Origin of the sequence: Kocuria sp. SM24M-10 (assembly GCF_001027955.1) — a bacterium.
Lineage (GTDB): Bacteria > Actinomycetota > Actinomycetes > Actinomycetales > Micrococcaceae > Kocuria > Kocuria oceani.
Window position 1 is genome coordinate 1 of record NZ_LDNX01000074.1, and the last position, 50,796, is coordinate 50,796.

At 74.1% G+C, this 50,796-nt stretch carries 42 protein-coding genes, 1 pseudogene and 1 riboswitch; of the genes and pseudogenes, 25 read left to right on the top strand and 18 right to left on the bottom strand.

Annotated elements, in window-relative coordinates:
- Positions 1-99: 99 nt before the first annotated feature.
- From ABL57_RS08840 to ABL57_RS08855, 4 genes are all read left to right on the top strand, one after another.
- Entirely contained in the window at positions 100-2,154 is a 2,055-nt protein-coding gene (locus ABL57_RS08840; RefSeq protein WP_047803097.1) for a DUF6807 family protein, read from the top strand.
- Positions 2,151-3,221, top strand: coding sequence for a Xaa-Pro peptidase family protein (locus ABL57_RS08845; protein WP_047803098.1), 1,071 nt, complete (start codon positions 2,151-2,153; stop codon positions 3,219-3,221). The genes ABL57_RS08840 and ABL57_RS08845 overlap by 4 nt, the downstream gene beginning before the upstream one ends.
- 138 nt (positions 3,222-3,359) lie before the next feature.
- Positions 3,360-3,459, top strand: a riboswitch (glycine riboswitch).
- 465 nt (positions 3,460-3,924) lie between these two features.
- Entirely contained in the window at positions 3,925-5,355 is a 1,431-nt protein-coding gene (locus tag ABL57_RS08850) for an L-serine ammonia-lyase (protein WP_047803099.1), read from the top strand.
- A 167-nt stretch (positions 5,356-5,522) separates the two neighbouring features.
- The gene (locus ABL57_RS08855) at positions 5,523-5,885 is read left to right on the top strand and encodes a hypothetical protein (protein WP_139318461.1); all 363 of its coding nucleotides are present in this window, start codon (positions 5,523-5,525) and stop codon (positions 5,883-5,885) included.
- On the opposite strand, the gene ABL57_RS08860 is transcribed toward ABL57_RS08855, so the two are convergent.
- The 10 genes and pseudogenes from ABL57_RS08860 to ABL57_RS08900 all read right to left on the bottom strand — a co-directional run bounded on the left by ABL57_RS08860 (position 5,799) and on the right by ABL57_RS08900 (position 15,642).
- On the bottom strand, positions 5,799-6,890 hold the full coding sequence (locus ABL57_RS08860) for a mandelate racemase/muconate lactonizing enzyme family protein (protein ID WP_047803101.1): 1,092 nt from the start codon (positions 6,888-6,890) through the stop codon (positions 5,799-5,801). The genes ABL57_RS08855 and ABL57_RS08860 overlap by 87 nt on opposite strands.
- Positions 6,887-7,858 carry an NAD(P)-dependent oxidoreductase gene (locus tag ABL57_RS08865; protein WP_047803102.1) on the bottom strand — a complete coding sequence of 324 codons (972 nt, stop codon included), beginning with the start codon at positions 7,856-7,858 and terminating at the stop codon, positions 6,887-6,889. Before ABL57_RS08865 ends, ABL57_RS08860 begins: the two co-directional genes overlap by 4 nt.
- On the bottom strand, positions 7,855-9,243 hold the full coding sequence (locus ABL57_RS08870; protein ID WP_047803103.1) for a Gfo/Idh/MocA family protein: 1,389 nt from the start codon (positions 9,241-9,243) through the stop codon (positions 7,855-7,857). The genes ABL57_RS08865 and ABL57_RS08870 overlap by 4 nt, the downstream gene beginning before the upstream one ends.
- A gap of 80 nt (positions 9,244-9,323) precedes the next feature.
- Positions 9,324-10,259, bottom strand: a complete 936-nt coding sequence (locus ABL57_RS08875) for a carbohydrate ABC transporter permease (protein ID WP_047803104.1) — start codon at positions 10,257-10,259, stop codon at positions 9,324-9,326.
- Positions 10,252-11,211 (bottom strand): carbohydrate ABC transporter permease, encoded by a 960-nt coding sequence (locus ABL57_RS08880; RefSeq protein ID WP_047803105.1) that lies wholly within the window; start codon positions 11,209-11,211, stop codon positions 10,252-10,254. The genes ABL57_RS08875 and ABL57_RS08880 overlap by 8 nt, the downstream gene beginning before the upstream one ends.
- A 153-nt stretch (positions 11,212-11,364) precedes the next feature.
- Positions 11,365-11,874, bottom strand: a complete 510-nt coding sequence (locus ABL57_RS22980; RefSeq protein WP_371212470.1) for a glycerate kinase — start codon at positions 11,872-11,874, stop codon at positions 11,365-11,367.
- Positions 11,875-11,935: 61 nt separating this feature from the next.
- A pseudogene (locus ABL57_RS22985) lies at positions 11,936-12,280 on the bottom strand (glycerate kinase); the annotation flags it as partial.
- Positions 12,267-13,166, bottom strand: a complete 900-nt coding sequence (locus ABL57_RS08890; RefSeq protein WP_047803106.1) for a sugar phosphate isomerase/epimerase — start codon at positions 13,164-13,166, stop codon at positions 12,267-12,269. The gene ABL57_RS08890 and the pseudogene ABL57_RS22985, both read right to left, overlap by 14 nt.
- Positions 13,163-14,416 carry a dihydrodipicolinate synthase family protein gene (locus ABL57_RS08895; protein ID WP_047803107.1) on the bottom strand — a complete coding sequence of 418 codons (1,254 nt, stop codon included), beginning with the start codon at positions 14,414-14,416 and terminating at the stop codon, positions 13,163-13,165. The genes ABL57_RS08890 and ABL57_RS08895 overlap by 4 nt, the downstream gene beginning before the upstream one ends.
- Entirely contained in the window at positions 14,413-15,642 is a 1,230-nt protein-coding gene (locus ABL57_RS08900; protein ID WP_047803108.1) for a Gfo/Idh/MocA family protein, read from the bottom strand. Before ABL57_RS08900 ends, ABL57_RS08895 begins: the two co-directional genes overlap by 4 nt.
- 149 nt (positions 15,643-15,791) lie before the next feature.
- Here ABL57_RS08900 and ABL57_RS08905 point away from each other — a divergent pair, with 149 nt between their 5' ends.
- Entirely contained in the window at positions 15,792-16,790 is a 999-nt protein-coding gene (locus tag ABL57_RS08905; RefSeq protein ID WP_047803109.1) for a LacI family DNA-binding transcriptional regulator, read from the top strand.
- A 70-nt stretch (positions 16,791-16,860) separates the two neighbouring features.
- Here the strand turns inward: ABL57_RS08905 and ABL57_RS08910 are convergent, their stop codons facing one another.
- Genes ABL57_RS08910 through ABL57_RS08925 form a run of 4 tightly spaced genes read right to left on the bottom strand, consistent with a single transcriptional unit; the run spans position 16,861 to position 20,461 of the window.
- On the bottom strand, positions 16,861-17,265 hold the full coding sequence (locus tag ABL57_RS08910; protein WP_047803110.1) for a universal stress protein: 405 nt from the start codon (positions 17,263-17,265) through the stop codon (positions 16,861-16,863).
- The gene (locus ABL57_RS08915; protein ID WP_047803111.1) at positions 17,262-18,809 is read right to left on the bottom strand and encodes a tripartite tricarboxylate transporter permease; all 1,548 of its coding nucleotides are present in this window, start codon (positions 18,807-18,809) and stop codon (positions 17,262-17,264) included. The genes ABL57_RS08910 and ABL57_RS08915 overlap by 4 nt, the downstream gene beginning before the upstream one ends.
- A gap of 40 nt (positions 18,810-18,849) precedes the next feature.
- Positions 18,850-19,410, bottom strand: coding sequence for a tripartite tricarboxylate transporter TctB family protein (locus ABL57_RS08920; protein WP_047803112.1), 561 nt, complete (start codon positions 19,408-19,410; stop codon positions 18,850-18,852).
- Positions 19,411-19,459: 49 nt separating this feature from the next.
- A complete protein-coding gene (locus tag ABL57_RS08925) occupies positions 19,460-20,461 on the bottom strand; it encodes a tripartite tricarboxylate transporter substrate binding protein (RefSeq protein WP_047803113.1) in 1,002 nt (333 codons plus the stop codon).
- 159 nt (positions 20,462-20,620) lie between these two features.
- Here ABL57_RS08925 and ABL57_RS08930 point away from each other — a divergent pair, with 159 nt between their 5' ends.
- From ABL57_RS08930 to ABL57_RS08955, 6 genes are all read left to right on the top strand, one after another.
- Positions 20,621-21,505, top strand: a complete 885-nt coding sequence (locus tag ABL57_RS08930; RefSeq protein WP_047803114.1) for a LysR family transcriptional regulator — start codon at positions 20,621-20,623, stop codon at positions 21,503-21,505.
- Between the two features lie 132 nt (positions 21,506-21,637).
- On the top strand, positions 21,638-22,585 hold the full coding sequence (gene kdgD / locus ABL57_RS08935; RefSeq protein WP_047803115.1) for a 5-dehydro-4-deoxyglucarate dehydratase: 948 nt from the start codon (positions 21,638-21,640) through the stop codon (positions 22,583-22,585).
- 54 nt (positions 22,586-22,639) lie between these two features.
- On the top strand, positions 22,640-24,265 hold the full coding sequence (locus ABL57_RS08940; RefSeq protein ID WP_047803116.1) for an aldehyde dehydrogenase (NADP(+)): 1,626 nt from the start codon (positions 22,640-22,642) through the stop codon (positions 24,263-24,265).
- Positions 24,262-25,590: an enolase C-terminal domain-like protein gene (locus ABL57_RS08945; RefSeq protein ID WP_047803117.1), complete on the top strand. Its 1,329-nt coding sequence runs from the start codon at positions 24,262-24,264 to the stop codon at positions 25,588-25,590. The genes ABL57_RS08940 and ABL57_RS08945 overlap by 4 nt, the downstream gene beginning before the upstream one ends.
- 19 nt (positions 25,591-25,609) lie before the next feature.
- Positions 25,610-26,599, top strand: a complete 990-nt coding sequence (locus ABL57_RS08950; RefSeq protein ID WP_047803118.1) for an AEC family transporter — start codon at positions 25,610-25,612, stop codon at positions 26,597-26,599.
- A 123-nt stretch (positions 26,600-26,722) separates the two neighbouring features.
- Positions 26,723-27,952, top strand: coding sequence for an MFS transporter (locus ABL57_RS08955; RefSeq protein ID WP_047803119.1), 1,230 nt, complete (start codon positions 26,723-26,725; stop codon positions 27,950-27,952).
- A gap of 4 nt (positions 27,953-27,956) precedes the next feature.
- Here the strand turns inward: ABL57_RS08955 and ABL57_RS08960 are convergent, their stop codons facing one another.
- Positions 27,957-28,973, bottom strand: coding sequence for a LacI family DNA-binding transcriptional regulator (locus ABL57_RS08960; protein WP_053004850.1), 1,017 nt, complete (start codon positions 28,971-28,973; stop codon positions 27,957-27,959).
- Positions 28,974-29,162: 189 nt separating this feature from the next.
- Between ABL57_RS08960 and ABL57_RS08965 the strand changes: the two genes are divergently transcribed.
- From ABL57_RS08965 to ABL57_RS08985, 5 genes are all read left to right on the top strand, one after another.
- The gene (locus ABL57_RS08965) at positions 29,163-30,497 is read left to right on the top strand and encodes an extracellular solute-binding protein (RefSeq protein ID WP_139318462.1); all 1,335 of its coding nucleotides are present in this window, start codon (positions 29,163-29,165) and stop codon (positions 30,495-30,497) included.
- Positions 30,497-31,402 carry a carbohydrate ABC transporter permease gene (locus ABL57_RS08970; RefSeq protein ID WP_047803133.1) on the top strand — a complete coding sequence of 302 codons (906 nt, stop codon included), beginning with the start codon at positions 30,497-30,499 and terminating at the stop codon, positions 31,400-31,402. The genes ABL57_RS08965 and ABL57_RS08970 overlap by 1 nt, the downstream gene beginning before the upstream one ends.
- Positions 31,403-31,406: 4 nt before the next feature.
- Positions 31,407-32,339, top strand: a complete 933-nt coding sequence (locus tag ABL57_RS08975) for a carbohydrate ABC transporter permease (protein WP_082157332.1) — start codon at positions 31,407-31,409, stop codon at positions 32,337-32,339.
- A 26-nt stretch (positions 32,340-32,365) separates the two neighbouring features.
- Positions 32,366-34,753, top strand: a complete 2,388-nt coding sequence (locus ABL57_RS08980) for a glycoside hydrolase family 3 N-terminal domain-containing protein (RefSeq protein WP_047803120.1) — start codon at positions 32,366-32,368, stop codon at positions 34,751-34,753.
- Positions 34,754-34,917: 164 nt separating this feature from the next.
- Positions 34,918-36,087, top strand: coding sequence for an endo-1,4-beta-xylanase (locus ABL57_RS08985; protein ID WP_047803121.1), 1,170 nt, complete (start codon positions 34,918-34,920; stop codon positions 36,085-36,087).
- A gap of 96 nt (positions 36,088-36,183) precedes the next feature.
- Here ABL57_RS08985 and ABL57_RS08990 read toward each other — a convergent pair whose 3' ends face one another.
- A complete protein-coding gene (locus ABL57_RS08990) occupies positions 36,184-37,350 on the bottom strand; it encodes an ROK family transcriptional regulator (protein ID WP_047803122.1) in 1,167 nt (388 codons plus the stop codon).
- A 148-nt stretch (positions 37,351-37,498) separates the two neighbouring features.
- Here ABL57_RS08990 and xylA point away from each other — a divergent pair, with 148 nt between their 5' ends.
- The 8 genes from xylA to ABL57_RS09030 all read left to right on the top strand — a co-directional run bounded on the left by xylA (position 37,499) and on the right by ABL57_RS09030 (position 47,285).
- Entirely contained in the window at positions 37,499-38,722 is a 1,224-nt protein-coding gene (gene xylA / locus ABL57_RS08995; protein ID WP_047803123.1) for a xylose isomerase, read from the top strand.
- Positions 38,723-38,875: 153 nt separating this feature from the next.
- Complete coding sequence (xylB, locus tag ABL57_RS09000) at positions 38,876-40,270, top strand: xylulokinase (RefSeq protein ID WP_047803124.1); 1,395 nt, start codon at positions 38,876-38,878, stop codon at positions 40,268-40,270.
- Positions 40,271-40,370: 100 nt separating this feature from the next.
- A complete protein-coding gene (locus tag ABL57_RS09005) occupies positions 40,371-41,135 on the top strand; it encodes a LamB/YcsF family protein (protein ID WP_047803125.1) in 765 nt (254 codons plus the stop codon).
- Positions 41,132-42,751, top strand: coding sequence for a 5-oxoprolinase/urea amidolyase family protein (locus ABL57_RS09010; RefSeq protein ID WP_047803126.1), 1,620 nt, complete (start codon positions 41,132-41,134; stop codon positions 42,749-42,751). Before ABL57_RS09005 ends, ABL57_RS09010 begins: the two co-directional genes overlap by 4 nt.
- A 4-nt stretch (positions 42,752-42,755) precedes the next feature.
- Positions 42,756-44,483 carry a biotin carboxylase N-terminal domain-containing protein gene (locus ABL57_RS09015; protein WP_047803127.1) on the top strand — a complete coding sequence of 576 codons (1,728 nt, stop codon included), beginning with the start codon at positions 42,756-42,758 and terminating at the stop codon, positions 44,481-44,483.
- Positions 44,484-44,641: 158 nt separating this feature from the next.
- The gene (locus tag ABL57_RS09020; protein WP_047803128.1) at positions 44,642-45,217 is read left to right on the top strand and encodes a hemerythrin domain-containing protein; all 576 of its coding nucleotides are present in this window, start codon (positions 44,642-44,644) and stop codon (positions 45,215-45,217) included.
- Positions 45,218-45,563: 346 nt separating this feature from the next.
- Positions 45,564-46,514: a helix-turn-helix transcriptional regulator gene (locus ABL57_RS22990; RefSeq protein ID WP_053004851.1), complete on the top strand. Its 951-nt coding sequence runs from the start codon at positions 45,564-45,566 to the stop codon at positions 46,512-46,514.
- A gap of 75 nt (positions 46,515-46,589) precedes the next feature.
- Positions 46,590-47,285 (top strand): GntR family transcriptional regulator, encoded by a 696-nt coding sequence (locus ABL57_RS09030; protein WP_053004852.1) that lies wholly within the window; start codon positions 46,590-46,592, stop codon positions 47,283-47,285.
- A gap of 8 nt (positions 47,286-47,293) precedes the next feature.
- On the opposite strand, the gene ABL57_RS09035 is transcribed toward ABL57_RS09030, so the two are convergent.
- Entirely contained in the window at positions 47,294-48,097 is an 804-nt protein-coding gene (locus tag ABL57_RS09035; RefSeq protein WP_047803129.1) for a putative hydro-lyase, read from the bottom strand.
- The gene (locus tag ABL57_RS09040) at positions 48,094-49,347 is read right to left on the bottom strand and encodes an NRAMP family divalent metal transporter (RefSeq protein WP_371212469.1); all 1,254 of its coding nucleotides are present in this window, start codon (positions 49,345-49,347) and stop codon (positions 48,094-48,096) included. The genes ABL57_RS09035 and ABL57_RS09040 overlap by 4 nt, the downstream gene beginning before the upstream one ends.
- Before the next feature lie 395 nt (positions 49,348-49,742).
- Here ABL57_RS09040 and ABL57_RS09045 point away from each other — a divergent pair, with 395 nt between their 5' ends.
- A complete protein-coding gene (locus ABL57_RS09045; RefSeq protein ID WP_053004853.1) occupies positions 49,743-50,690 on the top strand; it encodes a DNA-3-methyladenine glycosylase in 948 nt (315 codons plus the stop codon).
- Positions 50,691-50,796 lie beyond the last annotated feature (106 nt).

A 50,796-nucleotide genomic window follows, 5' to 3' on the forward strand; every position in this document is an offset into this window, starting at 1 on the left:
CGGCAGCGCCCACCGCGAGGCGGGAAGTGTGACTGTTGACACACCGGCGCCCCGCCGATACGTTGGAAAGCGCATTCCCGCCGCGTCCGAGGAGATCCCGTGCCAGCCCAGACCGCTCCTGCCCCGACCGCCGAACCCCGCCGGGCGGACGCCCACGGGAAGGTCCCCGTCCGGATCTGCCTGGTGGGGATCGGGGGCTTCGGGGAGCGGCACCTGGCGAACATCCGCCGGCTCGAGGAGGAGGGCGGCGTCCGGCTCGTCGCGGCCGTCGACCGGCGCGCCGACGACGGGGCGCTCGGGGCCGACGTGCCGATGTTCGGCGACCTGGAGCAGCTGCGGGCCGCAGGACTCGACGTCGACGTGGTGGTGGTCTCCACCCCGATCGACACCCACTTCGACCTCGCCCTGACGGCCCTGGACCTGGGGGCCGACGTCCTGCTCGAGAAACCGCCGGTGGCCAACCTCGAGCAGTTCCATCGCCTCCTCGGCGCCGCCGAGGAGGCGGACCGTCTCGTCCAGGTGGGCTTCCAGAGCATCGGCTCCCACGCGCTGGGGCTCATCGACCGGCTGCTGGCGAGCGGGGAGATCGGGCGGCTGCGCGCCGTGGGCGCCACGGGCCTGTGGTCCCGGGACACCGGCTACTTCACCCGCTCCCCCTGGGCCGGCCGGCGCCGCATCGGCGGTGTGGACGTGGTGGACGGGGTGGTCACGAACCCCCTCGCCCACGCCGTCATGACCGCCCTGCACATCGCCGGGGCGCGGAGCGCCGAGGACGTCGCACAGCTGCGCACCGAGCTGTACCGCGCCAACGCGATCGAGTCGGACGACACCTCGGTGGTCCGGGTCCGCACCGCGTCCGGCGTCCCCGTCACGTGCGCCCTGACGCTGTGCGCCGCCGAGCAGCAGGACCCCTTCATCACCGTCGAGGGCACCGAGGGCCGGGCGGTCCTGCACTACACCCGCGACGAGCTGACCGTCTCCGGGCCGGAGGGCACGCGGACCGTCAGCTCCGGGCGCACCAACCTGCTGGAGAACCTGATCGCCGCCCGCCGCGACGGCGCCGCGCTGCTCTGCCCCCTGGCCGCCACGGGCGCCTTCATGCGGGTGCTCGACGCCGTGCGCACCGCCCCGGACCCCGTGCCGATCGACCCCGAGCACGTGCGGTGGCTCGAGGAGGGCGGGACCCGCCGCGCCGTCCTGCCCGGGGTCGAGGACTGGGCGGCCCGCGCGGTCGCGGCGCAGTCCGGCTTCACGGGGATCGGGGCGCCGTGGGCGGTCCCCGCCGCGACCGGCGAGCGCTTCGTGGTGGCGGGCCGCGAGGTCGCCCGGGTCCGCACGGGCGAGGGCATCGCCCCGACCTCCTCGCCGCGCCCGTTCCTGCACCCGGTCCGCACCCTCGGCGGCGTCACCGTCACGGACCAGCAGCCGCTGGACCACGTCTGGCACCTGGGCGTGAGCACCGCCCTGCAGGACGTGGACGGCCTCAACTTCTGGGGCGGGCGCACCTACACCCGCGAGGACCAGCGGTACGTGTGGCGGGACGACCACGGCCGTGTCCGCCGCGTCGCGGCCCACGCCACGGACACCCGGCTGGACGAGGAGCTGTCCTGGGCCGGCCCGGACGGCACCGCGGTCCTGGCCGAGGAGCGCCGCTGGACCTTCCGCCCCGTGACCGAGCACGCCTGGGAGCTCGGTCTGCGCTTCCGCCTCTCCCCGGCCGGGAACCGCCCCGTGCAGCTGGGCAGCCCGGGGGCCAACGGGCGCGCCGGCGGCGGCTACGGCGGGTTCTTCTGGCGCCTGCCGGCCTGCACGGACGCGGACGTGTTCACCGCGGCCGCCGCGGGCGAGGACGCCGTGCACGGAAGCGTGTCCCCGTGGCTGGCCTTCTCCGCCGAGTTCGCCGGGCGCCCCGCCACGCTCGTCCTGCGCCACGGAGGGCCGTCGGCCGACCCGTGGTTCGTCCGCGTCTCGGGCTATCCGGGGGTGGGCCTCGCGCCGGCCTGGGACGCCCCGGTGACCACCGGCCCGGAGGCCCCGCTCGAGCGGGCGGTGCACGTCCTCGTGGTGGACGGCCGCCTGGACGCCACCGGGGTGCAGGCCCTGCTCGACGCTGCCGCCGAGAGCCGCGGCCCGGCCGAGAGCCCCGGCGCGTGAGCTCCTCGGGCGCCGATCGGCCGGAGAAGCGGCGCCGGGTCCTGCGCGTGCTCCAGGAGCACGGCGCGGACGCCGTGCTCCTGGAGAGCGCCACGGCGGTGTCCTGGTACCTCGACGGGGCCCGCGTGCACGTCTCCCTCGCCGGCCCGCCGGTGGCGTCCGTGCTGGTGCACCAGGACGGGGACGAGGTGGTGACCTCCGCCAGCGAGGCGGCCCGGCTGACGGCCGAGGAGCTGCCCGACGACGTCCGCCTGCACGAGCTGCCGTGGCACGCCGCCCCGGCCGCCCCGGAGAGCTGGTTCCCCGCCGCCCGCTCGATGGCGGTGCTCGCCGAGGACTGTCTCGCGGCCCCGCTCCGGGCCGCCCGCGCGTCCCTGCTGCCCGGGGAGACGCTGCGCTACGAGGCCCTGTGCCGGGTCGCCGCCGCCGTGCTCACGGACGTGCTGAGCCGGGCCACCCCGCACAGCACCGAGCGGGAGGTCGCCGCCGAGCTGTCCGCCGGGCTGGTGCGGCGCGGCGCGGAGCCGATCGTGCTGCTGTGCAGCGGCGCGCAGCGGCTGGCGCACCGCCACCCCCTGCCGACCGCGGCCCCGCTGGGGCGGCGGGCGATGGCCGTGGTCTGCGCCCGCCGCGGCGGGCTGATCGCCAACGTGACCCGCTGGGTCCGCTTCGGTCCCGCCACCGCGCAGGAGGCCGACGCGGAGGCGGGGATCGCGGAGGTCGAGGCCGACGTCCTGGACGCCCTGCGCCCCGGGCTGCCGCTCGCGGACGTGCTCCCGGTCCTCCAGCAGGCCTATCCGCGCCACGGCTTCGACGCCGGGGAGTGGACCCGGCACCACCAGGGCGGCCCCGCCGGCTACGCGGGCCGCGATCCGCGGCTGGTCCCCGGTGTCCCGGACCGGGTGCACGAGCACCAGGCCTTCGCGTGGAACCCCTCCGCCCCCGGCGCGAAGATCGAGGACACCGTGCTGCTGGGCGCCGGCGGGCCTCGGCCGCTGTCGGTGGACCCCCGCTGGCCGGTCGTCCGGGTGCGCGGCCGGGACCGCCCCGCCACGCTCGAGCGCTGAACGGCGCCGGGCCGTGGCCGGCCGGCCGCGGCCCGGGAGACGCCGATGACCGGCGCCGCGGTGCGCGAGGGGCAGGCGCCGTTGCCTCCTGCGGCCGCCTCCACTAGATTGTGCTGACAGTCACACGACTGCCGCCATCGACGCGCAGCGGGAGAGACCCGCTCGGCCACACCGATCGGGCGCCGTAGGAGCAATTCCTCCCCGGGAAACTCTCAGGCCCAAGCACCGCCGCGCCGAGGCACCTCTGGAAAGTAGCGTGGCCTGGTCCGCGCTCGCCGACGGAGCAAGCCGCACCCCCTCCGGGTGCGGCGGAAACTCTCAGGCCGTGCAACAGATCGGGGAGGAACCCGCAGACCGCGCGAGCCCACCGCGCAGAAGCCCGGAGTTCCTCGATGACGACCACCTCGGCCCGCCGCGACCGCACCGGGGCGCGCCCGTGCCGCCGGAGGCGTCCGCGGGGACACCGCCTCCGTTGGAGGCCGACCCGTCCGCGGCGAGATCTCCCCGGAGAACCCGCCGTCGTCCCCCGAGCGCATGTCGCGGACGCCGCCGGTGGGCCCGTGCGAGTCACGCCCGGTCCGGTGCGGCAGCCGCCGCCGGCCGTCGTCCAGCAGGGGAGCCGGGCCGCAGCGCAGCGGCCGACGCCCTCCCGTCATCCCGTCCACCCCGTCCCGGGGCCGCCACTCTGTTCTGGAGCACCACCATGGCCATCAGCGTCTTCGATCTGTTCACCGTGGGCATCGGCCCCTCGAGCTCGCACACCGTCGGGCCCATGCGCGCCGCCCGCCGCTTCGCCGGGACCCTGGTCGCCCAGGACCTCCTGGAGCGCACCGCCGACCTGCGCGTGGACGTCTACGGGTCGCTGTCCGCCACCGGTCGCGGCCACGGCACGTTCACCGCGATCCTGCTGGGTCTGGAGGGCTACGACCCGGAGCAGGTCCGCCCCGACGAGGTGGAGGAGCGGCTGGCCGACATCGCCGGCACCGGGAGGCTGCGGCTGTGCGCGGCCCTCGGGCACCGCAGGGACCTCCGCTACGGCGTCGCGGACATGGTGCAGCACCCGCTGACCGTGCTGGAGCGGCACACCAACGGCATGCGCTTCCAGGCGCTCGACGCGGACGGAACCGTGCTCGCCGGCGAGACCTGGTTCTCCGTGGGCGGCGGGTTCATCGTCCGGGAGGGCGAGGAGGACACCGCCGCGGCCGAGTTGGAGGCCGCCAGCGCACAGGTGCCCCACCCCTTCCGCACCGCCCGGGAGCTGCTGGGCCACTGCGCGGGCACCGGCCGGCCGATCAGCGAGGTGATGCTGGCCAACGAGCGGACGTGGCGCCGTGAGGACGAGATCCGGGAGCAGCTGCTGCACATCTGGGCCGTGATGGAGGAGTGCAAGGACTCCAGCCTCCGGCGCACGGGCCCGCTGCCCGGAGGGCTGGACGTCGCCCGCCGCGCCCCGGAGTGGCACCGGCGGCTGCGCACCGAGGACCCGGACCGGGACCCGGGCTTCTGGCCGGAGTGGGTGAACCTCGTGGCCCTGGCGGTCAACGAGGAGAACGCCTCCGGCGGCCGGGTGGTCACCGCCCCCACCAACGGGGCGGCCGGCATCATCCCGGCGGTGCTGTTCTACGCCACCCACTACTCCCCCGCGGCCCGGGCTGCCGCCGCCGAGGGCCCGGAGGCGCTCGAGGCCGCCCGGCAGGACCTCGTGGTCCGGTTCCTGCTCACGGCCGGGGCGGTCGGGGTGCTCTACAAGGAGCAGGCCTCGATCTCCGGGGCCGAGGTCGGCTGCCAGGGCGAGGTGGGGTCCGCCTCCTCGATGGCCGCCGCCGGCCTGGCGGAGGTCCTCGGCGGCACGCCCGCCCAGGTGGAGAACGCCGCCGAGATCGCCATGGAGCACAACCTCGGGCTGACCTGCGACCCGATCGGCGGCCTGGTGCAGATCCCGTGCATCGAGCGCAACGCGATCGCCGCGGCCAAGGCCATCAACGCCGCCAAGATGGCCATGTGGGGGGACGGCACGCACCGGGTCAGCCTCGACCAGGTCATCGTGACGATGCGCGAGACCGGCAAGGACATGAGCCACAAGTACAAGGAGACCGCCCTGGGCGGACTCGCCGTCAACGTCGTGGAGTGCTGACCCGCCCCCCGTCCCGCGGCGGAGGGACCGCCCGCGCGGCCTCCCCGCCGCGCCGGCCGCCGCGAACCGCCCGGGCGGGCACGTCGTCCGTGGTCGGCACGTCATCAAGGGGCACACTGTGCCCCGGACTGGACAAAGGTCTAGCCTCGTGCCGAGGAGGTTTGCAGATGAGAATGACCTTGGCGGACGTGGTGGCCGCTCTCGGCGTGCTGATGACGGCCCCCGCGATGGCCGGCATGGGACTCACGCTCCTCGGGGGCCGGGCCCCGTACGACCTGCTCGTCGGCACGGTGGTGCTCGGCGTCGTCCTCACGATCGCCGGTCTGGTGCCCCGCTTCGAGCAGCACCGGCTCGGCTGGGCGAGCCAGACGGACGCGCTGCTGCGGGCCCGGCAGCAGGCCCGGCGCACCCCCGACGCCCCCGGTGACCAGGGGCCGGCGGGGTCAGACCGCGGCCTCCTGCAGGGCGGGCAGCGCCTGCTGCCGCAGCGCCAGGCCGAGTCCGGGGCGGTCCAGGAGCTCCAGCCGTGACCCCGTGACGCGCACCGGGGACGGCCCGGCCAGGACGCCGAGATCGGCGAACCCCGCGTCCTCGACCACCTCCACCATGGTCGGCTCCGCGAGGGTCAGCGCCAGCTGCCCCGAGAGCTCCGGCAGCAGGTGGGGGGCGATCCCCACGTTGTGGGTGCGGGCGAGCTCCACGATCCGCCGGAAGGGAGTGATGCCGCCCACCCGTACGATGTTCGGCTGGACGATGTCCACGGCCCCGGCGGCGATGAAGTCCCGGAACCGGTAGACGTTGTGCAGGTTCTCCCCGAGCGCGATGGGCACGCAGCTGAACCGTCGCAGCTGGCGGTAGCCCTCGAGGTCGTCCGCGCGCAGCGGCTCCTCCAGCCACGAGGGCGCGAAGGGCTCCAGCGCGTCCAGGGCCCGGCGGGCCGTGGGCAGGTCCCAGCGCTGGTTGGCGTCGATCATCAGGCCGCGGTCGGGGCCGAGCAGCTCGCGCACGGCGGCCACGCGCTCGACGTCCTCGCGCAGGTCGGGCCGGCCCACCTTGATCTTGACGGCGCCGAAGCCCGCGGCGACCCAGCGGCGCACCTGCTCCCGCAGCTCGTCGAGCTCGTAGTGCAGGTTCACGCCGGAGCCGTAGACGGCCACGTCCTGCTGCCGCCGGCCCAGCAGCGCGGGCACGGACAGGCCGGCCCGCCGGGCCCGCAGGTCCCACAGGGCCAGGTCGATCCCCGCGAGGGCGATGCCGGTGAGCCCCGTGCCGCCCTCGTGCAGGAACTTCCAGGCGTCGTCCCACAGCACCTCCGGGTGCTCGTCACGGCCGCGGACGAAGGCGGCGAGGTCGTCGTCGAGCAGCGCCTGCACGGCGCGCGCCCCGATGGTCGGGGTCCAGGAGAAGCCGGTGCCGGTGGCGCCGTCGTCGGCCACGACCGTGACGGCGATCAGGTGGTTGCGCGGGGCCTCGGGGCCCCAGCTGCGCAGCAGCCGGGCAGTGATCAGCTCGGTGTGCACGGCGGCGATGCTCATGCGGTGTCCTTCCCGTGCCGCCCAGCGCCGGCGAGCTCCCCGGAGGCCGGGTCACCGGCGTCCTCGCGGAGCTCGGTGCGCCAGGAGCGCGCCGGCTCCCAGCCCAGCTCCTCGCGGGCCTTGTCGATGCTGAAGGCCGGCGCCGTCCCGGTCAGGCCCGCGGCGAGCTCCTCGCTGCCGGGGACGAACTGCGGGATCAGCTCCGCCAGCGGGCGCCGGGCCAGGGCGTCGGCGGCGCCCACGAAGAAGGTGTCCCCGTTGCGGACGGCGCCCATCCCCTCGAGCAGCGCCTCGAGGAAGGTGGTGACGTCCCGGGCGTCCACGTAGTTGAACAGCGCCGGCGCGGCCAGCGCCGGGTCGTCCAGGCGCTCGCGCACGGTGTGCCCCTGCTGGGTCGGCGCGCCGGCCCACTCCTCGGGGGCGATCACGTAGCAGGGGCGGAAGGAGGCGTAGCGCACGCTCCCGCCGCGGGCCGCGGCGAACATCTGCGCGACCTGCTCGGCGACGTGCTTGGACAGCCCGTAGGCGTGCCACGGCCGCGGCGGGGTGTCCTCGGTCAGCGGGAGGGCGGGCGGCAGCCAGCCGGCCGGGGAGCCGTAGCCCAGCACGGTGGGGCTGCTGGCCATCACGATCCGGCGGGCCCCGGCCTCGGTGGCGGCCTCGGCCACGGTGTGGGCGATCACGGCGTTGGTCTGCAGGATGACGTGCTCGGGGGCGCTGAAGGGCACGGCGATGGCCGCGAGGTTGACCACCGCGTCCGGGCGCGCCGCGCGCATCAGCGCGAGCGTGGCCCCGGGGTCGGTGAGCTCGGCGGCCCGGTGCTCGACGGCCCGGTGCGCGGCCGCCCGCTGCGCCTCGGGCGGCAGGGCGCGGTCGACGCTGACGACGTCGTAGCCGGCCTCCGCCAGCCCGGCGACGACGCTGCGCCCGAGCCGGCCGGACCCGCCGGTGACCACCACCCGGGTCATGCCGGGACTCCGCTGCGCCGGTCCGCGGCGGTGCTGCCGAGGTCCAGGTCGGTGATCCGCACCGGTGCGCCCGTCTCGAGGGAGCGGTTGCCGGCGATGCCCACGGACACGGCCGCCACGCCGTCGCGGTAGCCGGAGGGCCGGCCGTAAGGGTCCTCCCCCGGTCCCCGGAACACGTCGGCGAGCAGGAGCCGGTCCCCGCCGCCGTGGCTGCCGGAGCCGTTGCGGACGGGCACCTCCTCGGCGGTCCCCCAGTGCCGCTGGACGACCAACCGCTCGCCGCGCCGCCGGGCCCCGCCCTGCTCCGCCCCGGCCGTGACCGAGGGGTCCACCGGGGTCCCGCCGGCGGCGGGCAGCACGGCCGCGCGCTCCACGACCTCCAGCTCGGCCCGGCCCTCGGTGCCGTTGACGGCCACCCGGTAGCCCTCCCAGGGCGAGTGGGCGTTGAGGGAGTAGGAGAGGGTGGCGCCGCGGGCGTAGTCGACCACGAGCGCGAGGTTGTCCTCGATGGTGATCCCGTCGGAGAACACGTCCTGGTCCCGGCGGTAGCCGTCGTGGTGCTGGTGGTCGAGGTAGAGCCGGCTGAGCCGCTCGTCGGAGCGCAGGTCCAGGGCGAAGGGGTCGCCGTCCGGCCCGGCGGGGCGGAGGACGCCGGCCCGCGCGCGGGCCTCGGCGTTGTCCCGCCCGTAGAAGCGGAGGCCGCCGGAGGCGTAGACCCGCTCCGGGGCGTCGGCCAGCCACCAGTTGACGAGGTCGAAGTGGTGGGAGGACTTGTGCACCAGCAGCCCGCCGGAGTTCTGCTTCTGCCGGTGCCAGCGGCGGAAGTAGTCGGCGCCGTGGACGGTGTCCAGCACCCAGCTGAAGTCCACGGAGGTGACCGTGCCGAGCGCCCCGGACTGCACGACGTCCTTGAGCGCGGTGTTGCGCGGGGAGTAGCGGTAGTTGAACGTGACCACCACGTGCCGGCCCGTCTCCTCCACGGCCGCGGTGACGCGGCGGCAGCCCTCCGCGTCGATGGTCAGGGGCTTCTCGACGACGGCGTCCGCGCCGGCGCGCAGGGTCTCGCAGATGTAGTCGGCGTGGGTGGCGTCGGGGGTGGTGATCACGACCCGGTCGATGGCCTGCTCGCGGATCGTGCGGGTGAGCGCCGCGGGGTCGAAAACCTGGACCGGCACTCCTGCGGTCTCCTCGACCAGCCGGCGGTAGTGCTCGGCCCGCCCGGGGTTGCTGTCGCCCACCGCCACCAGCTCGGCGACGTCGGCGTGGTCGTCCAGCAGCGAGCGGAGGTACATCTCGCACCGGTGGCCGGTGCCGACCAGGAGGTAGCGGGTCCGCCCCTCCCGCGGTGCCGTGCCGTCCGGGCCGGTGGGGTCTGCGCTGCGCATCGAGTGCTCCTTCTGCTGGGGTGGGTGGTCTTCGGTGGGGCTCCGTGCCGGCGGTCCCGGCGGCACGGAGCCCGGGCGGGTCACTTGATGCCGGTGGTGGCGATGCCCTTGACGAGGAACTTCTGTCCCACGAGGAAGGCGATGAACACCGGCAGCAGGGACACGATCGACATCGCGAACAGCGAGCCCCAGGAGGACTCCCCGGTGGCGTCCACGAAGGCGCGCAGCGCCACCGGGACGGTGAACATGTTCGGGTCGGTCAGGTAGATCAGGGCGCTGAAGAAGTCGTTCCAGGTCCAGATGAACGTGAAGATCGTGGTGGTGGCCAGGGCCGGGACCATCATCGGCAGGATGATCTGCCCGAAGATCCGGGCGTGGCCGGCGCCGTCGATCCGGGCCGCCTCATCCATGTCCCGCGGGATGCCGCGGATGAACTGGACCATGAGGAAGACGAAGAACGCGTCCGTGGCGAGCAGCTTCGGCACGATCAGCGGCCAGAAGGTGTTCACCCACCCGATCTGCGAGAACATGATGTACTGCGGCACGATCACCACGTGGAACGGCAGCATGATCGTGAGGAGCATCAGGGCGAAGGCCGGCTTCTTGAACCGGAACTCCAGCCGGGCGAAGGCGTAGGCGGCCATCGAGCAGGAGACCAGGTTGCCCACGATGCACCCCAGCACCACGACCGCGGAGTTGAACAGGTACACGCTGAACGGGCTGGACAGGGCGGTCCACCCGTCCGTGTAGTTGGCGCTTTCGAAGGTCTCGAGCAGGATGCCCGGCTCGCGGAAGATGATGTCGTTGGGGCGCAGGGAGCTGGCCAGCATCCACAGCAGCGGATAGATCATCACCCCGCCGGTGAGGATCAGCGCCAGGTGCTTGAGCAGGGAGCGGATCCGCCCCCGGGCGCCGGGGCCGCGGGACCGGCGGTTCGCCGCGCCCTCCGGCGGGGCCGGGACGGCGTCCTGCTCGGCCGTCGGGGCGGGGTCGTAGGCGATTGTCGAGTTAGTCATCGTAGAACACCCAATACTTAGACGCGATGAAGTTCAGAGCGGTGAACGCCCCGATGATGACGAGCAGCAGCCAGGCCATGGCCGCGGCGTAGCCCATGTCGAACTGGCCGAAGCCGGTCTGGTAGAGGTACAGCGTGAAGAACATCGTCGAGTCGGAGGGTCCTCCCCGGCCGCCGGAGACGATGAAGGCCTGGGTGAAGGACTGGAACGCCTGGATGATCTGCAGCACCAGGTTGAAGAAGATGATGGGGCTCAGCAGGGGCAGCGTGATCCGGAGGAACTGCGTGACCTTGCCGGCGCCGTCGATGGAGGCCGCCTCGTAGTACATGGTGGGGATCTGCCGCAGGCCCGCCAGGAAGATGATCATCGGGGCCCCGAAGGTCCACACGTGCAGCAGGATGATGCTGCCGAGGGCCGTGCGGGGGTCCGAGATCCACCCGATGCCCTCGATGCCGACGAGGGCCAGCACCTGGTTGACCAGCCCGCTGGTCCCGAACAGCTGCTTCCACAGGATCGCGATCGCCACGGAGGCGCCGAGCAGGGACGGCAGGTAGAAGACCGAGCGGTAGAACGCCAGGCCGCGCAGACCCCGGTCCAGGACCATGGCGATCGCCAGGGCGAGCGCCAGCTGCAGCGGGACCCCCACGAACACGTAGGTGAAGGTCACCTTCAAGGAGTTGTGCAGCCGCGCGTCCTCGAGCATCCGGGAGAAGTTCTCCAGGCCGATCCAGTCCGGGGAGCGCATCAGGTTGTAGTCGGTGAAGGAGAGGTAGAGCGACATCAGCATGGGGCCGAGGGTGATGACCACGAGCCCCACGATCCAGGGCGCCAGGAACACCGCCGCCGCCTTGTTGTCCCGCCGGTCGGCGCGGGATCCCTGCCGGCCGGCCGCCGCGCGCTTCCCGCGGCCCCCGGGCAGGCCCTTCCGGGTGATCTCCTCGACGGCGCTCATACCGGGACCGCCCCTCGGCGCAGCCGCGGCCGGGAGGCCCAGAGCGGCTCGGTGTGGATGTGCCTCGTTGTCATCGGTCTCTCCTCGGAACGGGTGGGAAAGCGTTTTCCACGTCTGCATTGCCCTCAAGGCTAGAGGTCGCACAGTGTGACGTCAACCACAATGGCGGATGGATCCGGTCATGTCGTCGTGCGTCCGGACCGGCGCGTCGCCCCCGCCCCGGGACGGCGCGCGGTCGAGCTGCCGGAGGGCCGCGGCCACGGCCGGCCCCGCGTAGTGGCTCGCCCGCGCCCGGGCCGCGTCCTCGGAGGGGGCGACGTCCACGAGGGACGCGGCGGCCCCGACGCCGGCCTCGCGCAGCTGCCGGGCGGACAGGGACAGCCGCCCGGCGACCGCCACGACGGGGATGCCCCGGGCCGCGGCCAGCGCCGCGGCGGCCAGCGGCGCCTTACCCTGCAGCGACTGCTCGTCCAGCGAGCCCTCCCCGACCAGCAGCAGGTCGGCCCCCCGCAGGCGCTCCTCGAGACCCACGAGCGCGGCCACGAGCTCGAAGCCCCCCTCCAGCACGGCGGGCGTCAGGGCCAGGAAGCCGGACGGGAATCCGCCGACGGCTCCCGCGCCCGGGACCCGGAAGGGCCGGGTCCCGGGCGTGCCGGCCAGCAGGGCGGCCCAGCGCCGCCCGGATCAGCTGGCCGCAGCCGTAGCTGTGCGCCGCACGGGCCGTGGCCGGGCTCGGCCGGACCTGGTCGAGCCCGGCGGCCTCGGCGGACTCGACCACCGCGGTGGTGCTGCCGTCCTCGGCCGTGCGCAGCGCCCAGCGCGCCCGCACGCGGGACCCGAGCGCGCCCCGGACCGGCGTCCGGCGCAGCTGCGCACCGGCCGCCACGGCGGCGTCCACCGTGCCCTCGCCGCCGTCGGCGAGCGGGACCGTGCTGATCCGGGCCCCGGGCCAGTGCCGCCGGACCCCGGCCGCGAGGGCCTCGGCCGCCTCGGGGGCCGTGAGCGTGCCCTTGAACTTGTCCGGCGCCACGACCACCCGGGGGCGTCCGCCGTCCTCAGGCGGGGGCACGAGCGGGCTCGCCCGTCAGGGACGGCAGCACGAGGGACGCCCAGCGCTGCTTCATCACGGCGAGCGTGACGTCGGCGTCCTGGTCGAAGATCTCCTGGTTGAAGATCTCCACCTCCACCGGGCCCGTGTAGCCCGCGGCGGCGACCCAGCGGCCGATCGTGGCGAAGTCGATCACCCCGTCGCCCATCATCCCGCGGGAGAGGAGGGCGTCGGCGGCGATCGGCAGGTTGAAGTCGCACACCTGGTAGGACGCCAGCCGGCCCTCGGCCCCGGCCCGGGCGATCTGCGCCTCCAGCTCGGGGTCCCACCACACGTGGAAGGTGTCGACCACCACGCCCACGGCCTCCGGGGGATGGGGGGCGGCGTAGTTCAGCGCCTGTTTCAGGGTGGAGAGCACGGCCCGGTCCGCGGCGTACATGGGGTGCAGCGCCTCGAGCACCAGGCGGACCCCGTGCTCCCGGGCGAAGGGCACGAGCTCGGCCAGCCGGTCGGCCACGCGGGCGCGGGCGGCCGCCAGGTCCTTGTCGCCGCGGTCGCCGGTGCCGCCGAGGACGTGGGCGGCGGCGGGCAGACCGCCGACGACCATGATCAGCTCGCCGGTGCCCAGGGCCGCGGCCTCGCGGATCGCGGCCCGGTTGTCCTCGAGGGCCGCCCGCTGCCCCGCCTCGTCGGCCGCCGTGAGGAAGCCGCCCCGGCAGAGGCTGGAGACCTGCAGGCCGGCGCGGGAGATCATCCGCGCCGCCTCCTCCAGGCCGGCCTCGGCCACGCGGTCGCGCCACACGCCGATGTGCCCGAGCCCGGCCCGGGCCGTGGCGTCGACGGCCTGCTGCAGGCTCAGCCGTCGGGTGGTGCCCGTGTTCAGCGACAGCTGGAAGTCCGCGCTCACGCCGCACCTCCCGTGCCGCCGGCGGGGACCAGGGCCGGGGCCCCGGCTCCGGCGACGTCCAGGAAGGCGTCCATCCGCCGGGCCGCCAGCTCGGGGTCGAGCAGCAGCCCGGCGCGGTCGGCCAGCTCGAAGACCCGCACGAGGTGCGGCACCGAGCGCCCGGAGTGGAGACCGCCGACCATCTGGTAGCCGGGCTGGTGCCCGTTGAGCCAGGAGAGGAAGGCGATGCCGGACTTGTAGTAGAAGGTCGGGGCGCCGAAGACGTGGCGCCCGAGGGCCTCCGTGGAGTCGAGGATCGCCCGCGCCCGGTCCGGCTGCCCGGCGTCGTAGGCCTGCAGCGCGGTGGAGGCGGCCGGGTAGATGCCGGCGAAGATGCCCAGCAGGGCGTCGGAGTGCCGAGTGCCGTCGCCGTGGACGAGCTCGGGGTAGTTGAAGTCGTCCCCGGTGTACAGGCGGACCCCGTCCGGCAGCGCCGCCCGCAGCCGGGTCTCGTGCCCGGCGTCCAGCAGGGAGACCTTGACGCCGTCGACCTTCTCCGGGCGGGACCGGATCAGCTGCAGGAACGTCTCCGTGGCGGTCTCGACCTCCTCGCTGCCCCAGTACCCGGTGAGGGCCGGGTCGAACATCGTGCCGAGCCAGTGCAGGACCACCGGGTGCCGGACCTCGTCGAGCAGGCCGGTGTAGACCCGCAGGTAGTCCTCCGCGCCGCGCGCCGCGCGGACCAGCGCCCGGGAGGCCATCAGCACGACCTTGGCCCCGGCGCCCTCCACGACCGCCAGCTGCTCGCGGTAGGCGGCCTCGACGGCCTGCAGCCCGGCTTCGCCCGGGACGATCCCGGCCGGGTCCAGCTGGTCCGTGCCGGCTCCGCACGCGATGAGGTCGCGCACCGTGCGGCCCCGCAGGCCGGCGTGCCCGGCGGTCAGCGCGGCGGCCGCCTCGGCGGTGGAGCGGCGGATCAGCTCCTGGGTGGCAGGCCAGTCCAGGCCCATGCCCCGCTGGGCGGTGTCCATGGCGTCGGCCACGCCCAGCCCGTAGGACCAGACGTCGTGGCGGAAGCCCAGGGTCGCGTCCCAGTCCAGCTGCGCCGGCGCCCCGGGGGTGTTGTCCCCGAGGACGTGCGGGACGACGTGCGCCGCGGCATAGGCCCTGCGCGAGCCGATCGGGGCCTGCGGGCGGGTCCAGGCCCCCGGTTCGGAGAGCACGTGCTCGGTGCGGGAGCCGGTGCCGTCCGGCAGGTGCACGGCGGTCACCGGAGCGCTCCGGCGGTCTCGGGGTCCGCCGCCCGGTCCGCGTCCTCGCCGGCCTCCGGGGTGAGCTCCAGCTCCGGGATGTCGACGGTGCGGCGCTCGGCCGAGGACTGCAGGCCCAGCTCCGCGAGCTGGACGCCGCGGGCGGCCGAGAGCAGACCGAAGCGGTGCTCGCGCCCGGCGACGACGTCGGCGAGGAACTCCTCCCACTGCGCCTTGAAGCCGTTGTCCAGCTCGGCGTTGGCGGGCACCTCCAGCCACTGGTCCCGGAAGGACTCGGTGACGGGCAGGTCCGGGTTCCACACCGGCTTGGGCGTGTGGGCGCGCTGCTGGGCCACGCACTTGGTCAGCCCGGCGACGGCCGAGCCGTGCGTGCCGTCCACCTGGAACTCCACGAGCTCGTCGCGGTACACGCGCACGGCCCAGGAGGAGTTGATCTGCGCGATCACGGGGTCCCCGGCGGGCGTCTCGCACTCGAAGACGCCGTAGGCGGCGTCGTCGGCGGTGGCCGGGTACTCGTGGCCCTGCTCGTCCCAGCGGGCGGGGATGTGCGTCACCGCCGTGGAGGTGACCGACCGCACCGGGCCCACGATCCCCTCCAGGACGTAGTTCCAGTGGCAGTACATGTCCGTGGTCATCGAGCCCCCGTCCTCGCGCCGGTAGTTCCACGAGGGGCGCTGGGCCTCCTGGTGCTCGCCCTCGAAGACCCAGTAGCCGAACTCCCCGCGCACGGAGAGGATCCGGCCGAAGAAGCCCTCGTCCACCAGCCGGCGCAGCTTCACCAGCCCGGGCAGGTAGAGCTTGTCGTGGACCACCCCGGCGGTCACCCCGCTCTCCCGGCCGACGCGCGCGAGCTCCACGGCCTCCCGCAGCGTCTCGGCGGTCGGCTTCTCGGTGAACACGTGCTTGCCGGCGGACATGGCCTTCCGGAGGGTGCTCGCTCGCAGGCTGGTCATGGAGGCGTCGAAGACGATGTCCACCGTGGGGTCGGCGATGAGGGCGTCGAGATCGGTGCTCCAGTGCTCGACCCCGTGCCGGCGGGCCAGCTCCTCGAGCTTCGCGGCGCTGCGGCCCACGAGGATCGGCTCGACGGTGACGCGGCTGCCGTCGGGCAGCGTGATCCCGCCCTGGTCCCGGATGGGCAGGATCGAGCGCAGCAGGTGCTGCCGGTAGCCCATGCGGCCGGTGACGCCGTTCATGGCGATGCGTAGGACTCGGGGTTGGGACATCGTCCACTCCAAACGGTTGGGAGATTTGCAGGAAAGCGCTTTCCACTCTAGAGTTGCTCCAGTGTGACTGTCAACACATTCCCGGCGCGGACTTCACGACCGGTGACACCAGAGGCCCGACGGCAGCGGGGAGGAAGCAGGACCGCACGATGAGCGCAGTGACCCTGTCCCAGGTGGCGCGGGAGGCCGGGGTGTCCCTGGCCACCGCCTCCCGGGTGCTCAACGGCTCGGACCGGCGGCCGGCGGAGGAGATCGCGGAGCGCGTGCGCCTGGCCGCGGAGACGCTCGGCTACGTGGCCAACGCGCAGGCCCAGGCGCTGGCCCGCTCCACCACCGGGCTCGTCGGGCTCGTGGTGCACGACATCGCCGACCCCTACTTCTCCTCGATCGCCAAGGGGGTGCAGCGCCGGGCCCGGACCCACCGGCACCAGCTGCTGCTGGCCGCCACCAGCGGCACCGACCAGCTCGACGCGGTGTCCGCCTTCGCGGCCCACCGCACCGACGCCATCATCATGGCCGGCTCACGCCGGGAGAGCATCGACCCGCGGCTGCTCGCGGAGCTCGAGCGCTACCAGAAGAACGGCGGCCGCGTGGTGACCATCGGCCAGGACTGGCTGGAGGGCGCCGGGGCGGTCACGATCGACAACCGCAGCGCGGGGATGGACCTGACCGGCATGCTGGTGGCGGCCGGGCGGACCCGGTTCGCCTTCCTCGGCGGACCGGACGATCTGACCACGGCGGCCGAGCGGCGCGCGGGGTTCCGGGCGGCCCTGACCAGGGCGGGGCTGACGGCCGAGGTGGAGACCGTGCACGGCTTCGACAGCGAGGGCGGCTACGAGTCGGTCCGCGACCTCGTGGGGCGCCTCGGTGCCGAGGGCCTGCGCGGGCTCGCGCTCGTCGCCGCCAACGACGTCATGGCGCTCGGCGCGATCGCGGCCCTGCGGCACGCGGGGCTGCACGTGCCGCAGGACCTCTGGGTGGCCGGGTTCGACGACATCCCGAACCTGCGGGACTTCTCCCCGGCGCTGACCACGGTCCGCTTCCCGCTGGAGGAGATCGGGGAGACGGCCGCGGACATCGCGCTCAGCGGCGACGCCCCCCGGGTGGAGCACGTCGTGGGCGAGCTCGTGCAGCGCGAGAGCGCCTGACCCGGGGAACGGACGAGGTGCCGCTGCCGGCACGGGCCGGCAGCGGCACCTCGGGGGCGGCCGCGGGTGCTCAGAGGTGCGCGTCGGGGGCCTTGACGGCCAGGACCGGGCGGTCGGCCTGCAGCAGGATCCGCTGGGCGTGGGAGCCCATGATGAACTTGCCCACCTGCGTGCGCTGGCGCAGCCCGATGACGATCCGGGAGACGTCGTGCTCGCGGGCCAGGTCGAGGATCTCCTCGGCCAGGTCGCTGCGGTGGGACGGCTGCAGGACGGTGCAGGCCACCCCGGCGGCGGCCGCCGCGTCCGTGACGCGCCGGAGGTCGTCGTCGGAGGCCACGGTCGGGTCCGCCAGGGCGCCCTCCCGGACCGAGTTGACGACCAGCAGCGGCTCCTCGCGGAGGCGGGCCTCCTCGACGGCCGCCCGGAGAGCGGCCTCTCCGACGGGGGTGGGGACGTAACCAACGAGGATGCTCATGCGTTCTCCTTGACGGGGGTGCGGTCGGCGTCGTCGGCGGACTCCGCGGAGGAACCCGGGGACCGACGGCGCCGCACGGCGGACTGGACGAGGGGCAGAACGGCGACCAGCACGAACAGCAGCAGCAGGGTCGCCGAGATGGGCCGGGTGAAGAACCCGCTGGCGTCCCCCTCGAAGACCAGCAGGGACCGGCGCAGGTTGGACTCGAGCAGGGAGCCGAGGACGAAGGCCAGCACCAGCGGGCCCGGTTCGAACCCGTACTTCTTCATGAGGTAGCCGACCGCGCCGAACACGACCACCAGCATGACGTCGAACATCGAGTTGTTGATGGTGTAGGCGCCCAGCATCGTGATGAGGACCGTGATGGGCGCCAGGATGGCGCCCCGGACCCGCAGGATGCGCACGAAGATCCCGATCAGCGGGATCGACATGATCAGCAGCAGGATGTTGCCGATGTACATCGAGTTGACGACGCCCCAGAACAGCTCCGGGTCCTGCTGGACGAGCTGCGGGCCGGGCGTGACGCCCTGGATCAGCAGGGCGCCGAACATCAGGGCCATCGTGGCGTTGGCCGGGATGCCCAGGGTTAGCAGCGGGATGAAGGAGCTGGTGGCCGCGGCGTTGTTGGCCGTCTCGGGCCCGGCGACGCCCTCGACCGCCCCCCGACCGAACCGCTCGGGCTGCTTGGCGCGCTTCTTCTCCATCGCGTAGGCGGCCATCGAGGAGATCGTGGCGCCGCCGCCGGGGAGGATGCCGAGGAAGAAGCCCAGGACGGACCCGCGGCCGATGGCCCCGGAGGACTGCTTGAGGTCGGCCCGGGAGGGCCAGACGTTCGAGACCTTGTCGGGGGCCTTGGCTGCCCGGTGGCGCTCCTCCAGGTTGTGCAGGATCTCGCCGAGGCCGAACAGGCCCATCGCGACGGGCACGAAGTCGATGCCGTCGGCGAGGTTGAGGTTGCCGAAGGTCAGCCGCTCGGCCCCGGTGAAGACGTCCCGGCCCACCGTGGCCAGCAGCAGCCCGAAGCAGGCGGCGATGAGCGCCTTGGCCTTGTTGCCGTTGCTGATGGTCGCCACCAGCAGGATCCCGAGCAGGGCCAGGGCCGTGTACTCGGGCGGGCCGAAGTCGAGGGCGAAGCCGGCCACCACCGGGGCGAGGAACGTCAGGCCGACGATGGCGACGGTGCCGCCGATGAAGGACCCGATCGCGGCGATGCCCAGGGCGGTGCCGGCTCGGCCCTGCTTGGCCATCATGTAGCCGTCGAAGACCGTGACCACGGAGCTGGCCTCCCCGGGCAGCCGGAGCAGCACCGAGGTGATCGTGCCGCCGTACTGGGCGCCGTAGAAGATGCCGGCGAGCATGATGATCGCCGTGACCGGTTCGATGCCGTAGGTCAGCGGCAGCAGGATGGCGATGGTCGCGGCCGGGCCGAGGCCCGGCAGCACGCCGATCAGCATGCCGATGACCACGCCCAGCAGGCAGTACAGGAGGTTGGTCGGCTGGAGGACGACGCCGAAGCCGTCCAGGGCGGGTTGCAGGAAGTCCATGCGGGAGCCTTTGGTCGGTGGCCGCCGGGAGCGGCGGCCGTCAGAACAGGTGCGGGATCGACGTGCCGAGGGCAGTGATGAAGACGAGGTAGAACGCGACGACGACGAGCACGGAGTAAAGGGTCGCCGCCCGCCACGTCTCACCGCCCAGGAACTTCATCCAGACGAAGGACAGGAGCAGGGAGGGGATCTCGAACCCGATCACGGGCATGAGCAGCACCAGCCCGACCAGCGTCACGAAGCCGTAGACGGCCAGCAGCGACTCCCGGGTGAACTTCTCGCCCTCGCCCCCGCGCCGCCCCGTGACGAGGTGGCTCAGGCCGATCACCACGGCCACCACGCTGACCAGGAACGGCCACATGCCGGGGGCCGGCTGCTGCGGGGTGCCCAGCCCCATGCCCAGGGACAGCAGCGCCGCCGCGGCGGCGAGCGCCGTGACCGCCAGTGTCGACCCGAGCGCCGCGGCCCGTCCGCCGGGCGGGGGCCCTTCGGCCTCCCACTCGGCGGCGAGCTGCTCCGGGGTGAGGTCCTCGGCGGCGGCGTCCGCGTCGACCAGGACCTCGGTGACCTGGGGGCGGTCGTCGATACGGGGATCTTTCATGGGAACGCTCCTGGGTGTGGTGGTCGACATGGCGGCGCGGAGGTCCTTCCTACTCGGCGAGGGAGATGTCGTACTCCTCGACGAGCTGCTGGTAGCGGTCGGCGAGCTCGGTCCACTCCTGCTCGACCTCCTCACCGGAGACCTCCCACGGGGTGAGCAGGTTCTGCTCGTTGAAGTCCTGGTAGGTCTCCGAGGCCACGGCGGCGTCGAAGGCCTCGACGAGCCGCGCCTTCACGTCGTCCGGGAGCCCCTCGGGGGCGGCCACGGCCCGGTACTGGGAGACCGGCACGTCGTAGCCGGACTCCACCGCGGTGGGCACGTCGGGCAGGAACTCGTTGCGGTCCTCGGAGAACACCACGATGGGCGTCACCTCACCGGCGTCGATCTGCGGCTTCGCCTCGCCCAGCTGGACGGTGGCGACCTGCACCTGGTCGCCGAGCACGGCGGTCAGCGCCGGGGCGCCGGAGTCGAAGGGCACCTCGGTGCCGGTGATGTCGGCCTGGGCGAACAGCACGGTCTGGGCGAGCTGGGAGCCCGTGCCCACGCCGGTGGTGCCGTAGCTGAAGGAGCCGGAGGCGTTCTTCACGTCGTCGAGGTTCTCGAAGCCGGACTCGCTGCTGGCCACCATGACGTAGTCGTCCTGGGAGAGGCCCTTGAGCACCTCGAGGTCGTCCAGGGACACGGCTTCCTCCTCGCCCACGGCGAGGGGGGTGATGGTGATCAGCGAGGCGTTGAGCAGGACCAGGTTCTGCCCGTCGGGCGCCGTGCCGGCGACCTCCTGGGTGGCGAGGGCGCCGTTGGCGCCGGGCTGGTTGACGACCGGCATCGGGACGCCGAGGTCCACCGCGGCGGCGTCGGCCACGGCACGGGCGATGAGGTCGGTGGAGCCGCCCGCCGCCTGGCCGACGGTCAGGGTGATGGGCTCCGAGGGGAACTCCTCGCCGGCGCCGGCGGACCCGCCGCCGACGTTGCCCCCGCACGCGGTGAGGGCGAGCAACGAGGTCGCCGCGGTCGCGCCGACCAGGACCTGGCGCAGCGATGTCTTCTTCATGGGAGCTCCTGACACTGGGAAGGACGGGGCGCTCCGGCGGAGTCGCCGGGGGCGCAGTGCTGTGAGTGCAGTCACAGGCGATGTGAGACTTGAGACTAGGAAGAGACTACGATGCGTGTCCAAGCCCATTCGTGCATTGAGTAATACCCGAAGGACATGATGTTCACTCTTGACCAGGCGCGGAGTTTCATTGCCGTCGCGGAGGAGCTGCACTTCGGCCGCGCGGCGGCGCGGCTCAACATGACCCAGCCCCCGCTGAGCCGGCAGATCCAGAAGCTGGAGAAGACGCTGGGCGTGGAGCTCCTGGAGCGGGACAACCGTCGCGTGGCCCTCACCGCCGCCGGACGGGCGTTCCTGGTGGAGTCGCGCAAGCTGGTGGTCGCGGCCGACCGGGCCCCGCTGCTGGCGCGCCGGATCGCCGCCGGGCGGTCGGGGGTGCTGCGCATCGGCTTCACGGCCGCCTCCGGCTTCAGCCTGCTCGGCCCGCTGCTGAGCGAGATCGAGCAGGTGCTGCCGGACGTCGACGTCGATCTGCAGGAGCTGGTGACGAGCGAGCAGCTGCACGCCCTCCAGGACGGGGACCTCGACCTCGGACTGGCCCGGCCGCCCTTCGACACGGAGGTCTTCGAGTCGCAGCTGCTGCTCGCCGAGGACCTGCTCGTGGCCGTTCCGGCCGACCACCCCCTGACCGCGCTCAAGCACCCCGTCACCTCGGCCGATCTCAAGGACCTGCCGCTGATCATGCACTCCCCCACCAAGGCGCGGTACTTCTACGACCACGTGGTGCGACTCGTGGAGGTGGAGCACCGCAACGTCGTCCACACCGTCAGCCAGGTCCTCACCATGGTCGCGCTCGTGGCCGCCGGACGTGGGCTCGCCTTCGTCCCCGAGTCCGCCCGCCTCCTGGGCATCCCCGGTGTTGCCTATCTCCGGCTCTCGAGCAGCTCCTCGGACTCGGTGGAGCTGCACGCCCTGTGGGACCGCCAGTCCCGCAACCCTGCCCTGCACCACCTGCTCGAGCTGCTGCGCACGCAGCTGCACTGAGCACGTCCCTCAATACCCTGGTGGCATCAGACCATTCACAAATGGGCTTGGACAGGCATCGACGCCCCTTCCTAGGGTGAGACGTGATTCCCGGGCACTCCGCCCCCACGCCTGACACGAAGGACGACGACCGTGGCTCAGCACACTCCGCAGGAACTCGCCGCTCGGCTCAAGGACGGCCTGCTGTCCTTCCCCGTGACCGCGTTCGACGCCGACCTGCTCTTCGACGAGCACACCTACCGCCAGCACCTGGCCTGGCAGGCCTCCTACCCCGTGGCCGGGCTCTTCGCCGCCGGCGGCACCGGGGAGGGCTTCTCCCTCACCGTGGAGGAGACCGCCACCGTGGTGGCCGCGGCCGTGGCCGAGGTCGGGGACACCGTCCCGGTGCTCGCCCCGGCCGCCGGCAACACCGCCCAGGCCATCCGCAACGCCACCGACGCCGCCGCCGCCGGGGCCGAGGGCCTGCTGCTGCTGCCGCCCTACCTCACCGAGGCCGACCAGGAGGGCCTGCTCGCCCACGCCAGCGCGGTGTGCGCGGCCACCGACCTGGGCGTGATCGCCTACAACCGGGCCAACGCCGTCTACTCCGCCGAGACCATCGCCCGGCTGGCCGAACGGCACGAGAACTTCATCGGGTTCAAGGACGGCATCGGCGACATCGAGCACCTCACCAAGGTCTACGCCGCCAACGGGGACCGGCTGTTCTACCTCGGCGGGCTGCCCACCGCCGAGACCTTCGCCCTGCCGCTGCTGCAGCTGGGGATGAGCACCTACTCCTCGGCGATGTACAACTTCGTCCCGGAGTTCGCCCTGGCCTTCTACGCCGACGTGCGCGCCCAGGACCGGGCGGCGGTGACCGAGAAGCTCAACCGGTTCGTGCTGCCCTACCTGCAGATCCGCGACCGGGCCAAGGGCTACGGGGTGTCGATCATCAAGGGCGGGCTCAAGGCCGTGGGCCGCGACGCCGGCGGGGTCCGCCCCCCGCTGCAGGACCTCACCGCCACCGACCTCGCCGACCTCAAGACCCTCATCGAGACCAGCAGCGCCACGACCTCGGGCACCAGCCTCCAGCGGGCCTGAGGCCCCGGCCGAGCCCCGTCCACCCGACCGCAGCACAGACAGCGAAGGAAATCCATGTCCGTGAGCACCCAGACCACCACCCTGTCCGGCCACTCGATCATCGCGGGCCGGGAGACCCCCGGCAACGCGGGCACCACCCACGGCATCGACCCGGCGACCAACGCCGAGCTCGGGCCGGCCTACACCCTGATCGACGAGGCCCAGCTCGCCGAGGCCACGGCCGCGGCCGAGCAGGCCTTCGAGTCCTTCAGCAGCCTCGACCCGGAGACCCACGCGAGCTTCCTCGAGAAGATCGCCGCCAACATCGAGGCCGCCGGCCCGGAGCTGGTGGACCGCGCCTCGACGGAGACCGGGCTGCCGAAGCCGCGCCTGCAGGGCGAGCTGGCGCGCACCACCGGCCAGCTGCGGCTCTTCGCCCGCGTCGTGCGCCAGGGCGACCACCGCGGCGTGCGCATCGAGCCGGCCCTGCCGGAGCGCACCCCGCTGCCCCGCCCGGACCTGCGCCAGCGCAAGGTGCCCCTCGGCCCGGTGGCCGTCTTCGGCGCCAGCAACTTCCCCTTCGCCTTCTCCACGGCCGGCGGTGACACGGCGTCGGCGCTGGCCGCGGGGTGCCCCGTGATCTTCAAGGCCCACAACGCCCACCCCGGCACCGGCGAGATCGTGGGCCGCGCCCTGACCGAGGCCGTGCGCGAGGCCGGCCTGCACCCCGGCGTCTTCTCCCTGGTCTACGGCCCCGGCGCGAGCATCGGCCAGGCCCTGGCCAAGGACCCCGCCGTCAAGGCCGTCGGCTTCACCGGGTCCCGCGGTGCGGGCACCGCGCTCATGGCCACGGCCGCCGCCCGCCCGGAGCCGATCCCCGTCTACGCGGAGATGAGCTCCATCAACCCGGTCTTCCTCTTCGACTCCGCCCTGGAGGGCGACGCCGACGAGTTCGCCCGCGCCTACGTCACCTCCCTGACCGGCTCCTCCGGGCAGCTGTGCACCAACCCGGGCCTGCTGTTCGTCCCCGCGGGTCCCGCCGGGGACGCGTTCCTCGCCGCCGTGGACCGGGCGCTGGCCGGCGCCGAGGGCGCGACCATGCTCACCCCGGGCATCGCCCGCTCGTGCCAGGAGGGCATCGACGCCCTTGCCGCGCAGGACGGGGTCGAGGTCGTGGCCCGGGGCCAGGAGGGATCCACCGAGAACGCCCCGGCCCCCGTGGTCTTCGGCACGCAGGTCCCCACCTTCCTGTCCAACCCCGTGCTGCAGGAGGAGATCTTCGGCGCCTCCTCCCTGGTGATCCGCTACGGGTCCGCCGAGGAGCTGGTGGCCGCCGCCCGCCGCATGGAGGGCCAGCTCACCGCGAGCCTGTTCCTCTCCGAGGAGGACTTCCCCACCGCCGCCCCGCTGCTGCCGGTGCTCGAGCGCAAGGTCGGGCGGATCCTCGCCAACGGCTGGCCGACCGGCGTCGACGTGGGCGAGGCCATGGTCCACGGCGGCCCGTTCCCGGCGACCTCCGACTCGCGGACCACCTCCGTGGGCACCCTGGCGATCGAGCGGTTCCTGCGCCCGGTGGCCTACCAGAACATCCCCGACGCCCTGCTGCCCGCCCCGGTGCAGGCCGCCAACCCCTGGCAGCTCAACCGGCGGGTCGACGGCCGCATCCAGCTGGCCAGCAACTCCGCGGGCGAGCAGGCATGAGCACCCAGCCGACCGTCGCCCGGGTGGAGGTCGTGCCGGTCGCCGGGCACGACTCCATGCTGCTGAACCTCTCCGGCGCCCACGGCCCCTTCTTCACCCGCAACGTCGTGATCGTGACGGACTCGGACGGGCGGACCGGCCTGGGCGAGGTGCCCGGCGGGGAGAAGATCCGCGCCACGATCGAGGAGGCCGGGTCCCTGATCACCGGGGAGCCGGTGGCCCTCTTCCGCACCCTGCTGCGCCGGATCGCCACGACGTTCGCCGACCGCGACGCCGGGGGCCGGGGGCTGCAGACCTTCGACCTGCGCACCACGGTGCACGCGGTGACCGGCGTCGAGTCCGCGCTGCTGGACCTGCACGGGCAGTTCCTGGGCGTGCCCGTGGCGGAGCTGCTCGGGGACGGCCGGCAGCGGGACGCCGTGCCGATGCTGGGCTACCTGTTCTTCGTGGGCGACCCGGACAGCACCGACCTGCCCTATCTGCGGGAGCCGGACGGCGCGGACGCCTGGGCGCGGGTGCGCCGGGAGCAGGCCATGACCCCGGAGGCGGTGGTGCGCCTGGCCGAGGCCTCGAAGGAGCGCTACGGCTTCACGGACTTCAAGCTCAAGGGCGGCGTCCAGGCCGGGGACGTGGAGGTCGACGCCGTCACGGCGATCAAGGAGCGCTTCCCCGAGGCGCGGGTGACCCTGGACCCCAACGGCGGCTGGCTCCTGGAGGAGGCGGTCCGGCTGGGCCGGCGGATGCAGGGCGTCGTCGCCTACGCGGAGGACCCGTGCGGGGCCGAGGGCCGGTTCTCGGGCCGCGAGGTGATGGCGGAGTTCCGGCGGGCCACGGGGCTGCGCACGGCCACGAACATGATCGCCACCGACTGGCGGGAGATGTCCCACGCGGTGCGGTCCAACGCCGTGGACATCCCCCTGGCGGACCCGCACTTCTGGACGATGGCCGGGTCCGTGCGCGTGGCGCAGCTGTGCCACGAGTTCGGCCTGACGTGGGGCTCCCACTCGAACAACCACTTCGACATCTCGCTGGCCATGTTCACCCACGTGGGCGCGGCGGCCCCCGGGGAGATCACCGCGCTGGACACCCACTGGATCTGGCAGGACGGCCAGGGCCTCACCCAGGAGCCGCTGCGCATCCGGGACGGCGCGATCGAGGTCCCGGCCGCCCCGGGTCTCGGCGTGGCGCTGGACCGCGAGCGCCTGGCGGAGGCGCACGAGCTCTACCTCGAGCACGGCCTCGGCGCCCGCGACGACGCCGCGGCCATGCAGTACCTGATCGAGGGCTGGAGCTTCGACCCCAAGCGGCCCTGCCTGGTCCGCTGAACCGGGGGCCGAGAACCGGATGACGGGGGTGCTGCTGGGCTTCGGCGTGGTCGCCGTGATCGCGCTGCTCGGCTTCGCCACCTCCGCGCTGCTGCCCGGTGAGGCCCGCACCATGCGTGCGGGCCTCACCCCTGTCGTCTACTACCTCACCAACCCGGCGCTGATGCTGGTGCTCGTCGCGGGCACCGACCTCGGGGCCGTGCTCGGGGTCTACACCCCGATCGCCCTCGTCACCGCCGCGGTGGCGGGGGCGGTCTTCGCCCTGTACAGCGGTGCGCTGCTGCGCCGCGGGGCGGCGCGCACGGCGGTCGGCGCGATGGCCTCCTCCTACGTCAACGCCGGGAACATCGGGCTGCCCATCGCCCTCTACGCGGTGGGCAGCGCCGCCCCCGTGGTCTCGGTCCTGCTCGCCCAGCTGCTGGTCGTGGCGCCGGCGTACCTCCTCGTGTTCTCGTGGGTCACCCGCCCGTCCCGGCGCGCCGGTCCGGGCGCGGCGACGGCGGCCAGGACCCCGGCCCGGACCGGGGCGCCGACCGGCACGTCGACCGGGCGCACGATCCTGCGCTCGGTCGCCAATCCGGTGACGATCGGCACCGCGCTGGGGGTGCTGCTCTCCGCCACCGGGCTGACGGTGCCCGAGGTGCTCTGGGTCCCCCTGGAGATGCTCGGGGAGGCGTCCATCCCCCTGCTGCTCCTGCTGTTCGGCATGAGCCTGCACGGGCAGCGGCCGTTCCGCACCCGTGCCCTGGTGCCGGACGTGATCGGCGGGACGCTGGTCAAGGTCGCGCTCATGCCGGTCGTGGCGTGGGGGATCGCCCGCTTCGGCTTCGGCCTGGGCGGCACCGAGCTGCTGGGGGTCGTCGTCATGGCGGCCCTGCCCACGGCCCAGAACGTGTTCCTCTTCTCGTCCCAGTTCCGGATGCCCGCCGACGCGGGGCGCGACATCATCCTCCTCAGTTCGTTCCTGTCCTTCCCGGCCGTCCTCCTCGCCGGCCTGCTCCTGCGCTGACGCCACGGCCCGCCCGGGCGGGGCGGCCGGGAACGCGCGAGGACCGAGAGCTCCCGTCGTACCCTGGACCCGGCCCGGGCCTCGTGGCACCGGACCAGACCCTGACGCCCGAGGAGACCGCCCGTGCCCACCCCGTCCGCCGTGCAGCAGGCCCCCACTCCGACCTCGCGCCGGGCCCTGCTCTACCTGGGGGTCTGCGTGGTGCTGGTGGGGCTGAACCTGCGCACGGTCTTCTCCAGCTTCGCCGCGATCCTGCCGGAGATCACCGCCGCGGCCGGCCTGCCCTCCTGGGCGGTGACCGTGCTGACCACGGCCCCGGTGACGCTGCTGGGGGTGTTCGCCCCGCTCGCCCCGCGGCTGGCCCGCCGGTACGGGGCGGAGACCGTGCTGCTGGGGGCCATGGTGCTGCTCGCCGCCGGGCTGGCCGCCCGCGGGCTGCCTCTGCCCGCGGGCGCCACCGTGCCGCTGCTGCTGGCCGGCACCCTGGCCTGCGGAGCGGCGATCGCGGTGGGCAACGTGCTGCTGCCCTCGATCGTGAAGCGGGACTTCGCCCACCGCCTCGGGCTGATGAGCGGGCTCTACACCACCGCCATCGCCGCCTCCGCCGCGCTCGGGGCGGGGCTGACCTACCCGCTGTTCCAGGCCACGGGCTCCTGGCGGGCGGGCCTGGCCGGGTGGGCGGCACCGGCCGCCCTGGTGGTCCTGCTCCTGCTCCCGGTGGCGGCCCGCCACCGCATCCCCGCGCCCCCGGCCGCGGCCGCGGGCGGCGGCGGGGACAGCCCCTGGCGGTCGCCGGTGGCCTGGCAGATCACCGGGTTCATGGTCTTCCAGGCGATGATGTCCTTCAGCGTCTTCGCCTGGCTCGCCCCCATCCTGCGCGAACGGGGGGTCGACGGGGCCACCGCGGGGGTGATCGTGGCGGTGTCCATCCTGCTGCAGATGACCGGCTCGCTGTTCGCCCCGGCCCTGGCGGTGCGTCTGGCCGACCAGCGGGTCCTCAACGCCGTGGTGGCGCTGATGGCCGGCGGCGGGTTCGTGCTCTCGATCTTCGGCCCCCTCGAGCTGATCTGGGTCTGGACCGGGCTGCTGGGGCTGGGCCAGGGCGCCCTGACCGCCGTGGCCCTGACCATGATCGCCCTGCGCACCCGCAGCGCCACCATGGCTGTGCGGCTGTCCGGGATGATGCAGGGCGTCGGCTACGGCCTGGGCTCCTCGGGCACCTTCCTGGTCGGGCAGCTGCTGCACGCCACCGGCGGCTTCGCCGCCGCCGGCGTCATGTTCGCCGTGGTCGGCGCCCTCGCCGCGGTCTTCGGCTGGCAGGCCGGGCGGGACCGCGCGGTGCAGGAGCGCTGAGCGCTCAGGCCGGGCGGGGCGGGGCGGTCGAGGACCGCTCGACCAGCGAGGTCTGCAGCTGCAGCGGGTGGGTGCGGCGGGACCCGCCGGCCAGCAGGGCGAGCGCCCGTTCGACCGCCATCTCCCCCATGGCGTGCAGGGGCTGGCGCACCGTGGTCAGCTTCGGCGAGGCCCAGCGGGCGATCAGCGTGTCGTCGAAGCCCACGACGCTCAGGTCCTCGGGCACCCGCAGGGACACCTGCCGCGCCGCCTCGAACGCGCCCAGCGCGGCCTCGTCGGACGCGGCGAACAGCGCGGTCGGCGGGTCCTCGAGCGCGAGCAGCTGCTGGGCGGCGGCGAAGCCGGCCTCGTAGCTGAAGCCGTCCCCCGCCACGAGCCGGGGCTCGCGCGGGAGCTCCGCGCTCTCCAGGGCGCTGCGGTACCCGGCCAGGCGCTCGCGCGCCGGCACCGATCCGCCGGCGCCGGCGAGGTGGCCGATCCGGCGGTGCCCGAGCTCGGCCAGGTGCGTGGTGGCCGCGTAGCCGCCGGCCCAGTTCGTGGAGCCGATGCTCGGCACCGTGGAGGGCAGGCTGTTGACCGGGTCGATGGCCACCAGCGGGACCTGTGCGTGGGCCGCCGCCGCCACCTGCTCCGCGGTCAGCGGCGTGGTCACGGCCACGACCGCCGTCTCCCCCTTCCGGCCGCAGACCGCGAACCAGTCGTCGGAGAAGGGCGGGAGGTCGCCCTGCTCGAGGGCGGGCAGGGCGTTCAGCAGCAGGTCGGCGTCGGCGCGCCCGCAGGCGTCCACGGCACCGGCCATGACCTGCAGCGAGTAGTTGCTCTCCAGGGTGTCGAACACCAGCACGATCGCCGGGCGGGGGCGCCGCGCGGCGGCGCCCGTGTAGCCCAGCTCCGCGGCCGCGGCCCGGACCTTCTCCCGGGTGTCCTCCCCCACGTCGGGGCGCCCGTTGAGCACCTTCGAGACGGTGCCCTTGGACACCCCGGCCTGTGCGGCGACCTCGCTCAGGGTCGTTCTCTTCATGCGGCCGGCTCCTCGGACGTCGGGCACCCTGCGGTGCACGGCGAAACGTTTCGTTACGTCAAATGTAGTGGCTCAGCTCACACCCAGGGGTTGACGGGTGTGAAACAGGCCACTTACGCTTCTCGCAACGAAACGCTATACGAAAAGTTTCGTAAGCGCAATGCATCACCGGACGCTGAGGAGCACGCCATGACCACCGACCGCACCCGCCGCACCGCCCCCGCCCTGTGGACCCCGTTCTCCCGGCGGTCGCTGTCCCGCATCGCGCTCGTGGGCGCCGCGGCCCTGACCCTGGCCGGGTGCGGCGGCGGCGCGCAGCCGGGCCAGGCCGCCGGCGCCAGCGCCTGGACCCTGACCGGCGGCGCGGAGGAGACCTTCCGCACCTCCTTCCAGGAGTGGAACGACGCGCACGCGGAGGAGCCCATCACCGCCGAGTACTTCGCCAACGACGCGTTCAAGGAGAAGATCCGCACCAGCGTGGGCTCGGGCAACGCCCCGACGCTGATCTACAACTGGGGCGGGGACAACCTCGAGAGCTACGTGGAGAACGGCGACGTGGTGGAGCTGACCGGCAAGATCCCGGGCATGGAGGAGCGCGCGCTCGACTCCGTCCTGGAGACCGGCACGGTGGACGGGAAGCTCTACGCGGTCCCGAACAACAACACCCAGCCGGTGATCCTGTACTACAACACCAAGCTCTTCGAGCAGGCCGGGGTGAAGGTGCCCACCACGTGGGAGGAGATGCTGGACGCCGTGGAGGCCTTCAAGGCCGAGGGCGTCACGCCGATCTCCGTGGCCGGCTCCAGCCAGTGGCCGTACCTGATGTGGATCCAGTACCTCACCGACCGGATCGGCGGCCCGGAGGTCTTCCAGGCGATCGTGGACGGCGAGGAGAACGCCTGGTCCGACCCCGCGATCACGGAGGCGCTCGAGAAGATCCAGGAGCTCGTGGAGGCCGGCGGCTTCGGCGACGCCTACGGCTCGGTGGTGGCCGACGCGGGCGCCGACGTCGCCCTGGTGCACACCGACCAGGCGGCCATGATGCTGCACGGCAGCTGGGTGTACTCCAGCTTCCTCACCGACGCCCCGGAGTGGACCGCGGAGGGCAACCTCGGCTACACCACCTTCCCCGAGATCGAGGGCGGACAGGGCGACCCGCAGAACATCGTGGGCAACCCCGCGAACTTCTGGGCCGTGTCCGCGGACGCCAGCGAGGAGGAGCAGCAGACGGCCTTCGAGTACCTCGAGCAGATGAACCTCGACGACACGGCGGTCGACACGCTCTTCGACGCCGGCCTGATCCCGGCGGTGGACGGCGTGGAGGACAAGATCGACGAGACCGAGCACCCCGAGTACCTCGACTTCGCCTACTCGATGGTCCAGGACGCGCCGCACTTCCAGCTCTCCTGGGACCAGGCGCTGCCGGCCGACCAGGGCCAGGCCCTGCTGACCAACCTCAGCCAGGTCTTCGCCGGCGAGATGACCCCCGAGCAGTTCCAGACCGCGATGAACGGGACGCTGTGATGCTGCTGCGCGCGCCCGCCCGGCGCAGGACCCGGGCGGGCGCGGGACCCAGCAACTGGCTGCTGGCCCCCGCCCTGGCCTTCTTCGGCATCTTCTCGATCGGCCCGCTGCTGGGCGTGCTGGTGCTGTCCTTCATGGAGTGGGACGGTCTCGGCACGCCGCAGTGGGCGGGGGGCGGGAACTGGGTGTCGGTGCTCGAGAACCCGGTCTCGCGCCAGGCGATGTGGCTGACCGTGAAGCTGACCCTGCTCAGCTACGCCGTCCAGTTCCCGCTGAGCCTGCTGCTCGGGGTGTTCATGGCCGGTCAGCAGCGCTACCGCGAGTTCCTCTCGGTGCTGTACTTCCTGCCGATGCTCTTCTCGGCCGCCGCGATCGGCATCGCCTTCAAGGCCCTCCTGGACCCGAACTTCGGGCTGTCCCAGGCCTTCGACGCGGCCGTGCTCCGGCAGGACTGGCTCGGCCGGCCGGACCTGGCGTTCTACGTGGTCGTGTTCGTCATCTCCTGGTCGTTCATCCCGTTCCACTCGCTGCTCTACCAGGCGGGCGTGCGGCAGATCCCGCAGAGCATGTACGAGGCCGCCACGCTCGACGGCGCCGGGACCGTGCGGAAGTTCTTCGCGATCACGCTCCCGCAGCTGAAGTACACGATCGTCACGTCCTCGACGCTGATGCTGGTCGGGTCGCTGACCTACTTCGACCTGGTCTTCAGCCTCACCGGCGGCGGACCGGGCACCGCGACCCGGATCCTGCCCCTGGACATGTACCTGACCGGTTTCCGCAGCAACCAGATGGGCGAGGCCAGTGTCCTGGCGGTCATCCTCGTCGCCGTGGGCCTCACGCTCGCCCTCGGCCTGCAACGGCTCACCGGGGCCGACAAGATGGAGAGCCAGGCGGAAGGTGCGTAGCCCCATGAGCACACGTCCTGCGGACACCCGTCCCCACAGCACCGGAAGCACGGGCACCCGCCCCACGGCCCCTCGCCCGGCGGAGCCCCGCCCCGGGGGCGCCGCTCCCGCCCGCCGCCGGCGCCGGGGCGTCCCCAACATCCCGGCGGCCGTGGGCGGATGGCTGTGGCTGGCCGTCATCATCGTCCCGATCTACTACATCGCGATCACCAGCACGAAGCCCCGGGAGGACTACTACTCCACCAATCCCCTGGTGCCCTCGGCGCCGACGTTCACGCCGTACCTGACGGTGCTGCAGAACCAGTTCGTCCAGTACTTCCTCAACAGCGTGGTGGTGGTCGTCGGCACGGTGGCGGGGATCGTGTTCCTGTCCCTGCTCGCGTCCTACGTGATCGTGCGCAGCCGCACCGGGCTGGCCGTGTTCTCGAACCGGCTGTTCCTGCTGGGCATCGCCATCCCGATCCAGGCCACGATCATCCCGATCTACCTGATCATCGTGCAGCTGGGCCTCTACGACACCCTGGCGGCGCTGATCCTGCCCGGCATCGCCTCCGGGATCCCGATCACGGTCCTGATCCTGACCAACTTCATGCGCGACATCCCCAACGAGCTCTACGAGTCCATGACCCTCGACGGGGCCGGGGACTGGAAGGTCTTCCGCACGCTCGTGCTGCCGCTGAGCATGCCCGCCGTCACCACCGTGGGCGTCTACAACGCGCTGAACAGCTGGAACAACTTCCTCTTCCCGCTGATCCTCACCCAGAGCTCCGAGAAGCGCACCCTGCCGCTGTCCCTGTGGACCTACCAGGGGGAGTTCCAGGCGGACATCCCCGCCGTCCTGGCCGCCGTCGTCCTCTCGGCGCTGCCGATCCTCGTCCTCTACGTCTTCGGACGCCGCCAGCTCGTCGCCGGGCTCACCGCCGGCTTCGGCAAGTGACGCGCCCACCAACCCGAAGGAACCCCATGACCTCGCCCAGCACCCCGTCCAGCACCCCGCCCGGCACCCCGGTGTGGAACGACCCGTCCCGCCCCGTCGGCGAGCGCGTCGACGCCCTCCTGCAGGAGCTCACCCTCGAGGAGAAGGCCGGCCAGCTCGGCAGCTACTGGCTGCGCCCGGACCCGGAGGAGGCCACCGGCGGGGCCGCCCCCATGGAGTCCGCCTTCGCCAACGACCGCTCCACCTTCGAGGCCGCGATCGCCCACGGGCTGGGCCACATCACCCGCGCCTTCGGCAGCGCCCCGATCTCCGCGGCGGACGGGGTGGAGCACCTGCGCACCCTGCAGCGCCAGGTCGTGGGCACCTCCCGGCTGGGGATCCCCGCGATCGCCCACGAGGAGTGCCTCACCGGCTTCACCACCCTGGGGGCCACCTGCTACCCGGCCGCGATCGCCTGGGGCGCCGCGTTCGACCCCGAGCTGGTCCGCACCATGGCCCGGCGGATCGGCGCCGACATGAAGGGGGTGGGCGTCCACCTCGGCCTCTCCCCCGTGCTCGACGTCGTGCGCGACTACCGCTGGGGTCGCGTCGAGGAGACCGTCGGCGAGGACCCCTACCTCGTGGGGGCCCTGACCACCGGGTACGTGCGCGGGCTCCAGGAGGCCGGCGTGATCGCCACCCTCAAGCACTTCGCCGGCTACTCCACCTCCCGGGCCGGGCGCAACCACGCCCCCGTCTCGATCGGCCCGCGCGAGCTCCGCGACGTCGTGCTCGTGCCCTTCGAGATGGCGGTGCGGATCGGGCGGGTCGGCGCGGTGATGAACTCCTACGCGGACGTCGACGGCGTCCCCCCCGCCGCCGACCCCGAGCTGCTCACCACGCTGCTGCGGGACGAGTGGGGCTTCGAGGGCACGGTCGTCTCCGACTACTGGGCCGTCAGCTTCCTCGAGTCCATGCACCACGTCGCGACCGACCCGCGGGACGCCGGCGTGCAGTCGCTCGCGGCCGGGATGGACGTCGAGCTGCCCGAGACCAGCTGCTTCGCCGACCTCGCCGCCGCCGTGCGGGAAGGGGCCCTCGAGGAGTCGCTCCTGGACCGCGCGGTGCGCCGGGTGCTGACCCAGAAGGTCGAGCTCGGCCTGCTCGACGAGGGATTCGACCCCGGCACCGCCGGCGGGGCCGTGGACCTCGACTCCGCGGACAACCGCCGGCTGGCCCGGCGCATGGCCGAGGAGTCCATCGTCCTGCTGAAGAACGACGGCGTGCTGCCGCTCTCCGGCGACACCGACCGGACGATCGCCGTCATCGGCCCCAGCGCCGCCCAGCCCCGCTCCTTCCTGGGCTGCTACAGCTTCACCAACCACGTCCTGTCCCGCTTCGGCGAGTCCGGCACCGGCATCGAGATCACCTCGATCGTGGACGCCCTCACCGAGGAGTTCGCGGACGGGGGCACCACGTTCCGCCACGCCCGCGGCGTCGACTTCACGGACCCGGACACCAGCGGCATCGCCGAGGCGGTGGCCGTCGCCGAGGAGGCCGACCTCGCGGTCGTGACCGTGGGCGACCTCGCGGGGCTGTTCGGCACGGGCACCTCCGGGGAGGGCTGCGACGTGGTGGACCTGTCCCTGCCCGGCCGGCAGGCCGAGCTCGTCGAGGCGGTGCTGGCCACGGGCACCCCGGTGGTCCTCGTGCTCGTCACCGGCCGCCCCTACAGCCTCGGGGCGTTCGACGACCGCTGCGCCGCCGTGGTGCAGGCCTTCATGCCGGGCGAGGAGGGCGGCCACGCCGTCGCCGGGGTGCTCTCCGGCCGGGTGAACCCCTCCGGGCGGCTGCCCGTGGGCATCCCCCGGCACGTGGGCGGGCAGCCCGGCACCTACCTGACCCCCACCCTGGGCGGGTACGCGGAGGGGGTCTCCAACCTGGACCCCCGGCCGCTCTACCCGTTCGGCCACGGCATCGGCTACTCCACGTTCTCCTACGACGCCCTGGAGCTCTCCGCCGCGCAGATCGGCGCCGACGGCACCGTGGACGCCGCCGTCACCGTGACCAACACGTCCGAGCGGGCCGGGCAGGAGGTCGTCCAGCTCTACCTGAGCGACCCGGTGGCCCAGGTGGTCCGGCCGGTGAAGATGCTCGTCGGCTTCGCCAAGATCGCCCTGGAGCCCGGGCAGAGCGCCCGGGTCGTCTTCCACCTGCACGCCGACCGCACCGCGTTCACCGGGCGCGCCATGCGCCGGATCGTCGAGCCGGGCGAGTTCGTCCTGCGCGCCGGGCCCTCCAGCGAGGACCTCCCCCTGGAGGACCGGTTCGTGGTCACCGGCCCGGTGCGCGACGTGGAGGACGTCGAGCGCGTCCTCACCACCCCCGTCGACGTCGAGGTCGCCGACCGCGCGCTCGCCGCCGACGCCTCCTGAACCCGGGGCGCGGGCCGCCGCGCGGCCCGCGCCCCGTCCACTCCTCCGGATCCCCCCTGGGGAGACCGCGCGCCGGCCCTCGTGGCCGGCCCCTGGTCCGCCCCGACCTCCGTCCGAGACCCCCTGCAGTCCCCGTGCACGACCCCTCGAAAGGAACCCCCGAGATGAACCGACGACTCCCCGTCCTGCGGATCGGTGCCGCGAGCGCCGTCGCCGCCCTGTGCCTCACCGCGGTCCCCCAGGCCGCGAGCGCCGCACCCCCCGCCACGCCGCCGGGCCTGGCCCAGCAGGACACCCTGCGCTGGAACACCCCGAAGGACTTCCGCATCGGCAGCGCGGTGGCCGGCGGCGGGCACCACACCTCGGCCGACTACCCCGAGCCCTTCCCCTCCGACCCCGAGTACCGCTCGGTGCTGGCCCGGGAGTTCAGCTCCCTGACCCCCGAGAACCAGATGAAGTGGGAGTTCATCCACCCCGAGGAGGGGGTGTACGACTTCGGCCCCGCCGACGACATCGTCGACTTCGCCGAGGCCAACGGGCAGGTCGTGCGCGGCCACACCCTGTTCTGGCACAGCCAGAACCCCGACTGGCTCGAGAACGGGGACCACACCCCGGAGGAGTTGCGCGCCGTCCTCAAGGAGCACATCTACACGGTGGTCGGCCACTACGAGGGCCGGATCCAGCAGTGGGAGGTCGCCAACGAGATCTTCGACGACAGCGGGAGGCTGCGCACGGAGGACAACATCTGGCTGCGCGAGCTGGGGCCGGGCATCATCGCCGACATCTTCCGCTGGGCCCACGACGCGGACCCGAACGCCCAGCTGTTCTTCAACGACTACAACGTGGAGGGCCTCAACGCGAAGTCCGACGCCTACTACGCCCTGATCCAGGACCTGCTCGCCCAGGGCGTGCCCGTCCACGGCTTCGGGATGCAGACCCACCTCGGCCTCCAGTACGGCTTCGACGGGCGGATGCAGCAGAACCTCCAGCGCTTCGACGACCTCGGCCTGGAGACGGCCGTCACCGAGATCGACGTGCGCGGGCCGGTCGGTGCGGACGGGCAGATGAGCCCGGAGCTGCGGCAGAAGCAGGCCGACTGGTACCGCATGGCCCTCGAGGCGTGCCTGGCCGTGGAGGACTGCAACTCCTTCACCGTGTGGGGCGTGCTCGACGAGCACTCCTGGGTGCCGAACACCTTCCCCGGCTACGGGGACGCCCTGACCATGGAGGGCGGCTACGAGCGCAAGCCCGCCTACGACGCCCTGCAGGAGACCCTGGCCCGGTCCCAGCCGGGCGGCGACGCGAAGTGGGAGCACCACCCCGCGTTCCGCTGACCGGACCGTCCCGACCGGACGGCCCTGACCGGGCCGCCCACGCACGACGGGCCCGCTCCTCCCGGGGAGCGGGCCCGTCGTGCGTGGGCGGGAGCCTCAGCGCCGGTCGAGCCACCGGGCCGGTGCGGTCAGGATCGGCTCGAGGGCCGTGGCGGCCGCGCCGCTGAGCGCCGGATGGGCGTCGGCCGCCGAGCGCTGGATCTCGATCGGGCCCACCTCCGCGGTCAGCGCGTGGGCCTCGACGACCTCCCGCAGCACGGGCTCCAGCTCCGCGGCGATCGGGGCGAAGTACCCGGAGAGCACCACGGTGGACAGGTCCAGCACGTTCATCGAGTTCGCGAGCACCACTCCGAGAGGCCGCCCGATCATCTCCATCACCGCCGTCCGGCTCCGCAGCCGCTCGGCCGTGGCCGCCACGAGGTCCTCGATCCTGACGTCCTCCGGCAGCCCGGTCCGCCCGCGCAGGGCGTGGTAGCTGGCGTAGGCCTCGAGGCAGCCGCGCCGCCCGCACCGGCACAGCTCCCCGCCGGGGCTGACCGTGACGTGGCCCAGCTCCCCGGCCCAGCCGTGCTCGCCGCCGTGGATCCGCCCCTCCAGGACCACGGCGCCGCCGATCCCGGTCTGCCCGTGCAGGAACAGGAAGGACTGGCCGGGCCGGCGCAGGACCTCGGTGCGCGCCGCGAGCATGCTGTCGTTGCCGGCCGTCAGCGCGGGCCCCCGGAAGGACGGCAGCCGCCGGAGCCGCTCGACCAGCGGGGCGTCCCGCCAGGCCAGGTTCGGCGCGGAGAGCACCGTGGCCCGGTCCGGGCCCAGCCGGCCGGGGACCGAGACGCAGATGCCGGCCACGGGCACGTCGGGGCGGGAGGCCAGGGCGTCGTCGAGCAGCTCGGACAGCGCGGCAGCCACGTCGTCCACGGACGCCCCCGCGTACGCCCCGAACCGGGCGTCCTCGTGGAGCACCCGGCCCCCGAGGTCGGTGACGAGGCAGGCCAGGTGGTCCGCGGCGATCTCCAGCCCGACGCCCAGCACGCTGCCGCGGGCGATGCTCAGCGGGATCATCGGCCGGCCCGAGGCCCGCACGGCCGGCTGCCGCCCCTCCACCAGGAGGCCGGCGTCGAGCAGCTCCTGGACCAGCTTGGAGACGGTCGGCTTGGTGAGGCCCGTGCTCTTGGCCAGCGCGGCGCGCGAGACCGGCTCCCCCGCCCCGGCCACCGCGCGCAGGACGGTGGAGAGGTTGTGCTCCCGCAGGTGGCTCGACTGCACGGACGGTCTCCTTCGCTGCTGGCGGAACCGGCCGGGGGCGGGCGCGGTCGCGCGGCGGACGAGAAAAAGCGGCCGCCGGTCTGGTCCCACGGTACTCGACGATCTATAGTAAGTAACGGTAACTAACCAATCTGGGAAAGGACCCGCCATGTCCGTCACCTCACCGGCGAGCTCGCTCGCCGCCTCCGTCACCCCTTCGCCGGAGGACCGGTTCTCCTTCGGCCTGTGGACCGTCGGCTGGTCGGCCCGCGACCAGTTCGGCTCGGCCTCCCGGCCGGACCTGGACCCCCTGGAGTCCGTGCGCAGGCTCGCGGAGCTCGGTGCCTGGGGCTTCACCTTCCACGACAACGACCTCATTCCCTTCGACGCCTCCGAGGCCGAGCGCGAGCGGCTGGTCGGGCGGCTGAAGCAGACGATCGAGGAGACCGGCACGGTCTGCGAGATGGTCACCACCGACACCTTCGCCGAGCCGATCTTCAAGGACGGCGCCTTCACCTCCAACGACCGGCGGGTCCGCCGCTACGGCCTGCGCAAGGTGCTGCGCAACGTCGACCTCGCCGCCGAGCTCGGCGCCACCACCTTCGTGATGTGGGGCGGGCGCGAGGGCACCGAGTACGACTCCTCCAAGGACCTCTACGCCGCCCTGGACCGCTACGCGGAGGGCATCGACACCGTGGCCGGCTACATCAAGTCCCAGGGCTACGACATGCGCATCGGCCTCGAGCCCAAGCCCAACGAGCCCCGCGGCAACATCTTCCTGCCGACCATCGGGCACGCGCTGGCGTTCATCGACCGCCTGGACAACGGCGACGTGGTCGGCGTGAACCCGGAGACCGGCCACGAGCAGATGGCCACCCTGAACTACACCCACGGGCTCGCCGAGGCCCTGTGGTGCGACAAGCTGTTCCACATCGACCTCAACGGGCAGAACGGGCCGATGTACGACCAGGACCTGGTCTTCGGCCACGGCAACCTGATCAGCGCCTTCTTCACGGTCGACCTGCTGGAGAACGGCTTCCCGTCGAAGCCGGGCGCCTACCAGGGGGCCCGCCACTTCGACTACAAGCCCTCGCGCACCGAGCACCTCGACGGCGTGTGGGACTCGGCGGCCGCCAACATGCAGATGTACCTGCTGCTGAAGCAGCGCGCCGTCGCGTTCCGCCAGGACCCCGAGGTCCAGGAGGCCATGGCGCAGTCCGGCGTCCTGGAGCTCGCGGAGCCGACGCTGGCGGAGGGCGAGGACCTGACCACCTTCCTGGCCGACCGCAGCGCCTACGAGGACCTCGACCTCACCGGCCCCTCGGAGCGCAACTACGGCTTCGTGCGCCTGCACCAGCTCGCCGTCGAGCACCTCATGGGCGCCCGCGGCTGATCCGCCCGGGCGCGGCCCCTCCCCGTCCGGGCGCCGCGCCCTCCCCCGGGCCGGCCCGGCGCACGCCCCCCTGCGCCGGGCCGGCCCCCTCCGGCGGCACCGCCGCCCCGTTCCCGCTCCTGTCCCGTTCCGCTCCCGTCCCGAAGGTTCCGCATGGCACGCACCACCGTCCTGGGCATCGACTCCTCGACCCAGTCCACCAAGGCCCTCCTGGTCGATGCCGCCACCGGGGAGGTCCTCGGCCGGCGCCGGGCGCCCCACCCCGACGGCACCGAGGTCGACCCGCGCGCCTGGCTCGCCGCCCTCGACGACGCCGCCGGGCCGTTCCTCGACGAGGCCGCCGCCGTGGCCGTCGGCGGCCAGCAGCACGGCATGGTCGCCCTCGACGAGCACGACGCCGTGGTGCGCGACGCCCTGCTGTGGAACGACACCCGCTCGGCGCCCCAGGCCCGCGAGCTCGTCGAGGAGATGGGCGGCCCGGCCGCGTGCGCCGAGGAGCTCGGCAGCGTGCTCGTGGCCTCCATGACCTCCACCAAGCTGCGCTGGATGGCCGAGCACGAGCCGGAGCACGCCGCCCGCACCCACCGGGTGCTGCTGCCCCACGACTACCTCTCCTGGCACCTGAACGCCGAGAAGACCTCCTTCTTCACCGACCGCGGCGACGCCTCGGGCACCGGCTACTTCTCCACCCGCACGGAGCAGTGGAGCCACGACCTCGCCCGCCGGGCCCTCGGCCACGACGTGGCGCTGCCCGAGCTCGCCCCGCACCCCCGGGCCGTGCTGGGCCGCACGCCCGGCGGGGCGCAGCTCGCCGCCGGCACCGGCGACAACATGGCCGCCGCCCTCGGCGTCACGCTCGGACCCGGCGACGTCTCCCTCTCGGTCGGCACCTCCGGGGTCGCGGCGATGGTCTCCGAGACCCGCACCGCCGATCCGACCGGGCTGGTCACCGGCTTCGCCGACGCCACCGGCCGGTACCTGCCCATGGCCACGACGCTCAACGCCGCGCGGATCCTGGAGTTCGGGGCCCGGCTCCTCGGGGTCGACCACGCCGGGCTCTCCGCCCTGGCCCTGGCCGCACGCCCCGGGGCCGGCGGCACCACCCTGCTGCCCTACCTCGACGGCGAGCGCACCCCCAACCGCCCCGGGGCCCGGGCCACCCTGCACGGGATGTCCTCGGCCACCTCCCGCGAGGACGTCGCCCGGGCCTGCGTGGAGGGCCTGCTGTGCTCCCTGGCCGACGGCGTGGACGCCCTCGAGCGCGCCACCGGGGTCCCCGCGCGGCGGATCGTGCTGATCGGCGGCGGCGCGCAGTCCGAGGCCGTGCGCCGGCTGGCGCCCGCCGTGCTCGGCCGGCCCGTGCTCGTGCCCGCCCCGAGCGAGTACGTGGCCCTCGGCGCGGCGCGGCAGGCCGCCTGGGCGCTCTCCGGCGCCGACGAGCCCCCGGCCTGGGCGCTGCCCGGGGTGCAGGAGTTCACCGCGGACCCGACGCCCCAGGTCCTGGAGGCCTACCGGGTGCTGCGCGACCGGACCGGAGCCTGGTCCTAGGAGCGTCCCGCACCGGCTCGGAAGACACGTCCGCAAAAATTGTTGAACAATCCATCGGGAAGGCGCATGCTGGAGGGACCGACGTGACAAGGAGCACACCATGTCCCCCTCCGACATCGACCTCAACGCGGACTGCGGCGAGTCCCTCCACGCCTGGGCCATGGACGGCGACGAGGCCGTCCTGCACGTGGTCAGCAGCGCCAACGTGGCCTGCGGCTTCCACGCGGGGGACCCGACGGTCGCCCGCCGCACCTGCACCGTGGCCGCCGAGCACGGGGTCACCGTGGGCGCCCAGGTCTCCTACGACGACCTCAAGGGCTTCGGCCGCCGCTTCATCGCCGTGCCCCGCGCGGAGCTGACCGACCAGCTGGTGTACCAGATCGGCGCCCTGCAGGCCCTGGCCCGCGCCTCCGGCACCGAGGTCCGCTACGTCAAGCCGCACGGGGCCCTCTACAACGCGATCGTCCACCACGAGGAGCACGCGGGCGCCGTGGTGGACGCCGTGCGCGACGTCGACACGGCCCTGCCCCTGCTGGTGCTGCCGGGCTCCGAGATCGAGCGCCGGGCGCGCGCGGCCGGGCTGCGCACCGTCCGCGAGGCCTTCGCCGACCGGGGCTACACCCCGCAGGCCACCCTGGTCCCGCGCTCCGAGCCCGGCGCCGTGCTGCACGACCCCGAGCAGATCGCCGCGCGCGTGGTCCGGATGGCCACCGAGCACGTGGTCGAGACGGTCGACGGCTCGGTCGTGGCGGTGGACGCGGAGAGCATCTGCGTGCACGGGGACACCCCGGGCGCCCTGGCCATCGCCGAGCGCGTGCGCCGCGCCCTCGAGGAGGCCGGCCTGCGCGTCGGCAGCTTCCTGTGAGCGCGCCCGCCGCGGAGCGCTCCGTCCGCCCGCTGGGACCGCAGGCCGCCGTCGTGGAGTGCGCGGACCTGCACGACGCCGTGGCCCTGCACGCCCGGCTCGCCGCCGCGGACCTCCCCGGCCTGGTGGACTGCGTCGCCGGGGCGCGGACCGTGGTCGTGCGCGCGAGCACCCCCGCCGCCCTGCGGGACGTCGTCCGCACCGCCCTGACGGCCCCGCGCGGGACCGCGGGGACGGGCGAGGCGCGGACCGTGACCATCGACGTCGTCTACGACGGCGAGGACCTGGAGGCGGTCGGGGAGCTCACCGGCCTGGGAGCGGCCGGGGTCGTGCGCGCCCACACCGGGCAGGAGTGGACCGCCGCCTTCGCGGGCTTCGCCCCCGGCTTCTTCTACTGCGCGGCCGAGGACGTGCCGGACGTCCCGCGCCGGGACACCCCGCGCACCGCGGTCCCGGCGGGGGCCGTGGCCCTGGCCGGCCGGTTCTCCGCGGTCTACCCCCGGCGCTCCCCGGGCGGCTGGCAGCTGATCGGCCGCACCGCGGCCCGGATGTTCGACCTGGACCGGGAGGACCCGGCCCTGCTCCGCCCCGGGGACCGCGTGCGGTACCGGCCCGTGCGCGAGCTCGTCGAGGTCGCCCCCCGCACGGCCGCACCGGCGCCGGTCCGCGGCGCCCACCTGGTCGTGGACCGGCCCGGCCTGCAGACCCTCGTCCAGGACGGCGGCCGCGCCGGCTCGGCGGCGCTGGGGGTCTCCCCCTCCGGCGCCCTCGACGCCGCCGCCGCGGCCACCGCCAACCGGCTCGTCGGCAACCCCGCGGGGGCGGCCCTGCTGGAGAACCTGCTCGGCCGCCTCGAGCTCACCGCCCACGGGGACCACGTCCTGGCGGTCACCGGCGCCGCGGCGCCCCTCGCCGTCGAGGGCCCCGCCCCCTGGCGCCCCGCGCCAGGCACACCGTTCGCGCTGCGGGACGGCGAGCGCCTGGCCGTGGGCGCCACCGTCTCGGGCGCTCGCGCCTACGTGGCGGTGCGCGGCGGCGTGGCGGTCCCGCCCGTGCTGGGCAGCCGCTCCACCGACACCCTCGCCGGACTGGGCCCGGACCCGCTGGGCCCCGGGGACGCCGTGCCCGTCGGCCCCGCCCCGGGCGCGGCCGTCCGGCCCCCCGAGCCGCTGCCCGAACCGGCCGGCGTGCCGGTGGTGCGGGTGGTGCCGGGCCCCCGCGACGACTGGTTCCCCGCCTCGGCGATGGGGTCGTTCTTCGCCCAGGACTGGGCGCTCGCCACCTCGTCCGACCGGGTGGGCGCCCGGCTCGACGGGCGGCCGCTCGACCGCGCCCGCACCGACGAGCTGCCCAGCGAGGGCACCGTGCCGGGCTGCGTCCAGGTCCCGCCCTCGGGCCTGCCCGTCGTCCTGCTGCAGGACGCGCCCACCACCGGCGGGTACCCCGTGATCGGGGTGGTGCACCCGCAGGACCTGGCCGTGCTGGCCCAGCTGCCCCCGGGCGCCCGGCTGCGCTTCCGCCGGATCCCGGCGCCGGAGCTCGTCCCGCCCGTTCCCGGGGGCGCCACCGGGCGCCCCGAGACCGACCGTCCCGCCACCGAGAACCCTCAGGAGTAGCACCGTGCGCAAGATCCTGATCGCCAACCGCGGGGAGATCGCCGTCCGCGTCGTCCACGCCTGCGCGGAGGCGGGGCTGACCTCGGTCGCCGTCTACGCGGACCCCGACGCCGACGCCCCGCACGTCCTGCTGGCCGACGAGGCCTACGCGCTCGAGGGCGTCTCGGCCACCGAGACCTACCTGGACGCGCGGGCCGTGCTCGCCGTCGCCGAGCGGTGCGGGGCCGACGCCGTGCACCCCGGCTACGGGTTCCTCTCCGAGAACGCCGACTTCGCCCGGGCGGTGCTCCAGGCCGGTCTCACCTGGATCGGCCCCTCGCCCGAGACGATCGTGCTGCTGGGGGACAAGGTCGCCGCCCGGGAGATCGCCCGGCGGGCCGGCGCCCCGCTCGTGCCCGGCAGCGACGGGCCGGTCGGGTCCCCCGCGGACGCCCGGGCCTTCGCCGAGGAGCACGGGCTGCCCGTGATCGTGAAGGCCGCCCACGGCGGCGGGGGCCGCGGCATGCGGGTGGTCCGCGAGCTGGCGCAGGTCGAGGACGCCTTCGTCTCGGCCGCCCGCGAGGCGCAGAGCGCGTTCGGGCGCGGCGAGTGCTTCGTGGAGCGGTTCCTGGACCGGCCGCGGCACGTCGAGGCGCAGGTCATGGCCGACGCCCACGGCAACGTCGTCGTGCTGGGGACCCGGGACTGCTCCCTGCAGCGCCGCCACCAGAAGCTCGTCGAGGAGGCCCCCGCGCCGTTCCTCACGGACGAGCAGCGGGAGCGCATCGCCGCCGCCGCCGAGGGCATCTTCCGGGAGGCCGGCTACGTGGGGGTGGGCACCGCCGAGTTCCTCGTGGCCCAGGACGGGCTGATCTCGTTCCTGGAGGTCAACACGCGCCTGCAGGTGGAGCACCCGATCACCGAGGAGGTCTACGGCGTGGACCTCGTGCGCGCCCAGCTGGCCGTCGCCGCCGGGGACCCCCTGCCGGTGCTCGAGACCCCGCCGGCGCGCGGGCACGCCCTGGAGTTCCGGATCAACGCCGAGGACCCGGGCCGCGGCTTCCTGCCCTCCGGCGGGACGGTCGAGGCCGTGGACACCCCCACGGGCCCGGGGGTCCGCGTGGACTCGGGGGTGCACCGCGGCACCCGGGTGGCCACCACCTTCGACTCGCTGCTGCTCAAGCTCGTGGTCAGCGCCCCCACCCGCGAGCAGGCCCTCGTGCGGGCCCGCACCGCGCTGCGGGAGCTGCAGGTGCACGGGGTGGCCACCACGATCCCCTTCCACCGCGCGGTGCTGGACGCCCCCGCCTTCGCCGGCGGCGACGGTCTCGGGGTGTGGACCACGTGGATCGAGGAGGAGTTCGCCGACCGGCTCACCCCGGACACCGGCTACGCCCGCGCGGGCGAGCAGGGACGCACCCGTCTCACCGTGGACGTGGACGGGCGGCGGATGCGCATCGGGATCCCCGACGCCCTCGCCGCCGCCCTGAGCTCCGCCCCCGCGGGGGACGGCGCCCCCGGCCCGGCCCCCGAGGCCGACGACGGCGCCGTCACCGCACCGTTCGCGGGGACGCTCGTCTCGTGGCTGGTCGCCGAGGGGGACACCGTGGAGGCCGGCCAGGACCTCGCCGTGCTCGAGGCCATGAAGACGGAGTCCCGGCTGACCGCCCCCCGCGCCGGGACCGTCCGCGAGCTCTCGGCCGGCCCCGGGGACGCCGTGGCCGCCGACCAGGTGCTCGCCCGCCTCGACTGAGCGCCGTCATCCGCGGGCGGACCTGGTCGGCCGGCGCCCGGGTGGCCTAGGGTCGGGAGCACCCAGCACGGCACCCCGCGGGAACGGCGCGGGGACGACCCGGGGCCGGCCCCGGGGCTGGGCGACCGGCCGCCCACGACTCGAAGGAGAGACGTCCCATGACCGAGACCCCCGCCGCAGGACAGAGCACGGATGTCGTCGACATCCTCACCGCCGACCACCGGGACATGCTCGAGCTGGTCGGGCAGATCAAGGACACGCCCGAGCCCGACCGGCGCCGGGAGCTGGCCGACACCGTGATCGCCGAGGTGATGCGCCACGCCGTCGCCGAGGAGATGTACGTCTACCCCGCCGTGGAGAAGCACGTGCCCAACGGCGCCGAGGAGGTGGAGCACGACAAGCGCGAGCACGACGAGATCGTGCAGGTGATGAAGAAGCTGGAGGACGCCGACGCCTCCGGGCCGGCGTTCCTGGATCTGGTCGGGGAGCTGGAGGCCCAGCTGCGCCACCACATCGACGACGAGGAGTCCGACCAGTTCCCCAAGCTGCGGGCCGGCATCCCCGCCGGCACGCTCGTGGAGCTCGGCGAGAAGGTGCAGACCGCGAAGAAGCTCGCACCGACCCGGCCGCACCCGCACGCACCGCACTCGGAGCTGTTCCACAAGACGATCGGACCGGGCGTGGGGATGGTCGGCCGGCTCCGGGACAAGCTCTCGGGGCGGCACACGGGCTGATCCGGCGGGCGGGCACCGGTGCGGTGCCCGCCCGCACCCCCTGTCCCGGACAAATCCGGGTTCCTACACTGGGGGAGGACATGTCCGCCGAGCAGACGGGAACCGGCCATGGCGGTGCGGCGCACGAGGGTCGCCACGTGCGACCCGGGGCAGGCCGAGTCCGCGCTCCGCGAGTTCTTCCCCGACCTGTCCCTGTGCGGCCCCGCGGACCGGTCCGTCGAGCTGCGCCTCGACGCCGTGACGGCGCCCCTGATCATCTGCGGCCGCTCGGTGGTCACCGCGGCCGCGGTCTCCACCGTCGACACGACCGGGCAGCTGGCGGTCGGCCCCGCCCCGGGGAGACCGCATGAGCCCGGTGTTCCACCGCGAGGCCACGGCGACCGAGCCGGATGCCGTGACCGCCCTCTTCCACGAGATCGGGGTGCGGTTCTCCTTCGACCCGACCGTCCCGGGCTTCTCGTACCGTCAGCGCCAGGACGGCGACGGGCAGCTCACCGTCGTCGGGCTGGACCTGGGCGGGCCGTTCTCCTCCTGGGGCGACACGGACGTCTTCGGGGTCGCCGACGTGCGCGCGGCGTCCCGCTACGACTGGCGCACGAGCCACGAGAGCGGCAGCGGACTGGGCCGGCCGGTGCTCTTCCGTCCCGGCCACCCCGCGCTGATCGTGGGCGGCGCGCTGGAGGTCACCAACGTCAACCTCGCCCCCGCGCTGCTGCAGTCGGTCGCGGAGACGGTCTACGGCACGGAGGGCCTGTCCGTGGCGTTCGCCTCCGCCGCGCCGGTGAGCCCTCGGCTGGGCCGGTACTGGACGGGCCTGGCCGGGCTCGCGCGGGACACCGTGGCCTCGGAGGCCTTCGCCGCGGAGCTGGTGCGGGCGGACCTGACCCGGCACCTGGCCGTGGCGATGCTCGAGTGCTTCCCGCTGCTGGGCGACCCGGTGGAGCGGACCCTGTCGACGACCGCCCAGGCCCGCCGGTACCGCATCGCGGTGCAGTTCCTCGACGACCACGCCTCGCTGCCGGTCAGCATCGACGACGCCGCCCGCGCCGCGGACACGACCACCCGCGCCCTGGTGCGGGCCTTCCGCGCGAACCACCCGCTGGGCCTGACGCCCACGCAGTACCTGCGGCGCACCCGGCTGGCGGCCGCCCACACCGACCTGCTCCGCGCCGACCCGACCACCGGCGCCACCGTGCGGGAGATCGCCCTCCGCTGGGGCTTCGCCCACCCCGGCCGCTTCGCCGCGGCCTACCGCGCCGTCTACGGCGTTCCGCCGCGGCGCACGCTCGACAGCTGACGCCGGCAGGGACACGGTCCCGCCCCGCACCCACGGGGCGGCGGCCGCCGCCGGGGATGTCAGGATGGTGTCCTGATGAACACCGTGGAGAACGAGTTCCTGCTGACCGCCGTCGGCCTGGCCGGGCCCGCCCCGCAGGGCGGGGCCACCTCCTGGGCCGCCGGCGTCCTGCGCCAGGGCATCATGGCCGGCCGGCTCCCGCCGGGCACCCGGCTCTCCGAGGCCCGGGTCAGCGAGGTGCTCGGGATCTCCCGCAACACCCTGCGCGAGGTGTTCACGGTGCTGGGCAACGAGAACCTGCTGCAGCGGATCCCCAACCGCGGCGTCTCGGTGGCCCGGCCGGGCGCGGACGACGTGCGCGAGATCTACCGGGTGCGGCTCGCGCTGGAGACCTCGGCGCTGCGCTGGACGGCCCCCGGGCCGCAGCCCGGCCTGCACGCCGCCGTCACGGCGGGCCGCGCCGCGCACCGGCGGGGAGACGTCGGCGGCATGGCCGACGCGAACCAGCGCTTCCACCGCACCGTGGTGGAACTGGCCGGCTCGGTGCGGCAGAACGAGCTGATGTCCCGGATCCTGGCGGAGATGCGGCTCGTCTTCTTCTCCATGCGCCAGGACCCGTCCTTCCACGCCCCCTACATCGAGCGCAACGCCCGGATCCTGGAGCTCTTCGAGCAGGGCTCCCGGGAGGAGGCCTCCGTGCAGATGCACCGGTACCTGGAGGACTCCCGGCAGCAGCTGCTCACCGTCCTGGAGGGCCCCGGGGCGCCCTGACCGGCCCCTCAGGGCACCTGGTAGCGCCAGTTGGGCACGTCGGTGACCAGCATGTGGCCGGGAGCGTGCCCGATCGCGACCGGCACCCCGGACTCGAGCACCGCCGCCTGCGGCGTCACCCCGCAGGCCCAGAACACCGGCAGGTGACCCGCCGGGATCTGCACGGCGTCCCCGTAGTCGGGGGCCGAGAGGTCGCGGATCCCCAGCTCCCCCGGGGCGCCCACGTGCACGGGCGCCCCGTGCACGGCGGGGTAGCGGGAGGTGATGCGCACGGCGTCGGCCACCCGGTCCGCCGGGATCGGCCGCATGGAGACCACCAGCGGGCCGGAGAGCCGGCCGGCGGGCTCGCACGGGAGGTTCGTGCGGTACATCGGGACGTTGACGCCCTGGTCGATGTGGGCCATAGGGATCCCCGCCTCCTGCAGGGCCGCCTCGAAGGTGAAGCTGCAGCCGAGGGCGAAGGTCACGAGGTCGTCCTGCCACACGTCGAGGACGTCCTCCCGCGTGCCCGCCGCCTCGCCCTCCCGGTAGAGGCTGTAGAGCGGGAGGTCGGTGCGGACGTCCCCGTCCCCGAGCACGGGGCCGGTGACCTCACCGGCGTCGAGCACCGCGAGGACCGGGCAGGGCTTGGGGTTGCGCTGGGCGAAGAGCAGGAGCTCGAAGGCCCAGTCCCGGGGCACGACCACGAGGTTCGCCTGGGCGAAGCCGTCGCACCACCCGGCCGTCGGGGTGACCAGTCCGCCGCGGAACAGCTCGCGGGCACGCACGGGGAGCAGGGCGGAGCGCTGCGCGGGCCCGGCCGGGGCGCTCATGACCACAGCGCGGCGATGCCGCTGAGGGACTGGTATCCCAGGTAGATGGTGAGCAGCCAGATCACGGTGCCCAGCAGCGCCAGCCACTTCGGGTACGCGTAGCCGCCCAGCAGGTCCTGCCGGCGCCAGGCCACCCACAGCAGCACGGCGAAGCCCAGCGGGAGGATCAGCCCGTTGACCGCGCCGGCCACGATGAGCAGCGTGGACGGGGCCTGGCCCAGCAGCGCGAACACCGTGGCGGAGACGACGATGAACGCGATCGTCAGGAGGTTGCGGGTGCGCGGCCTCGTGCGGGTGGTCGTGAGGAAGGACACCGAGGTGTAGGCGGCGCCGATGACCGAGGAGATGGAGGCGGCCCACAGGATGATGCCGAACAGGCGCAGCCCCACCTCACCGGCCGCCGACTGGAAGGCCTGGGCGGCCAGGTTCTCCCCCGTGAGCTGCGCGCCGCCGGCGACCACGCCCAGGATCGCCAGGAACAGCAGGAAGCGCATCACGCCGGTGAGCACGATGCTCACCACGGAGCTGCGGGAGATCTGCTTGACGCTGTCCACGCCGGTGATCCCGGCGTCCACGATCCGGTGGGCGCCCGCGTAGGTGATGTAGCCGCCCACCGTGCCGCCGATCAGGGTGGTGATGACCAGGAAGCTCACGTCCTCGGGCAGCACCACGTTGCGCAGGGCCTCCCCCACCGGGGGCCGGGAGACGAGCGCGACGTAGCCGGTCACGAGGATCATCACCACGCCGAGGACCACCACGATGCGGTCCAGGGCCACGCCGGCGCGCTTGCTGACGAACACGCCCACCGCGAACACGGCCGTGATGATGCCGCCCCAGGTGGCGTCCAGGCCGAGCATCGCGTTGAGGCCGAGGCCGCCGCCGGCGGTGTTGCCGATGTTGAACACGAGGCCTCCGGTCGCCACCAGCGCGGCGATGAGCCAGCCCAGGCCGGGGAGCACGCGGTTGCCCAGTTCGTGGGCCTTGAGCCCGGAGACGCCGATGATCCGCCACACGTTCAGCTGCACGGCGATGTCGACGACGATGGAGATGACGATGGCGAACGCGAAGGCGGCGCCGAGCTGGACGGTGAAGTTGGCGGTCTGTGTGATGAAGCCGGGCCCGATGGCGCTCGTGGCCATCAGGAACAGGGCGCCCAGCAGCGCGGAGCGGTTCACGGCCCGCATGGCCGCGGGGCCGGTGACGGGCCCGCGGCCCTCGGGCGCGGACGGGGCGGGGGCGGAGCTGGACATGCGTCCTCCTCGGGACGGGTGCGACCTGCGCCCGGACGCGGCGCCGACCACCCGGGATGTGGCCGCGGTCACTGTCCCGCCAGTGTAATGATTGTTGAACAATCTTGCCAGGGGTGGTCACGGCCGACATCTGGACAGCCCGGCGCCCGGAGGACAGGGTGGCCCTCAGGGGCGCCCGCCCCGGGACGTCGGAAGGACCGCATGGAGCGCACCGGGAAGAACACCGGACAAGGCACCGGACAAGGCACCGGGAAAGGCACCGGGCAGAGCACGGGGACGGGCAGCGGGATCCGCCGTCGGACGGGCCCCGGGACAGGCCGGGCGACCGCTCCGGCCTGCGGCGCGGGCCGTGGCGCGGGCCGCGACCCGGCCGCAGGGCCGCGCGGACGCCGCCGGTGACCGGCCCGGACGGCGGCCCCGGCGGGACCGTGGAGGTCCTGCTCCCGCCGCCCACGTCCGCGCGGTTCCTCCGCGACTTCCTGGCGTCCCAGGCCGTACCGGGCTGCGACGACCTCGCCGGAGGCGCCCACCGGCGGCCCGTCGTCGTGGACGGGGTGGCGCGCACCGTCACCGTGGGCTGGGACCGGCTCACGCCCGCCGGTCTGCCGGTGCGGGTGGGCCCCGGGGCGGAGGACGCCCTGGAACCGGTGCTGCGTCGGGTGCGCCGCTGGCTGGGCGACGGGACGGAGTCCCCCGCCGCGGACCGCGCCCTGGCGTCCGACGCCGCGCTGGCGCCCGCCGTGCGCGCCTGGCCGCTGATCCGGCTGCCCGGTTCCCCGGACGGCTTCGAGACCGCGGTCCTGACCGTGCTCGGGCAGCAGGTCTCCCTCGCCGCGGCGCGCACCTTCGCTGGACGCCTGCTCCGCCACTACGGCTCCCCCGCGGCGGACGGCCTCACCGCCTTCCCGTCGGCCCGGCGGATCGCCGCCGCGGACCCGTCCCGGCTGCGGCAGGACCTGGGGGTCACGACCCGCCGGGCGGCGACGATCCACGCGCTCGCCGCGGCGGTCTGCGACGGCCTCGACCTGGAGCCCCCGGCCGCGGCGGGCGGAGCCGGCGCCGCGCGGGACGCCGCCCGGTGGCACCGGCACCTGCTCGCCCTGCCCGGCATCGGCCCGTGGACGGCGGGATCGGTCGCCCTGCGGGTCCTGGGCGAGCCCGACGTCTTCCTCCCGCAGGACCTCGTCCTGCGCCGCGCCCTCGGGGTGGCCGGGACCGCCGCCGCGGCGGAGAGGTCCGCCGGGTGGAGCCCCTGGCGCAGCTACGCCGTGATGCTGCTGTGGGCCCGCGCGGCGTTCCCGGACTCGGCCGCTCCGCCGCTCCCCGCCGCCGGGCCCGGATGAGTCCGGCGGCGCGGCGGCCCCGCAGGACGCACCACCAGGTCGCGGGTCTCGGCGAAGTGGCAGGCCGAGGGGTGCCCCTGACCCCGGTCGACGAGCGGCGGCGCCT

Bases quoted from the DNA above. Each gene is read 5' to 3' on its own strand.
- ABL57_RS08850 (WP_047803099.1), top strand. From the start codon at position 3,925: ATGGCCATCAGCGTCTTCGATCTGTTCACCGTGGGCATCGGCCCCTCG.
- ABL57_RS08855 (WP_139318461.1), top strand. From the start codon at position 5,523: ATGAGAATGACCTTGGCGGACGTGGTGGCCGCTCTCGGCGTGCTGATG.
- ABL57_RS08860 (WP_047803101.1), bottom strand. From the start codon at position 6,890: ATGAGCATCGCCGCCGTGCACACCGAGCTGATCACTGCCCGGCTGCTG.
- ABL57_RS08865 (WP_047803102.1), bottom strand. From the start codon at position 7,858: ATGACCCGGGTGGTGGTCACCGGCGGGTCCGGCCGGCTCGGGCGCAGC.
- ABL57_RS08870 (WP_047803103.1), bottom strand. From the start codon at position 9,243: ATGCGCAGCGCAGACCCCACCGGCCCGGACGGCACGGCACCGCGGGAG.
- ABL57_RS08875 (WP_047803104.1), bottom strand. From the start codon at position 10,259: ATGACTAACTCGACAATCGCCTACGACCCCGCCCCGACGGCCGAGCAG.
- ABL57_RS08880 (WP_047803105.1), bottom strand. From the start codon at position 11,211: ATGAGCGCCGTCGAGGAGATCACCCGGAAGGGCCTGCCCGGGGGCCGC.
- ABL57_RS08900 (WP_047803108.1), bottom strand. From the start codon at position 15,642: ATGTCCCAACCCCGAGTCCTACGCATCGCCATGAACGGCGTCACCGGC.
- ABL57_RS08905 (WP_047803109.1), top strand. From the start codon at position 15,792: ATGAGCGCAGTGACCCTGTCCCAGGTGGCGCGGGAGGCCGGGGTGTCC.
- ABL57_RS08910 (WP_047803110.1), bottom strand. From the start codon at position 17,265: ATGAGCATCCTCGTTGGTTACGTCCCCACCCCCGTCGGAGAGGCCGCT.
- ABL57_RS08915 (WP_047803111.1), bottom strand. From the start codon at position 18,809: ATGGACTTCCTGCAACCCGCCCTGGACGGCTTCGGCGTCGTCCTCCAG.
- ABL57_RS08920 (WP_047803112.1), bottom strand. From the start codon at position 19,410: ATGAAAGATCCCCGTATCGACGACCGCCCCCAGGTCACCGAGGTCCTG.
- ABL57_RS08925 (WP_047803113.1), bottom strand. From the start codon at position 20,461: ATGAAGAAGACATCGCTGCGCCAGGTCCTGGTCGGCGCGACCGCGGCG.
- ABL57_RS08930 (WP_047803114.1), top strand. From the start codon at position 20,621: ATGTTCACTCTTGACCAGGCGCGGAGTTTCATTGCCGTCGCGGAGGAG.
- ABL57_RS08940 (WP_047803116.1), top strand. From the start codon at position 22,640: ATGTCCGTGAGCACCCAGACCACCACCCTGTCCGGCCACTCGATCATC.
- ABL57_RS08945 (WP_047803117.1), top strand. From the start codon at position 24,262: ATGAGCACCCAGCCGACCGTCGCCCGGGTGGAGGTCGTGCCGGTCGCC.
- ABL57_RS08950 (WP_047803118.1), top strand. From the start codon at position 25,610: ATGACGGGGGTGCTGCTGGGCTTCGGCGTGGTCGCCGTGATCGCGCTG.
- ABL57_RS08960 (WP_053004850.1), bottom strand. From the start codon at position 28,973: ATGAAGAGAACGACCCTGAGCGAGGTCGCCGCACAGGCCGGGGTGTCC.
- ABL57_RS08965 (WP_139318462.1), top strand. From the start codon at position 29,163: ATGACCACCGACCGCACCCGCCGCACCGCCCCCGCCCTGTGGACCCCG.
- ABL57_RS08970 (WP_047803133.1), top strand. From the start codon at position 30,497: ATGCTGCTGCGCGCGCCCGCCCGGCGCAGGACCCGGGCGGGCGCGGGA.
- ABL57_RS08975 (WP_082157332.1), top strand. From the start codon at position 31,407: ATGAGCACACGTCCTGCGGACACCCGTCCCCACAGCACCGGAAGCACG.
- ABL57_RS08980 (WP_047803120.1), top strand. From the start codon at position 32,366: ATGACCTCGCCCAGCACCCCGTCCAGCACCCCGCCCGGCACCCCGGTG.
- ABL57_RS08985 (WP_047803121.1), top strand. From the start codon at position 34,918: ATGAACCGACGACTCCCCGTCCTGCGGATCGGTGCCGCGAGCGCCGTC.
- xylA (WP_047803123.1), top strand. From the start codon at position 37,499: ATGTCCGTCACCTCACCGGCGAGCTCGCTCGCCGCCTCCGTCACCCCT.
- xylB (WP_047803124.1), top strand. From the start codon at position 38,876: ATGGCACGCACCACCGTCCTGGGCATCGACTCCTCGACCCAGTCCACC.
- ABL57_RS09005 (WP_047803125.1), top strand. From the start codon at position 40,371: ATGTCCCCCTCCGACATCGACCTCAACGCGGACTGCGGCGAGTCCCTC.
- ABL57_RS09020 (WP_047803128.1), top strand. From the start codon at position 44,642: ATGACCGAGACCCCCGCCGCAGGACAGAGCACGGATGTCGTCGACATC.
- ABL57_RS22990 (WP_053004851.1), top strand. From the start codon at position 45,564: ATGAGCCCGGTGTTCCACCGCGAGGCCACGGCGACCGAGCCGGATGCC.
- ABL57_RS09030 (WP_053004852.1), top strand. From the start codon at position 46,590: ATGAACACCGTGGAGAACGAGTTCCTGCTGACCGCCGTCGGCCTGGCC.
- ABL57_RS09035 (WP_047803129.1), bottom strand. From the start codon at position 48,097: ATGAGCGCCCCGGCCGGGCCCGCGCAGCGCTCCGCCCTGCTCCCCGTG.
- ABL57_RS09040 (WP_371212469.1), bottom strand. From the start codon at position 49,347: ATGTCCAGCTCCGCCCCCGCCCCGTCCGCGCCCGAGGGCCGCGGGCCC.